This is a genomic window from Nitrospira sp. Nam74 (assembly GCF_965152615.1).
Genome location: NZ_OZ224220.1, coordinates 1 through 57671 on the forward strand (window position 1 = coordinate 1; position 57671 = coordinate 57671).

Sequence of the window (57671 nt, forward strand, 5' to 3'; positions counted from 1 at the left end):
ATGAAGGTCGAGGCTGTGTGGGAGGAAGCGCTGGCGCACATCGAAGCGAGGGTCCCCAGACATGTCTTCGATACGTGGTTTATTCCATTGAATTTCAATGGAATACAGGATTCTTCGGTGCGGCTCGAAGTTCCCAATAAATTCTTTGGGGAATGGCTGACCGAGCACTATGGTGATCTGATGTCCGAAGCGCTTGCGATGGCCACTGGGCGTGATACAAACGAAATCGCGGTCACTTTCGTCGCCGGAGAAAAGACGACGGAGAAAGCGGCCGCCTCGGTCGTACAGTCAGGAATGCGAAGCTCAGTGACCGGACGACCGCGGAAAGTGCTCCATCTTAACCCCAAATATTCATTCAATAGTTTCGTCGTCGGAGCCAGCAATCAATTCGCGCACGCCGCATGCCGGGCCGTCGCCGATGCGCCGGCGAAGGCCTATAACCCCTTGTTCATCTATGGCGGAGTGGGCCTAGGCAAAACGCACCTGTTGAACGCGATTGGCAATCATCTGGCCGAGCGCTCCGATATGCGCATTGCCTATGTGACCACTGAACAATTTACCAATGAAGTCATTAATTCAATACGTTACGACAAGATGATCGATTTACGGAAGCGCTATCGGAACATCGATATGCTGCTGGTCGATGACGTGCAGTTTTTAGCCGGAAAGGAGCGCACGCAGGAAGAGTTTTTCCATACGTTCAACTCGCTGTATGAAGCGCAAAAGCAAATTGTGCTATCCAGCGATCGGTTCCCAAAAGAAATGCCGGATATGGAAGAACGCTTACGCTCGCGTTTCGAGTGGGGCTTGATTGCCGATCTTCAATCGCCCGATGTAGAGACGCGCATCGCGATCCTTCGTAAAAAGTCGGATGACGAGGGCATTGCGCTCCCTGAGGAAGTCATCCAGTTTCTGGCCGCGACTATGAAGAGCAACATTCGTGAGCTGGAAGGCTCCTTGGTTCGGTTAGGCGCTTACTCCTCACTGACCGGTCAGCCGATTACGATGGAGATGGCCAAAAACGTTCTACGGGACATCATCGGCGAAAAGAAAAAGATCGTCACGATGGACGACATCGAGGAAGCCGTGGCCGAGCGCTTCCATGTGAAGATTTCGGAAATGAAGTCTCGCAGGCGAAGCAAGACGCTGGTTCATCCTCGACAGATCGCGATGTACCTGTGTCGCGAATTGACGAATTCATCGTTCCCAGAGATTGGCCGGCATTTCGGCGGAAAAGATCATACGACGATCATTCATGCATGTAAGCAGATTGCGAAGGCGAAAGACGCCGATCTCGCGCTGCGATCGACACTGGAAAGCCTCAAGGACCACATCACGAAAGGGTAGGCTCTTTAGTGTAGGCTGAGTCCGCGCGCAGAATCGGCGGCGCGTCTGCTGTGGTGAGTAGCAATAAGGGGAGAGAACCTCATGAAGTTACGAATCTCGCGGGATGAGCTCTTGACCGGCTTGCAACGAGTGCAGGGGGTGGTCGAGAAACGGAATACCATGCCGATCCTGTCCAACATCCTCCTTGAGGCGAAGGCGGACGGCGTTGATATTCTTGCTACAGATCTGGAGATCGGGATGCGGGGTCTCTACAAGGCGACCGTGGAGGAACCCGGCGCGGTGACGCTTTCCGCCAGGAAGCTCTATGAGATTCTCAAGGAACTGCGGGATGGTGAGATCGAGCTGACGGTGAGTGAAAACAAGTGGACGACGATCCAGGCCGGCAAGAGTCAGTTCAAGATCGTGGGGCTGCCCAGCAGCGACTATCCGCAGATGCCTGCGATCGACCGTGAAAGCCTGACGCCATTAGCCGGTGTGGGATTAAACGATCTCATCCGCAAAACGCTCTTCGCCGTGGGCGACAACGATGCACGCTACATTCTCAACGGTCTTCTGGTATCGCTGTCTGCGTCCGACAGGAAGTCGACCCTACGGTTGGTCGGTACGGACGGCCACCGGCTGGCAGTGGCCGAACAAGACATCAGCGTCACGCTCTCCAAGGATGCGCCAAAAGAGATGAAAGCCATTATTCCGAAAAAGGCCGCACAAGAAATGCGTCGCCTGCTCGAAGAAGGCGGGGACGGCGAACCGCTGATCGGCTTCACGAAGAATCTGATGATTTTCCGCAAGAGCGGCTTGCTATTGACCTCGCGTCTGATGGAGGGAAATTATCCCAACTACCAGCAGGTCGTTCCTAAAGACACTAACAAACAGGTCACCCTCGACAAGGCCGAATTTGAAGGCGGGCTTCGGCGAGTCGCGGTGCTCTCTCGTGATAAAACGAATGCGGTGAAAATCACCTTTGCCTCCGATCACGTCACGCTCTTTTCGAGCAATCCCGATTTTGGTGAGGCGACGGAGGAACTACCGGCGAAGAACACGGGCAGCGAGGTCACAACTGGGTTCAACGCGCGCTATCTGCTCGATGTGCTCAGCGTCGTGGATGGCGAATCGGTCTCGTTGCAGATGGAAACGCCGTTGAGTCCGTGTATGATTAAGGAGCCGACCAATGGCGGCTTCACGTGTGTAGTCATGCCCATCAAAGTATGAGGATGCTGAAACAGGCACCCAGCTTCGATCTCGGGTCGGAAAGTCCACAACGTACCGAGGGGAAAGAGCCGGTGTTGGCCGGCCCATGGCTAGCGGGTGAAATGGAGGTACGCCTCCGATTTCTTCTCCCCTGCCTCCGTGCTGGATGAGGCTTTTGAGCATTCTCACAAGCGAACCATGTAGAACGGGAGACGAATGGCGACGAAAGATATGAAAGACGTGCCGGGAGCTGAGGTGCCGAAGCGCAGCCAATCGGACAGCTATAACGCGGATCAGATTAAGGTCCTTGAGGGCCTGGATGCGGTTCGCAAGCGTCCGGCCATGTATATCGGCAGCACCGGTGTGGAAGGCCTTCACCATCTGGTCTATGAGGTCGTCGATAACAGCGTCGACGAGCACATGGCCGGATTCGGCGAGACGATCGAAGTTACCCTACAGATCGACGGCAGCGTGATCGTGATCGACAACGGACGCGGCATTCCCACGGGCATGCATTCCACTCAGAAAAAGTCCGCCGCGGAGGTGGCCTTGACCGTGCTGCACGCCGGCGGGAAGTTCGAACAAGGCGCGTACACGGTATCAGGCGGTCTTCATGGCGTGGGCATCTCGGTGGTGAACGCGCTGTCCGAATGGTTGGAGTTGGAAATCTGGCAGGACGGCCAAGTCTTTGAGCAGAAGTATGAACGTGGCAAACCATTGGCCCCCCTTGCCGTGACCGGCAAGACCAAGAAGCGCGGGACAAAGGTCACCTTTAAACCGGACGGTCAGATTTTTGAAACGCTGGAGTTCAGCTTCGACACGCTCGCGCAGCGACTTCGGGAGTTGGCGTTCCTCAATAAGGGATTGGCGATCACCCTTAAAGACGAGGGGAAAGAGAAAGAGCAGGTCTTCCGCTACAAGGGCGGTATTGTCTCCTTTGTTGAGCATCTCAATGAAGCGAAGACACCGCTGCACAAGCCGATCTTTGTGGAGATTGAAAAGAGCGACATGATTTTGGAGGTGGCGCTCCAGTACAACGACGGCTATGCCGAAAACCTGTTCTCGTTTGCGAATAATATTAATACGCGCGAAGGCGGGACGCATCTCGTCGGGTTCAAAGCGGCGCTCACTCGGACCATCAACAATTACGCCAACGCGAATGACCTGCTCAAGAAGGACACGGAGTCGCTGACCGGTGACGATGTGCGTGAAGGACTCACGGGCGTCGTGAGCGTCAAGCTCCGCAATCCACAGTTTGAAGGGCAGACCAAGGCCAAGCTGGGCAACAGCGAAGTCAAAGGCATCGTCGAGGCCGCCGTCAATGAAGCGCTCGGCAATTACTTCGAAGAAAATCCGACGATTGCGCGCAAGATCATCGGCAAGGCTTTGGATGCGGCCCGTGCACGGGAAGCGGCCCGCAAGGCCAAAGAGCTGATTCGGCGCAAGAGCGCATTGGACGGGAGCTCATTGCCCGGCAAGCTGGCTGACTGTTCCGAGAAAGATCCGGCACATAGTGAAATATTCATTGTGGAGGGTGATTCTGCCGGAGGCTCGGCCAAACAGGGACGCAACCGAAAATTTCAGGCTATTCTGCCGATCAAAGGCAAGATCCTGAATGTCGAACGTGCTCGCTTCGATAAAATGCTCACGAGCGAGGAGATCCGGGTCTTGATCGTGGCCATGGGCACCGGCATCGGCCGCAAGCGCGAGGATGCCGCTCCGGGGAAGGACGATAAGGAATCGTTCGACATTGCGAAGGCGCGCTATCACAAGATCATCCTCATGACGGACGCCGACGTAGATGGCAGTCACATCCGCACGCTCTTGCTCACCTTCTTTTATCGTCAGATGCACGAATTGATTGATAAGGGGTACGTGTACATCGCGCAGCCGCCGTTGTTCAAAGTGAAAAAGGGCAAGACCGAGCGATATCTGAAGGACGAAGCCGCGCTGAATGACTATCTCTCGGACCTGGCCGTCGAAGACGTCGAGGTGCATCTCGAAAGCGCCCAAGATTTCGTCACCGGCCGACGTTTGTTGCCGATCCTCAAGAAACTAATCGGCTTCGAAAATCTCTTGGCAAAATTTCGAAAGAAGCAGCATGAAACCGGCATTCTTCGTGCCTTCCTGGATGAGCCGACGTTGGATCGCGACCTTCTGAAGAACGCGGCCGGTCTGAAAAAAGTCATCGCCAGTGCGAAAAAGTCGCTCGCGTCGGCCTATCCGAAATCCGAGATCACGATAGAGACCGCGATTGAGGAAGAACATCAATCCCAGAAGATCATTTGTCGTGTGCCGATCAGTGGCATGGTGCACAGCGTGGAAATTACCCACGACATGGTGGGTTCGGCGGATTTTCGCGAGCTACAACGGCTCGCGCCATCCGCCATCGGACTGGGGCGCCCGCCGTATAAAATGAAGACGGCCGACGAGGTGACCGAGTATTCCGGGACGGCCGAACTGGTCCGGGCCATTCTAGAGACGGGCAAAAAGGGACTCGCGCTACAACGCTACAAAGGCCTCGGCGAAATGAATCCGGAGCAACTCTGGGAAACGACCATGAATCCCGAAACCCGGACGCTGCTGCAAGTCAAGCTCGAAGACATCGCTGGCGTCGAAGACATCTTCTCGACGCTCATGGGCGACGAGGTCGAGCCGCGACGGAATTTTATTCAGGCGCATGCGCTGGAAGTCCGAAACTTGGATGTCTAGTGGGATGCTGACAAAGGCCCGCAACTTGGTTCTCGGCTTGCCAACATCCTCAACGTACCGCACATGGGACCAGATCCGGTCGCGGCCGGCTCGGGGCGTGGCGGGTGAGATCGAATACGCCTCCGGTGTTGCTGTCGCCTGCGGCCTCGCGGGATGACCTTTTTGAGCATCCCCCGCGTTGCGGTTCAAATGACGGCGATTCCGACTGGCTTAGAGATGAACCTGGTAGTTAGGAGACCCAATGCCGATTGATGAACGCCTGATCCAAATCAACATCGAAGACGAGATGAAGTCCTCGTATCTCGATTACGCGATGAGCGTGATCGTGGGGCGAGCACTCCCGGATGTCCGTGATGGGTTCAAGCCGGTACACCGCCGGATCTTGCATGGTATGAACGAGATGGGCTTGGCGCACAACCGGCCCTATCGCAAGTCCGCCAAGATCGTGGGCGAAATCATGGGAAACTACCATCCCCACGGCGACTCCGCGATCTACGACACGCTCGTCCGCATGGCGCAGGACTTCAACATGCGCTATGCCCTTGTCGACGGGCAAGGAAATTTTGGCTCCATCGATGGCGATCCGCCCGCGGCTATGCGGTATACCGAAGCGCGCTTGACCAAGCTCGCCGAAGAGATGCTCGCCGATATCGACATGGACACCGTCGATTTCACCCCCAACTACGATGAGTCTCGGATGGAGCCGCGCGTGCTTCCGGCGAGGGTGCCGAATCTCTTGATCAATGGCGGGAACGGCATTGCCGTCGGCTATGCGACGAGCATTCCTACACACAACCTTGCCGAAGTGGTGGACGGCCTCATGCTGGTGCTTGAGAATCCCGAAGTCACGATCGAGCAATTAATGAAGAAGATTCCCGGCCCCGACTTTCCGACGGCCGGGTTTATTTACGGCAAACAGGGGATTAAGGACGCGTACAAGACAGGCCGGGGACTTCTAAGTTTGCGGGCGAAAGCCGTCATCGAGACCGATGAGCGGACCGAGCGCGACCGTATTATCGTCACCGAAATTCCGTACCAGGTCAACAAAGCCCGACTGATCGAAAAGATTGCCGAGCTGATTCAAGACAAGAAACTCGAAGGCATCTCCGACCTGCGCGATGAATCCGATCGGGACGGCCTGCGGATCGTCATCGAACTCAAGCGCGGAGAAATTCCGCTGATCATCTTGAACAATCTCTACAAGCACACACAGCTCCAGACGACCTTTGGCGTGATCATGCTCGCGCTCGTGAACAACCGGCCGGCGGTCCTGACGCTCAAGCAGATTCTGGAAGCCTTTGTCGAGCACAGGCGTGAAGTGGTGGTGCGGCGGACGGCCTTCCAGCTTCGCAAGGCCGAGGAACGCGCGCACATTTTGGAAGGGCTCAAGATCGCGCTCGATCATCTCGATGCGGTCATTCAGCTCATTCGGCGCTCGCAGTCACCGGACATTGCCCGCACTGGCTTGATGCGCGAGTTTCAGTTGACCGAGATCCAGGCCAGCGCGATCCTCGACATGAAGCTGCAGCGATTGACCCAACTCGAACGCAACAAATTGATCGAAGAATACCAGGAGCTTCTCAAGCGCATGGAGTATCTGCGCTCCGTCCTAGGCAGTGAGACGTTGGTGCGCAAGATCATCAAAGAAGAATTGCAGGCGATCAAGGAAGAATATAAAGACGAGCGCCGGACCCAGATCGTCTCGGAAGAGGCCGAGATCAACGTCGAAGACCTGATTGCCGAGGAAGAGGTGGTCGTCACCATCACGCACGCCGGCTATATCAAACGCAATCCCGTGTCGCTCTACCGTGCCCAGCGACGGGGAGGCAAAGGCAAGATCGGTATGGGGATCAAAGACGAAGATTTCGTCGAGACCCTCTTTACGGCCTCTACCCACGACTATCTCTTATTCTTTACCGATGCCGGGAAGGTCTTTTGGTTGAAGGTTCACGAGATTCCGGAAGCCGGGCGGGCCGCGAAAGGCAAAGCTATGGTGAACCTCTTGGCGCTCTCCGGGGATGAAAAGGTGACCGCCACCTTGCCCGTGAAAGAATTTCGCGATGATCGGTACGTCTTTATGGCCACCCGGCACGGCGTCATCAAGAAAACGGAATTGTCTGCGTACGGCAACCCGCGACAGGGTGGGATCATCGCGCTATCGCTCGATGAGGGCGACAAGCTGATCGGCGTGCAGATGACCGATGGTCAGCGGGAGATCCTGCTCGGCACGCGGCAAGGGATTGTCATTCGGTTTAAGGAAGACGAAGTACGGCCAATGGGCCGGACCGCGCACGGCGTGCGCGGGATCACGTTGGAAGAAGGCAACCAGGTCATTGGGATGGAGACGATTACGCCAGACTCCACCACGGCAATCCTGACCATTACGGAAGGCGGATACGGCAAGCGAACGCCGGTCGCCGACTACCGGATTCAGGGTCGCGGCGGCAAAGGGATCATCAGTGTCAAAACGACGGAACGAAACGGTTTGGCGGTCGGCTTCGTACAGGTGCGCGAGAACGACGAGATCATGATGATGTCGTCGAAAGGCAAGATCCTTCGCTGCAAGGTGGATAAAATCCGAGAAGTCGGCCGAAATACCCAAGGTGTGCGGGTGCTGGAAATGGAAGAGACCGAGGACCGCGTGGTCGGGGTGGCCCGATTGGCGGACACGGGAGACCGCGACGAGACAGCGGCCAACGGCGGGCCTGAGGAAGAGAACGGAGAATAGGTATAGGCCTAGCCCTCAGCAATCATCTTTCAGAAAACCTTTTCGGCATGTAGCCTTCAGCTTCATCTGACTACCCCGCTCGTACTCACGGCACAGCGTCAGTAGCGTCTGCTCACTCTGTTCGCGGAGCTGATCGCTGAAGGCTCATGGCTGACCATTCCGCTCTCTGTTATGGCTCGAGAAAAAAAGAAGCTCGACACGGTCGTTAAGATGGGCCTCGGCGTCTTCATCGGCGCCTTCACCTTAATCTGGGGCGGCATGTTTCTGACACGTCCCGACCGCTCGATCCCGCCCTATAGTATCGGATCACAGGAAGGAACGGCCGTGGCAGTTCACGTGCCGGTTTATACGAGCGACACCGAGCTCGAAACACTGATCTATCGATTTCAGAAGGTGGCTCGAGAAAAGGGCTTTGGACGGATGAAAATCCATCCGACCACTCCGGATGATCCGCGAGGACACTACCAGCGGATCACGATTTATGTGTTTACGCATGAGGCATGGGCAGAGCCCGATATGTTGCGCCGGTATGTAGCGGCAAGCCATTCCGACTTGCCTGAAGACACATCATTGCGAGAAGCATTTGAGAAAGCAGTGAGAGGATACTATCGGCTGGACGAATTCGGAGAAGAGGGTCGGATCGGACCCATTGACGGAACCAGAGGCGTGAAGGACACGCCGGCAACGGCCGCGTTCTCTCGTGTGCTGTTCTCGGGACCGATCAGCCCGACTGCTGTGGATCAGACGGGTGTGCTAGAGCACGGACCATGACTTCCGTTAAGCGCGCACGAATATCTGGATCCTCAACAGCTTGAGCATGACGGCTCACTTCAGCTAGTGACTCAGGGGAAAGCGCGTGTGCCGGTTGGATCTGGGTCAAACAGTTCGATGATTGACTGCTATCTCTAGGCGCCTGGTGTTCGACTTCTCCGACACGCAGGACGATATCGGTCACGATTGAGGTTCCAGCCGCCGCGTTAATGCTCTCCAGCAGGGACGGCTTGAGGAATGCCAACTGTTGAACCCATACCGACGAATCCGCGATGACATAGAGCTTTTTGAAGCGAATCGACTCCGGCCGCGTGTGCGCCGCCACGTGCTCGCCGACGATGACCGGCCACTGCCGCTGCAGCCGATGCTCCAGAAGTTTCACGCTCAGCCCGAAACGTTGAGCAATATCGTCCAGAGCAGATGCAATGGGTGTCAGACGAGACCATGCCGGCATGTGGCTATCTTATGGAGTGCCAACGAACGGGTCAAGCCGTGACGTAGGATGAAAGCGTGTCTCGTGCTATCATGCGTGCACTATGCGTAAGGAACAAACAGAGACGGTCGTCGCAACGAATCGAAAAGCGTTCCACGATTATGCGATCGAAGAGAAGTTGGAGGCCGGCATCGTATTGCGGGGCACGGAGGTCAAATCGTTGCGCGAGGGCAAGGTCAACCTACGTGACAGTTATGCCAGTGTGGATCATGAGGAAGTGATTCTGTACAATTGCCACATCACGCCGTATAGCCACGGCAATATCATGAACCACGATCCTCTGCGGCCACGGAAGCTGCTTCTCCATCGCAAAGAGATCAGTAAGCTAATGGGCAAAACGCAGCAAAAGGGACTGACGATCGTGCCGCTCCGCATTTACTTTAGTCCTCATGGGAAGGCCAAGGTGGAGATTGCACTCGCCAAAGGCAAAAAACAGTATGATCGCCGAGAGACCATCAAGACCCGCGAAGCGGGGCGCGAGGTGGCGCGTGCGCTGAAAAGAGACCGTTAGTCTTCTATCTCTTCTGATTCAAAACCTCTAAAACGGTCTTCTCCAGATCCCGCATACTTATTGGTTTGACCAGGTAAGCTCTGGCCCCAATGGCAAGGGCTTGCACCTTCTCGAGCTGTTCATCAATACCAGTTAGTACGATCACGGGAATGGATGCCGTGACAGAATTCTGTTTCAACGCCATTAACACGTCCCTGCCGTTCATGTCCGGGAGTGTCCAATCGAGGATCAAAAGATCCGGTGTTTCGCCTGTGGCAAGCTCGAGCGCGGTACGGCCGGTCGTCGCTTGGATGACACGGAGCTTGAGCTGCTGCAGTCTCATGCTGATCACAATTCTGATGTCTTCTTCATCATCAGCAATCAGAATCGTGTTCATCGAGGGTGCTCCCCCGTCGCGGTTTCAGCAGGCTTCAGATACAGGAAGATATCATTTGCCAGCCGCGACACAATAGGCGCCAGAAGTACGAGACCGTTTATTCGCTTGAGCGCGGTCTGAGCTCTCGGACGTGGTCCGCCCTGACTACACGTGCGAGGCACATGATTGTTGTCAGTCAACTCGTGGCCAGGGTCAACAGCTTGGATGATCGCTCTTCAGCATATGGGTCGTGAGCAACGCCTAGAGTGAGATGATGTCGGCAACAGCCCTATTGTCAGGGCGCGTGCTTTTTGTTTTGGCTTCCTACAGAAAATAGAGAACGGTCCTGATAGCTCACCCTCCGGTGGAGGTCTATGTCGTCAGCCAGAAGGTGATGTGCAGACACAAGGATAGATGAGGTCCACACGAGGAGTGGCGACCTGATCGGTAGTGAGATGGATCAACTCATATGGAAACCAACAGGGAGGAAAATTCCGACGCTATCACGAAGCACCTGGTCCAGCGAGAGCGGGAACTCCTCGCCGCACGGCGCATCAGCGAGGCCCTATTTCAGCACCTGACTCTCGATGATCTGGTCGATCGAGCCTTGCGGACAGCCGTGGACGTGGTGAATGCCGAGACGGGCTCCGTGATCCTGGCCGACCAGGACTCACACGAACTCGTTTTCCGCTATACGCTGGGCGCGATGCCCGCCCCATGTGGAACAACCATTCCCGACAACAGCCTGGCCGGGGCGGTCTTTACCTCCGGTGAACCGTTAGTCGTGACCGACGTGAAGCGGGATGCACGGCATTATCCCGGTGTCGATGATATTACCGGATACCGAACGCGTGATCTCATCGCACTGCCGCTGAAGCGCTGGGAAGGAAAGCCCATCGGAGTAATGGAGCTGCTGAACAAACGTGAGGGCCGGCTCGATCATGAAGACTTGTCGATCCTCACCATCATCTCCGGCTTTACCGCGATCGCGATTGAGCAAAGCCGTCTATTTGAGGAAGCAAAATTAGCCGAAGTTGTTCGCCGGTTGGGGGATGTCAGTCACGACGTCAAGAACATGCTGATGCCGATTCTTATCTGTGCCGGGCTCCTGCAGGATGAACTGGATGATCTGGCGCGCTGCGTCGATGAGAGGCAGGTCGAGAGGGCTCGCTCCATTCGGGACGGATGCAAGGACATCATCGAGATGCAGGTCAAGGGCGCTCGACGCATTCAAGAGCGTGTCAAGGAAATCGTAGACTGCGTCAAAGGGCTGAGCACACCACCGCAGTTCGCATCATGTTCACTCGCCGGTTTCATCGAGAGTGTCTTCGAGGTGCTGCGGCGGGTAGCGGAAGAAAGAGGCGTGGTGCTAACCACATGTGGCATGGATGCGTTGCCGGCTATCGTCGCCGACGAGCGGAGACTTTTTAACGCCTTCTATAACCTGATCGACAACGCCATTGCGGAGATGCCGACGGGTGGCTCATTGACGGTTCGTGGGGAGGCGGATGGCGAGCAGCGTCTGGTGCGTCTGCAGTTCATCGATACGGGTCGAGGTATCCCGCCCGACGTTCTCGACAGTCTTTTTACGACACGGACGATCAGCCGTAAACCCGGCGGCACTGGGCTTGGGACAAAGATCATCAAGGATGTGGTCGACATGCATCATGGACACATTAGCGTGCAGAGCAAGGAAGGTATGGGAACCACGTTTCTGATTGAGCTTCCGATGTCCCAATGAGAGACGGTATGGCATCCATTGAGGGAGATGCAACCGCATCTTGGCATGGTATCTCAGCCGCACAGACTACAGAGAGGGCTTCTTGTTCTCATGATCTCCGGAATAACGGGGGTCATTGCAGCGGCAGGAGGGACTGATCCAGCAGGGGGTACGGGCGGGGTGACGGTCGCCGGCCAAGTGCATTACGTCGGTGAGCTGCCGACCACCGAGCAGATCCCAGTCGATCGAGACCGCGCCTACTGCGGTGACACGATGCCGAATGAGGCGCTGAAGGTCGGGCAGGAATCGCGTGGGGTGGCTGAGGTGGTGATCAGTCTCGAAGGAGTACCAAAATCCCTGCCATCGACGGAAGAAGAGCCTCTGCTCATTGTAAACCGCAGCTGCCGTTTTCTCCCTCGAGTAAACGCCATGCACTCAGGGACGGTGCTGATCATCAGCAATGCCGATCCTGTCATGCACAACACTCACATTCGGAAAAAGAGCCGCTCCGGAGAGAACCTGATGAATGTTGTGCAGCCGCCGCAGGGAAAGGTTGAAAAGCCAATCAAGGAGCCGGGTTTCCTGGATGTCCGGTGCGATGCTCATCCCTTCATGCGGGCCGCAATCCATGTCTTCGATCACCCCTACTTTGCGGTCACGGACGGAATGGGCCGATTTCAACTGCACCACGTTCCTCCGGGTCGATACCGACTCAAAGTTTGGCACGAGACGCTGCGAAGCCTGGAGCGGAGCATCACGGTCTCTTCGGAAACGCCGGAGAGCATCATGATTGAAGTCGGCCCAGAGGTATAACAGCGCGGGGCTTCACCAGACGGGAGGGCCAGAGGTGTTGAAGAAGAGACCCTCTGCCGGCATACGGACTGCTATCGCTCTGGTCATGTCGATCGGGATTCTCAATATGGACGCATGCGTGAGGGGAGCGCATGATCCGAGGATTGACGGGAAGACGGATCATCGATATGTGATCCTCAAACCGCGCGCAGGCGCCCAACCGCCTGAAATGTCAGACGGGTCAGTCTATCGACCTGGCATTGCGGAATCGAACTGGGAACGGATTCTCAGCGATATTTACGTTCGCCCGCGCAAGGCATTGTTCTCCATGGCGGCGGGTGATTCGGAACCGGTTCCCGCCTTCACACAAGATGACCGCGACTATTTGGCGAAATCTCTTTCAGAAGCCTTTCTGAAAGCAGACCCACAGGAGATCGCGCTGTTCTACCTCAGTCACAGCCGCGAATCTGGTGTGACGGAAATAACCTCGGGCGGATGGTACCTCCATGATTCTACGATTCGTCTCATCATGCCGAATTACCGGCAGGCGGTCACGATGGCCTTCATTGAAGAGAAGATTCGGGTCGATCCGCTCAGACCAGCGGGCCACTCTTTTTATGACATCGTTCCTCGGCCGCACCAAGTGCTTGAAACCGGCCCTGCTTTGATCAATATGCTCTTCCCGCAGGTTCCCGAACTGGTCATTGATGCCCGCGCGTTCCCATCTGTTCCCGCAGAGAGTATGCCCGGAGGTGAGGGGCGGATCTCAGAAGGGACGCTTAAGCATGACAGGCCGCTGGAGAATCGGTTATTGACCATTGAGCAACTTCGAAAGCAAGGACTGATCACCGATGAGGAGTACCACCGGAAACGGCAACAGTTGCTGGATGAGCTCTAGGAGTCTGTCCGAGTAATGCCATTCCACTGCGGCAAACGATCTGCAGGCATCTGCGTCGTTCTCGGCCCGAAAAAATCCTCAACGTATTCCAGCGAATACGCCGCCGGTTTTTTCGACCCTGCGGCCTCGCATCTGCCAGCATCTCCTTTTCCTCGTAACGAAGGATTACTCTGGATAGGCTCCTAGTCGGACCCCGACCAGGGCACATCTCGTAGAAGGGACGGATGATGGGAAGGAAAACGGCACTGGCAGTGCTCATCGTCGGAGGCATCATCTCTGCGCTACACCCCGGCGGCAATGCTCAACCGGCATACGAAGTCGATCAAAGCATTGGCGGCGTGACGGTCAACGGTCGGACGGTGTTCGCAGGGGCCGTACCGACGCCGAAACCGCTGCCCGTTCATCGTGACAGCGCCTTCTGCGGCAAGAGCATGCCGCACGAAGGATTACAGGTCGACGGCAGCTCTCGCGAGGTCGGAGGTGTCGTGGTCAGCCTGGAAGGAATCGCGAGGGGCAAGCCACTTGAGGAGCAGACGTTAGTGTTCGAAAACCGTACGTGCCGGTTCCTGCCTCGCGTGAATGCGATTCCCACCGAGAGTTTCCTGGTCATCAGCAATGCCGATCCAATCATGCATAACACCCATGTCCGCAAAGATTCTCGATTTGGCGCGACGGTTGTGAATGTCGCGCAGCCGCCTGGCTCCAAGGAGATCCGGAAGCACTTGCATGAGTCCGGCCTGCTTGACATTCGCTGCGATGCGCACGCCTTCATGTATGCGTCGATCCATGTCTTCGAGCATCCGTACTTTGCAGTGACGAACGAGAGCGGGCGCTTTGAGCTGACCCACGTGCCGCCCGGGACCTATCGTTTAAAAGTCTGGCACGAAACACTGGGTATCAGAGAACGCACGGTGGTCGTGCCTGGCAAGGACTCCGTCACCGTAGACGTCGAGCTGCATCCGGAAGAATAGAGACGGACTCGTTGCCGGAGCGCCCTATCGTGAAGACGGCGAGAAACCTGAGGCTCGATGGGCGATGGATGATGCGCCTCTTACTTCCGATCCTTCGCTTGAGCAGAGTCGGAGGAGGCCTCGTCACTGTTGCCTTGTCGTTCCATTCGTTTTGATTCTCGTCCTGATGGGCAGTGTCCTGATTGCCACCGTCCGAAATTCTGACGCGCTTCCGGGATTTGCACGTAAGTACAACGCCGATTGCGCCATGTGCCATTTCCCCGTGTACCCGCGTCTGAACAACTTCGGGCAGAAGTATCGCTGGATGGGATATCGAACCGCGATCGAATTCAATAAGGATCAGGATCTGACGAAGGTGAACGACTTGCTCTCCGGCCGGCTTCGTGCGCAATTTGCCTATGAGAATGCGACCGGGACCGTCGAGCGCAGCGAATTTCGCTTCCCGGAAGCATCCCTGTACTATGTCGGCGCGGTCTCCCGCAACTTTTCCGCTTATCTTCATCTCATCGCGACCAACAGCACGAGCGTAGATGTCCACGGACATATCATGGGTGTCTGGGGTAGTCCGGAGCAGATGATCATGTTTCGGATTGGGCAAATGCACATGCTGGAACAGGAGGGCGTGGGAGGATTCGATCGGCCGACGAGCATTAATATCAACCCCGTTCATTCTCTGTCGCTCACACGGACCAGTTTCCTCGCCGGTGGTTCGGCCCTGAACTACAATTTTGACCAACGCCAAAAAGGCATTGAGGTAGCCTACTCGCTCGGCAAGGGCCGGCTGCGCTTCCAGGTTTCTAACGGACTCAATCAAAATGGCAGTGGCACGGCCAATGTCGGCGATATCGATCCACAAAAAGACTACCTGGGCGCTTACGAGTACCTGTTGGACGATCTCGCGTCCGGATTCACACTCTTTTATTACCACGGCACGACGCACGGGACGGTGTCGCCTACCGGCACAACGGGGCCGCCGACGTCGATCAGCAACCAATTCGATTACTCCCGGTATGGCATTAACGTGAGCAAATGGTTTGCGGTCTCGGATCTTGGATTCTTCGAGTTGCAAGGCGGGTATGTCAGAAGTCACGACAACAATCCCGCAACGGTGGGACCGAATATCGACGGCAATGCCTTTTATGTGGAGTCCCAACAGTATGTCACCGGACATGAAGTAGTGTTTTATGAGCGCTTCTCACTGATAGATTTTGAAGTAGGCCGTCCCAACAGTACGCGGAAGGACTATACGGTCGGCGTCGTGAAGCCTCTCCAGACGTGGGTCCGCCTGACGGGTGAGTACACCTATACCGATAACCGGCTCTCCGGCCAAACCGACCATGTTGCCCTTCTTGAGTTCCAGATCAGTTACTGAGGGTGGACCGATTGGTGCGGGTATGAGGCAGCGGGTCAAGGAAGCGGTTGCAGTGATGATAGCGGTATAGGAGCACGGATACGCACGTGCGCACAGACGGCCGATTTGGCGAGACGCGTGCTCAATGTGCTGCAACGAGGGACAATCAGATAAGGAGTATGATAAGGAGTCGGGCCGCTGTTCTCTAGAGGGGCGCGGTTGCTAATTGCGAGATCCAACATGCGTTGGTCACATTTCGCGATCCTGTCCTGGCTCGTGAGTCGATGGCAAGGCAGCCTCCGCTTTCGCCAAACGACGTTCCTGTCCCTGATCATTCTGCTCATCATGGGAATCGGTTCGGCTGTGACGTTATATGAACAGAGCCGAATCATGCGGAAGGCCACCGAAGATCGAGGCGTCGCCTTCAGTCGAGGCCTCGCCCTGATGGGTGCACTGGTCGTGTCCGACAAGCTGTTTCGGATTCAGGAAGAAATCGATCAGTACAGCCAGGACCCGGATATCGTGGAGATCGACGTAATCGACCATGACAATATGATCGTGGCGTCAAAACACCTGGAACGCATCGGGACGGTGTTGTCAGACCCTGAGTGGCTGGCCATGAAAGGTGAGACCGAATTTCTTGCCTACGGTCATGATGCTCGAAGCCATCCTAGTCTTACGATCGTGGAACCCTTGGTCGTCAACGAAGAAATCCCGGCGAGGATTCGAACCATCTTCTCGCTGGCCAGCGTGCGCCGAGAGGAGTGGCAAGGGGTTCAACGCATGACGCTCGTTACGTTGGCACTGATCACCGCTGGAATGGTCGGCATTCAAGTGGCGCAGCGACACATTGGTCGTGTGTTTCGCGGCATCATCGGGCAACTTCAAAGTGCGCTTGCCACACTCGAAAGCGCTGAACTCGGTCAACGCGCCCCCGTATCGGTTGAGCGCCAAGGCCCTCCCGCCATGTCGGTACGGCAAGTTGGTCAGGGAGAGTTGGAACATCTGACCGAGGTCGTCACCACCAGCACGGCGCTTCTCAAGCGGCAGTCGCAGGCGCTGCGGGAGAGTTGGGGCCTCTTGCAGGCCGTCTTGGACAATACGACCGCCGTCATTTATCTGAAAGATACGGACGGCAAATATCTTCTCATCAACCACCAGTATGAATTGCTGTTTCACGTGTCGAAGGAGCAGACGGTCGGCAAGACGGATGCGGATCTCTTTCCAGCCGAATTGGCCCATGCGTTTCGGTCCAACGATCTGAAAGTATTGGAGGCCCGAAGGCCGCTTGAGCTTGAGGAAGTAGCGCCGCATGATGACTCGCTGCACACGTACCTTTCGCTCAAGTTCCCCCTTTGCGATGCCTCCGGCCAACCGTATGCGGTCTGCGGAATCTCTACGGATATCACGGAGCGCAAGCGGGCCGAAGAAGCCTTGCAGGTGCTCATGGTCTCCTTGGAAGAGAAGGTGAAAGAGCGAACGGCGGAACTGGAGATGGCTCGGGATCAGGCGCTCATGGCCACCAGGCACAAGTCTGAATTTTTGGCGAATATGTCCCATGAGCTCCGCACACCCCTGAATGCGGTGATCGGGTTCTCCGACATGCTGCTGGAGAAGATGTTCGGCGACCTGAATCAGAAACAGCATGAATATGTACAGGATATCCTGTCTTCCGGTCGCCATTTGCTCGCGCTGATCAATGACATTCTCGACCTCTCGAAGGTGGAGTCGGGTCGAACCGAATTGGAATTGTCGACGTTCAACTTACCAATGTCCTTGGAGAATGCCCTGACGCTCATCCGGGAGCGAGCAACGCATCATGGAATCCAGGTGTCGAACGATTATGATCCCCGATTAGGGGACTACACCGCCGATGAACGGAAGCTGAAGCAGATTCTGCTGAACCTTCTGTCCAATGCCATCAAGTTCACTCCTGAAGGCGGACGCATTTCGGTGGGGGCTACGTTGCGGGAAAGTGGGGTCGAAATTGTAGTGACCGACACGGGCATCGGGATCGCTTCAGACGATCACCAGAGGATATTCGAGGAGTTCTATCAGATCCGTAGCGGCATGCGGAAGCCGGAGGGAACCGGCTTGGGTCTGGCGCTGGCGAAGAAGTTCGTAGAGCTTCATGGAGGGAAAATCTGGGTGGAGAGCCGAGTGGGCGAAGGAAGCACCTTCACCTTTACGTTGCCGATTCGAGCGGCGGTCGAAAAACCATCCACAGCGGTGCCGGAGCCGGGTGTCATTCAATCCGGACGGCCGGTGGCCCTGGTAGTGGAAGATGATGCCGCGGCGTCCAAGTTATTATCCATCTATTTGACGGAGGCCGGCTTCTCGGTGGAAGTAGCGGCTGACGGCGAGGTGGGGCTGCAACGGGCGCATGACCTTCGGCCGGCCATCATCACGCTCGACATTTTAATTCCCAAATTGGATGGCTGGGATCTCTTAGCCAGACTGAAGACGGATCAGACCATCGCAGCGATCCCGGTGGTAGTCGTCTCAATCCTCGAAGAGCGGGGCAAAGGATTCGCGCTCGGTGCCTCCGACTATCTCGTCAAGCCCGTGGACCGCGAGGAACTGATCGGCACCGTTCAGCGGGTTGCCACTGCCGCTGGTCCCAATCCTCGCGGCACAACGGTTCTTGCCATCGATGACGACCCCCTGGTCCTGGAACTCATGGATGCCATGTTGACCTCGGAAGGCTTCACCGTGCTGAAGGCCGGAGACGGTAGGGAAGGCCTTCGCCTCGCCCGGCTGCGCCGCCCAGATCTCATCGTGCTGGATCTTCTAATGCCCGAAGTGGACGGATTTCAGGTGGTCGATGAGCTCAAGCGCGATCCCGCCACGGCCGGCATTCAAATTATCATTCTGACGAGCAAAAGCTTGACGCCGCAAGACAAAGAGAAGCTGAATGGCCGGATCGCTGATCTGAAACAGAAGGGCGAGTTCAGCCGAGCGGACTTCGTGGCTCAACTTCTGACGGTCCTTCGCGCGAAAGGGGCATCATGGCCGGCGAGTTGATCTTGATCATCGAGGATAACGACAAGAATCTGAAATTGCTTCGGGACATGTTGCAGATAAAGGGGTATGAGACTATTGAAGCCACAACGGCGGAGGAAGGTCTCCCGCTTGCGCGCGCTCAACGGCCAGCCCTGGTCCTGATGGACATCCAATTGCCTGGAATGGACGGGATCACTGCATTCCGCCGGCTACGGTCGGAGCAGATTACCAAACAGATTCCGGTGATTGCCGTGACTGCGTCGGCCATGACGCTGGACAAAGCGAAAATCATGCAGGCCGGATTCGATGGCTATCAGTCCAAGCCCATTCACGTGAAGGATTTTGCCGAGGAGGTTCGCCGGGTGCTCGATGCCGCACGGAAGAGAGTCACTGAATAAGCACCCTATTGATACGGGGATATTATGGAAAGTGGACGAGCAAAGGTATTGGTTGTTGATGACACCCCGATGAACATCAAAGTCCTCCTGGACTTGCTCACGGTCAAAGGATATGAGGTCATCACGGCTGAATCGGGGTCGGTGGCCCTGGAAAAAATTGTGACGCGTAAGCCCGAGGTCGTACTACTGGATGTCGTGATGCCCGAGATGGACGGGTACGAGGTCTGCCGAAGAATTCGCGCCACTCCGGAAACGGCTGTGCTGCCGGTAGTCATGATCACGGCGCTGGACCCGGCTCAAGAGCGCATCAAAGGTCTCGAAGCCGGAGCAGATGACTTCCTCACGAAGCCGATCAATCAGGCCGAGCTGCTGGCCCGAGTCCGCACCCTCCTACGCATCAAACAACTTCACGATGAGGTGACCCTACAAGCGGCTCAGCTTGCCGAGTGGAACAAGACCCTGGAAGAGCGGGTCCGTGAACAGGTGGAACAGCTCGAACGACTGGCACGGCTGAAACGCTTCTTTTCGCCGCAAGTGGCGGAACTGATTCTAGCCGGGAGCGCCAAAGATCCTTTTATGAGCCATCGTCGCGAAGTGACCGTGGTGTTCCTTGATCTCAGGGGGTTCACGGCGTTTGCCGAGACTGCTGAGCCGGAGGAAGTTATGAGTGTGCTCCGTGAATACCACGCGGAGATGGGCCAGCTGGTTCAGGACCACGAAGGAACCTTGGAGCGCTTCGCGGGAGATGGCATGATGATTTTCTTTAACGATCCCCTTGAAGTGCCGAATTCAGAAGAGCGGGCCATCCACATGGCCGTCACCATGCGACGCCGGCTCGAAGAGTTGCATGCGAAATGGCTGAAGTTGGGATATGAGTTGGACAGCGGCATCGGAGTCGCCACCGGGTATGCGACGATCGGGGTGATTGGTTTTGAGGGTCGTTGGGATTACGGCGTGATCGGCACGGTCAGCAATCTAGCCTCCCGCCTCTGCGGCGAGGCGAAGCCGGGCCAGATTCTCGTTCCAAAACGACTGTTCAGTAGCGTGGAGCCGATTATCGAAGCCGACTTGATCGGCGATCTGAGCCTGAAGGGGTTCCATAGGCCCATCACGTGTTACAATATTGTCGGACTAAAAAGCCGACCTGGGTCGGTTGACCGCGCCGCAAGCGTGGCTATCTAACTAGAGAATGCGGCTGTATACTCAGACGTAATCATCTTATCCAAAAAGGGGGGTGACAGGCTTCGACGGGGATACAGAGGTCAGCGGTGCATGCCGAGCTCTCGGAGTCTCGTTAAACCTTCGGGAAAATAGCAACTGCCAACCAAGAACTGGCACTCGCAGCTTAATTAACTGCGACGTTCCGCCGCCTGATGCCTGCGGGGGTGGACGGAGCGCGATGCAGCAGGCTGGTCCAAGGCTGGTGCTCAGTGGCTGAGGACGAGAAATTTCTGGGCTAGCGGTTGTTCTAAGCCGGCCGATGGGCGTGGGCGATCGCGAAATCTAAACTATCGGATACGCATGTAGATCCGTTGCGCCGAAGGTCTTCGGACGCGAGTTCGATTCTCGCCACCTCCACCATGTAGCCCCTGGGTCATACGATCCAGGGGCTTTTTTTGTGCAAAAAGAGTATAAGCATTCATCCTGACAACGTGACAATGCTCTATAAATCTGCCAATAAACTTGTTGCCGCTGATGCCGCTTACCTTGCCGGCCTTATCGACGGGGAGGGGACGGTAACGCTGACTCGACTAAGTCGCAACAGACAAAGAGGATTAGCCCTAACGATTAGCAGTACTGAATTGGAGATCCTGAAACATGCTCTAACCGTAATAGGCGCAGGCAAGATCACCAACAAGAGCATTTCAAAAGCGCATCACATACCAAGCTACACGTACCAAATCACAAACCGCCAAGCACTTGATGTATTGCGACAGATTGGCCCTTACCTGAGAGGTTATAAGGCAGAGCGCGCTAAGCTTGCGTTACAGGAGTATGTCAGGTTGACGCCTCGTAACGGCCGTTATACAGAAGAGCAGCTCGAAGAACGAAATCTTTTCGTCCAGAGATTTTTCTCCATCAATAGCCAGGGTCGCTAATGTAAAGACGTTGCAGCATCGCGTCCGCTCAGGTACATTCCACGCTCAATGCCCCATCTCTATGAAGAAGTATTAGCACGAGTCGCTGCCTGGAAGGCAGATAACTATTCCTCTCCGCAGTTTCCCGCCATCGCAGAAATCCTTGAATGGGCACACAACGCTGAGGCAGGCGGGCTCCGTTTCTTACGTCGGCCACAACTTCAAGCGCTGGAGGCGTATTGGTATTTGCGTCTTGTTGAGCAGACGCCGCATGTCTTTGATCTCTACAGGAAGATCTATCCGCCAGATGAGAATATCTCACCTCTGCTCGATGCTCTTGGGATCCCTGACGCTGCCTTCAAGTCAGTGAACTATAAATCCGACGCTCTTTGGAACCGCATACGGTCTGATGACGGTTTCGTTCGAGACTTTAAGCTCGAAGCGCTTCGAGAAACATTGCCGCTGGGCTATGCCAGTTATATTCTGGCCCTGGCTATGGGGGCGGGAAAGACTATTCTGATCGGAGCGATCATTGCGACCGAGTTCGGGATGGCCCAAGAATATCGTGACGGGCCGTTCGTTCAGAATGCTTTGGTCTTTGCCCCGGGTAAAACCATCATCGAATCCCTCCGAGAATTGGTCGAAGTGCCGTATGAAAAGATTCTTCCGCCTCGCCTGTACAAAGGATTTGCTGCCTCGATCAAGCTTACATTCACTCGGGATGGCGAGAAGGATGTCCCAGTGGTTCGTGGCTCGTTATTTAATGTGGTCGTGACGAACACCGAAAAGATCCGCATCCAGAAGGAAACGATTCGGAAAGCCGACCTATCTGGGCTCTTTGCCCCAGACCGTGAAGACGAGGCTAGAGCGGAGGTGGCGAATCTACGACTGCAGGCGATCGCCAGCTTGCCACATCTTGCAGTCTTTTCCGATGAAGCCCATCACACGTACGGGCAGTCATTGGATGTAGAACTCAAGAAGGTACGCAAGACCGTTGATTATCTCGCAGCGAACACGAATGTGATCTGCGTGGTGAATACGACGGGGACACCGTACTTTCAGCGCCAGCCGCTTAGGGACGTAGTGATCTGGTATGGGCTTTCCCAAGGAATCAAAGACGGCATCCTGAAGGACCTCGCAGGAAATATTCAGGCGTATGACTTTTCAGATGACGCAACAACATACGTGGCACACGTCATCGAAGATTTCTTTAAGACATATGGCGACGTGCGGCTCCCGAATGGTGCGACCGCAAAGTTGGCGATGTACTTTCCACAGACAGATGATCTCAAGGAGTTGAAACCGGTCATTGATCAAGCGTTGGTCCGTATTGGACAAAGCCCGGCACTATGCCTTGTTAACACTTCCGATGGCAGCATGACGAAGCAGGCCGACATTGATGCCTTTAACCGTCTGAACGATCCTGTCTCGCCGCATCGCATCATCCTGCTCGTGAATAAAGGGACGGAGGGTTGGAACTGCCCTAGTCTCTTTGCCTGCGCACTGGCTCGCAAGCTGAGAACCTCCAACAATTTTGTGTTGCAGGCGGCAACGAGGTGCCTGCGTCAGGTACCGGGCAATACAGAACCCGCCCGCGTGTACCTCTCAACAGACAACTTCGCGGTGCTGGATCGGCAGCTTCAGGAGACATACGGGGAAAGAATTGAGGATTTGAATCGGACTGGCCAGGAAACACGCCGGGCGCGGATTGTCTTGCGCAAGATCCCTCTCCCACCCTTAGTGGTGACCCAAACGATTCGTACGGTGATAAACAAGAACGACAAGGTCGCAGAGATTCGCCTGGCACTTCCCACTATTGGCTCACAGGGCGTGCTGAAGAAAGCGATCTTTACTATGGCCGAGCAGGAGGCCACGTTCAGCGTCTTACAACAGATAGGCCCTACGCTTTCGATTGAGACGACGCCCGGTGCAGCCGATGTCTATACGGTCGCGGTGGACATCGCAAACCGCTACCGTCTTGACCTGTGGACCGTGTACGACGAACTCAGGGGCTGTACTCGACTGACGACATCCCACAGGCGCATGTGACCGACTTAGCTCGACAGATTGAAGAGCAAACGCGTCAATATGAGGTCACGGAGGAAAAGGTTGATGTGGCGTTGGCGCTGGTCAAACCGGAAGGGTTTCAGAAAGAGACAGAGGCTTCGGGAGCAGTATGCTACACCGCGGAAATCATTTATCCCAAGGACCGCGAACACCTGTTGGCCCACTTCGGCATATGGGGGGACAAAGCCGGACCGTTCGGGTTTCACTACGACCCCTACAATTTCGATTCGAAACCGGAGATGTCTTTTTTTGAGCAAATGTTGACCTAGTTAAACCTCCTAGCCAACGATGTGGAGGATATCTACTTTACCGGCGCACTCACCGATCCCAATAAATCTGACTTTTTCGTGGAATACAAAGACGACAAGAGCAAATGGCGGCGTTACACACCAGATTTCCTCATTCGGAAGAAGCCATCCCTTGGTGGAAAACCGGGAAGTGGCCAGGTGTTTATCGTCGAAATTAAACGCGAGCACGATCGCGCGCATCCAATCGATGGTGAGAACGGTCGCAAAGCCCTAGCGCTACGAAAATGGGAAGATCTGAATCCTGAGCGGGTGAAGTATCGAATGATTTTCACTCCTACCGACACTGTGAGCGCAGACCAAATGCAAGAAGCACGGAAGTTCCTCGAAAGAAGGGAAGCTTGACTGGAGAGAAGGCTTTGTGAAGAAGACAGCCAAAAAGAAGCTGACGAAGGCCCCGGTTCGCGCAAAAGCGATACCACCAACCGCGGTGCTACAAAAAACCGCCACGGTCGAGCCACTTAAGAAGACGGCGGTCAAGATCACTGCGGCTAAAGGTCGCCCGATGCTGACTTGGGTCGGTAAGCGACCACTTTCCTATGTCACCGCCTTTCCAGCACAGCACATTGAGACCTTTGATCCTGCCGGCCCTCTCAGCAAGCCGGCAAATCTGGAGGCGTGGAAAGATTGGCCCAACAGCTACCCCAAAGGCGGGCTGCTCTTCCACGGGGATAACAAAGAAGTACTGGCGCATCTCCTGGCGAACGGGTTTCGTGGCAAGGTCAGCCTGATTTACATCGATCCCCCGTTCGACTCAGGCGCAGACTATGTGCGCAAGGTCTCGCTCCGTGGCGCCAAAGGGACGGCCAAGCTCGATGGGGAGACTTATACGCTGGGGGAGCAGATTCAGTACACGGATATTTGGGCGAATGACAACTATCTGCAATTCATGTTCGAGCGGTTAATGTTGTAAAAGGAATTGCTTGCTGAGGATGGGTGCATCTATCTCCATTGTGATCCCTCCCGGAACAGTTACCTGAGAGTTATCATGAATGAGGTGTTTGGGGCTGCAAATTTCATTAACGAAGTTATCTGGCAGCGGCTCAGCGCACACAATGACTCTGGGCGGTTTGGGATAGTTCACGATACTCTCTACTATTACTCTAAAAGTGACAGCCGCAATTGGAATCCACAATCCGTTCCGCTTAGCGAACGCTATATCGAGCAGTTCTTCGATTCCGTTGAAGAAGGCTCGGGTCGTCGCTATTCAAGGTCCGATTTGACAGCGCGAGGATTGCGGGCTGGTGAGACAGGCAAACCATGGCGAGGTATTAATCCCGCTGAGAAAGGGAACCACTGGAAGGTTCCTGTTGCCCAACTTGATGAGTGGGACAGATTGGGCAGAATCCATTGGCCCAAGAACAATAGCGGTATGCCGAGGTTGAAGCGGTACCTGGACGAGGTCCAGGCTGAGGGCGGCTCAGTGCAAGACATCTGGTACGATATAAAACCCATCCATAATCAGTCTACGGAAATTCTTGATTATCCAACCCAGAAACCAGAGGCTCTCCTTGAGCGCATGCTAAGGACCTCAACTCATTGTGGCGACCTTATCCTGGATTGTTTCATTGGCTCCGGCACAACGGCTGCCGTCGCTCAGAAACTCGGTCGTCGCTGGATCGGCTGCGACATCAACAAAGGGGCGATCCAAACTACCGCAAAGCGATTACAGGGAATCATCGCCGAGCAAATCGCCGCCGCGAAACTTAAACCGGCTAAGATTGAAATGTTGCCTGGTATGGAACAGACTGAGGAAGAGGAAGAACTTCAACCGGCCCAACTCGGCTTCACCGTCTGGCGTGTGAACGACTACGATCTTGGCATCCAGCACAACGAAGCGGTTAACTTGGCCTGTGAGCACATCGGGATTCAGCGCACTCGCACGGATTCCTACTTTGACGGGACGCTCGGCAAGTCGCTAGCCAAGATCATTCCCTTCGGCCATCCGCTCACCCCGCTTGATCTTGAAGAACTTCGCCGTGAGCTCGATGTCCGAAAAGAGGAAGATCGAGCCGTCACGGTCGTCTGCCTAGGAATGGAAGTCACCGCCAAGGCATGGATTGAGGATTGGAACCGGCTTCGCACAGGCAAAGATGCCGTGAATCGCATCACGGTGATTGAACTGCGCACCGATCCAAAGTATGGCAAGTTCATGAAACATGAGCCGGCCACGGCGAAGGTGAAGGTCATTCGGAAGAACGGCATTGTGCTCGTGGAGGTTGAGGACTTCATCTCCCCGACTATCATCGAGCGTCTGCAGCAACAAGCGGGTCTGCTACAGCCCAAGATCGATGACTGGCGAGCGATGGTCGATTGCGTGATGATCGATTCAACCTATGATAGCAAGGTGTTCAACGTTGCGCTGGCCGACGTGCCGAGCAAGAAAACCGACTTCGTGACAGGTCGGTATGAGATCCCAGGGCCGGAAGGAAAGACGACGGTCGCCGTGAAAATTATCGACATGCTTGGGGAGGAAGTATTGACGCTTCACGAGTTGTCCTGACACGCATGTGCTATTCCAAAAACCGGTCTTGACTCCATCTTCCATCCAGCCTAGCCTTAAGTCTCCATGAACCGAGCCGAGCGCCGGCGACAGGAGAAACTTCAGGGCCGCGAGCATAGCGGTTCTGCGTTGGCATTGAAGCCGCTCTTCGATGAGGCGGTCGTCCATCATCGTGCCGGGCGGCTCGATGATGCCCGGCGCCTGTACCACAAGATTCTGGACATCGATCCTCATCATGCCGAAAGTCTGCATCTGCTGGGGCTTATCTCGTATCGGCTAGGACAGTTGCAGGAAGCCGTCAAACTGCTTTCGCAGGCGACGCAAGAGCGGGCCGACCGACCGCCGTACTGGTTCAATCTTGGTGTGGTCCTTCACAAACAGGGCAAGCCGACCGACGCGCTCTCCGCGTACGAAAAGGCGCTGGTGCTGCACCCACAATATCCCGAGGCTCATAGCAATGTCGGCAATGTGCTGATGGAGCTGGGCCAATCAGAGGGCGCGGCTGCGGCCTATCAACGGGCTCTGCGCATTAGGCCGGAATACGTCGAAGCGCACAATAATCTTGGCGTGGTGCTGAAAGAACAAGGCAAGCTGGATGATGCACGGATGTCCTATGAGCGGGCGCTACGATTGGCGCCGAATCACCTGGAGGCGCACTGCAATCTGGGCAGTGTGCTGATGGATCAAGGCAAGCTGGGCCATGCCGTCACGTCTTTCGAGCGAGCCCTGCAGATCAAGCCAGACTATGTAAAAGCCATGTATCATTTGGCCTTCGCGCTGATGTGGCAGAAGCGATTCGAGGAAGCGCTGGTCTATCTCCGGCGATCCGCCGATCTGAAGCAGAACCATGGACGATCGATTACCCTGTCCTCCATCTCCAAATCACGACTCAAGCATGATGCCGAGCAACTGCGCTATCTGTTCGATCGTGGTCGCATCGGTGCCGAGTACTCCTCCTATCTTGATGCGCTCGTGCGACTTAGTCGCCGCGCAGCTGAGGATTCCGAGACGACTCCCCGCATACAGGTGGACACCGATGAGCTTCAGGTGATTGCCCCTTCATTTAATCGCATTCTTCATTATGCGGAGAGTGCAGCACTTCTATCGGGCGCTGTGAATCCCGCGCTCGACGTGCCAGCCATCGAATCTCGCTATCATGCGACCCATCCGGAAGTCATGTATCTCGATGGACTGCTAACGCAAGAAGCGTTGACGTCGATGCGCCGTTTTTGCCTGGAGTCGACGGTTTGGAAACGGGATTACGAGAACGGCTATCTCGGCGCGTTCTTAGGGGATGGGTTTTCCTGTCCCTTGCTATTACAGATATCCGAGGAGCTGCGGCTCAAGTTCCCCGGCATCTTTCAAGATCACCTGCTCACACAAGCCTGGGCGTTCAAATATGACAGCGAACGAACGGGGCTGAACATCCATGCAGATGCGGCGGCAGTGAATGTCAATTTCTGGGTAACGCCGGACGACGCCAACCTTGATCCGGAACACGGTGGACTAGTGGTGTGGGATAAAGAAGCACCGAGAGACTGGAATTTTAAGGACTACAACAATACAGCGAATGAGCCAAAGGTCCGTGAGTTTCTGGCTCACAGTGGCGCCAAAGCCGTGACAATTCCCTATCGTGCTAACCGCGCTGTCATATTCAACTCAGATCTCTTCCACGAGACGGATCGGTTCCACTTCAAAGATGACTATGAGAGCCGACGCCTCAATATCACCTTACTGTATGGCCGACGGCTCAATGAGTGAGGAGAACATGAAGAGGCGCACGGGGTGACGTCTACGTGCAGCCTGGCGACGACGGCGAGAGCTCGGGGGAGTAGCCACGACGGGGCTGTCCCTCCCCCTCGCTCGTCAATATGGATTGCCGTCAGTGGTGAACCGATTCCCCGACGTACCGATCCCCGTATTGTTTCATCCCGTCCGTAATGGCCCGCCATTCCTCCGGCGTCAACTGTTCTTTGATTTTGAAGCGCAGTCCCAAAATTTTGCTCGCCGAGCGCATATGCGCGTTGTTGGTCTCATCAAGAATCTTCGTGAAGTCTTCCGGGGGCGCATTGTAGTTGCTGTTGAGCTCATATAACTTGCGGTGTGCTTCCCGACGCTGATCGTGCGACTGCTTGGCTTCATCGACGATCTCTTTCGCCAGCGCTTTGACGCGCGATGCTTTATCGGGATCCTTCACCGACTGGTCTATCAATTCGTTCATTTGTTTGGTCCCGCGCTGCATCGCTGCGGTGCTATCTCGCTGATATCCGTGGTGTCCTCCGCAACCGGCCAGCGTCACGATGAATAGCGTAGACAGTATTCCGATTCTTCTCACTCCGTTCATGCAGTTCCTCCTAATGAATAATAGATGGAGGCATTCTAAGCCAATCCTTGGATAACGGCCAGTATCCGCGATCCTTTTGACATCCAGTCTCTTTGCCTCGTAGGGCCTTTCCTTTTGTGTTCGCCTCACTTACCATATCAAGGATGGCCGAGAAGAAACCCAAAAAGCCCCGGGCAGCGGGGCCCGTGAGGCGAAGACGCAAACCGACTGGCACAGCGATTGGCTTAAGTGCTACTGAGCTGCAAGGGGCGGCTCCGCCAGGCGACGTGGCAGAGCTGCATCGGCATATCGAGTCCGATGGCGGAAAGGTTATGGCCATCTATCGTGAGCCGTTTGGTGGACGATGGATGATCCTGGCGGCCCTGCCGATTGAGCGCGTCGCGGCCACGCCATTTCAGCGGAATTTATCAGATACGCATGTGCGCAAGCTGGAAGCGGTCATCAGCAAGATCGGACGCTTTCTCGACCCCATCATTGTCGTGCGTGCGCAAAAACCGTTGGAAGAGACGATCACGTACTGGACGCCGAACGGGCATCACCGGTTGTCGGCCATGAAGACGCTGGGCGCGAAAAGCATTACAGCCATTGTCGTGCCCGAGCCGTCCGTGGCCTATCAGATCCTGGCTCTCAATACTGAGAAGGCGCACAATCTTCGGGAAAAGTCCCTCGAAGTGATTCGAATGTACCGCGAGTTCGCGCACATCGGGGTGCTCGGCGAAGACGCGTGTGTGCTGGAGTTCGAAGAGCCGGCCTTCATCACGCTTGGGCTCTGCTATGAGGCACGGCCGCGCTTTAGTGGCGGTGCGTATCACCCTGTGCTGAAACGTGTGGATCAGTTTTTGGCGTGCTCGTGTCGAGTGGCGTTGGAGACGCGACAAGTACGGGCGAAGCGGCTCCTAGAATTGGATGATCTCATCGTCGAGAAGGTCGAAGCCCTGAAAGCCCGTGGCTTGACCAGTCCCTATCTGAAGAGCTTTGTCGTGGCCCGCGTCAATCCCATTCGTTTCCGTCCGAAGGATGCCCCTCCCCTATCCTTCGATGAGGCGATTGACCGCATGAAGACCGCCGCTGAAAAGTTTAAGCCTGACAAAATTAGAACCGAGGATCTCGCGAGATCCGGTGGAGCACCGGACGAAGTAGAATAACGCGCGTAGGCCCTTTGCCGCGCAGTATAGCGCCAGCTGGCATGGGTGACGATATGGTCCTTCGCTCCTTGTCCTTGCGATCCAATGTGGCTGTCCGCATTTAGACCCTCGATTCGTCAGAGCCAGGGACCTTGCAGCGGTTGTCGTTCAGGATTAGACTTTGATCCTTTCCTATGAAAGGAGATCGGTATGGGACTCGCAGATAATGCCTGCATACCTTGTCGAGGCGGAGTACCGCCCGTAGAGCCGGCCCGGGCTCAAGAATTACTCAACCAACTTGCACGGGGTTGGCAGATTAATAAAGATGGTCACTTGGAACGGCTATATACATTCTCGGATTTTGCGCACGCCTTAGACTTTGTGAATAAAGTTGGGGCTATAGCGGAAGCGGAAGGACATCATCCCGACCTGTATTTGACATGGGGCAAGTGCAAGGTGGAGATCTGGACTCATAAGATCAACGGGCTGACCGAAAGTGATTTCTATTTAGCCGCCAAAGCGGATCGCGCGTTTGATTCGCTGCGATCGGCTGCCTAATCGTCTTTCCAGGCACAGCACCATTCCATCACTATTCACAAAGGAGGATACGAGATGGGACAAATAGGACGAACGTTGCTGATGCTTCTGTTGTCCGCCAGTCTCAGTGGTACAGCAATGGCTGCTGAGAAAGGGGCTAAGAAAGGCCACGGGAAGGACGTCAAAGCCATGTCTCAGGAACAACAGGTCAAGCTGGCCGAAAGCGCGGCTCCGGCGCGAATTTCCAAAGAGGCCACCATCATGGTCTACGGGCAGGACGGTAAGCTGACGGAAGCAAGAAAGGGGAGCAATGGCTTCACCTGCATTCCAACCGTCAATTTCCGACGGGACGCCGATCCCATGTGCTTTGATGCTGCGGTCGGACAATGGGTCGATGCGCTGGTCAACAAGAAGGACAAACCCGATAATACCGTCCCCGGCGTGTCCTACATGGCACGGGGCGGCTATCATTGGGAAAAGGGCGGAAAAATCCTCATGGAGGAAGAGGCGGGTGCAAAACTTGTAAAGGAGCCACCGCACTGGATGATCATGTGGCCTTTTAGCACCGAGAACTCTAAGCTTCCGTCACATCCGAACCCGTCAGGCGCCTATGTCATGTTCGATGGAAATCCCTATGCGCATGTCATGATCTATCAGGACCCCAAGAAAATGAAGTGAGCGCCGTCTTTGGGGGAGTACCGCGCCGGCGGTGCTCCCTCTTTCATATCCACTACGGGAGCGATCCATGAAAGTGCTCGTACTTGGGGCGACCGGCTTTCTCGGATCAAACCTGGTGCGAGCCTTACTGGACCAGGGTGACGAAGTGCGGGCGCTGATTCGCCCGGGCAATCCTGGGAGGACCTTAGCGGATCTTGCAGTTGAGCGCGTTCACGGGGATCTGAACGATGTTCAGTCATTGCCTCCTGCCTTCGATGGCGTCCGTACTGTCTACCATACTGCCGGTTATTACCCCTCTGCTACGATTCCTGTCGAGGCGGCGGTCCGTCAGGGCTTGACGCAGACCCGCAATGTCTTGGACGCTGTCAGGAGGTCCGACGTGGGTCGGTTCGTTTTTACCAGTACGCTGACCACCATCGGCTTTCCAAAAGTACCGGGGACGCTCGCAACGGAAGCCAGTGCCTTTGCCTCTCGATTTCCCACGAACCCCTACTTGATGTCCAAGGCGGCCATGGAGGATGCCATGCTCGACGCGGCGAAGGAAGGCGTTCCGGTCGTTGTTGTCAATCCAACGGCCTGTTACGGTCCCTATGATAGTAAGCCAACCAGTGGCGCGCAGCTGCTCATGATCGCCAAGAGACTCATGCCGGGGTATGTGCAGGGACCGGTGAATGCTATCGATGTACGAGACGTGGCGGACGGCATGATACGAGCCGCGACACGAGGCCGCATTGGCGAGCGATATATCCTCGGTAATTGGAATACCACGCAAAAGGAACTGGGTGAATTAATGGCACGGGAGGCTGGTGTCGGGGCGCCCAAAGTTCCTGTCCCGTTTTCTGTGGCGCGCTATGGATCGAAAGTCGGCGATTGGGCGTTTCGCACGGTGCTTCGGCGTCCGGCGCCCGTTCCGGGCTTCTTCGTGGAGGTACTGCAGCACATGCAGCAGTATGATTGCTCAAAAGCCATTCGTGAGCTTGACTATCCCCGTCATCCGGTTGAAGGGGCCATCCGCGATGAGCTCGCCTGGTTCCGCGGTAACGGCTATCTATGACAACAGTGGCGAGTTGAGTCGGACCTCTGTGTAAAGCTTGTCATGATGGCGACGTTACTCCTCAATCCGCTCATACATCCTCACGGTTGCATCTGAATGGATGGCCGCTATCATCTGTGGCTCAAGCCGTCCCGCAAGGCGTCGTATCAATTCGCTGCCGCCATTCAACAGCTGGCAGTGGAGCTCGATGCCCCCACCTTTGAACCGCATATCACTCTGTTGGGCAATTTGAAAGGATCAGAAGCCGGGCATGTGGCCAGATCAAAAGAACTGGCTCGAAGCCTGCTACCGTTTTCGATCAATTTGCTGGGACCTGCCTATGGCGACGACTATTTTCACTGTCTGTTCCTAGTCGCGGAACTGACGGCGCCGTTGCTTCATGCGCATACGTTGGCCCGTCACCTATTTCATGAGGAGGGGGACGCGTGCTATCTGCCGCATATCAGTTTGGTGTACGGCCGATACTCGGAGAACCTGAAGAAGGACATCATCGCCAGGTTGCCTGCCTCGCTTTATTCTCCATTCGAGGCGAGCCATCTGTCGTTAATCAGGGCCAGTAGCAATGACCCAAAAGAATGGCAGGAAATGTGGGTAGGTACGATAGGCTGACATATCGGGGAAGCGAATGGATTAGGATGTAACGGCACCACCGCACGAACTGCCCGCGCCTGCGGTGCATCCATAACAGTGGTTGCCTGTCTCGATGATGCGTTGCTGCAGCTCAGCCAGGCGGGCCGGCGTCACATCGCGGATATGGCGAATCGCCTTGTCGGACAGGGACAGATCCAGCATCTGATTAAAGTCGCAATCATAGAGGGTGCCGTCCCAGCCCACCGACAACGTGTACCGGCACATCACGCCGGAGGCCGCCGTAGCATTGAACGCCTTCGCGAGGCGTTGCATGTAGCCGTCATAATTCCCGCTTTCAATGAGGAATTCGAGGAAGCGGCTGATCGGCATGTTGGTAATGGTATAGAGATGATTGAAGCGGATGCCATGTCGATGCAGCAGTTGTCGCCTAAATTGCTCTTCGATGGCTTCCTGTTTGGCAGGTAGAAATGCGCCCACGGGATTGTGCACCAAATTGAGTGTCAGCCCAGTCCCGTTCTGACCATAGCCTACGCGGTTGAGAAGCTGTAGCGCTTCAATGGACTTCGCATGCACACCCTCCCCTCGCTGGGCGTCCGTCTGGGATGGACGAAAGTAGGGCAGCGACGCCACGACTTCGACTTGGTGAGCCGCAAGGAACTGAGCCAAGTCGGCTTGCGAGGGAAGCAAGAGGACGCTGAGATTGCATCGATCCATGACATGCCGCTTAAGACCCGCGGCCTGTTCGACGAGCCAGCGGAAATTGGGATTCAGCTCGGGAGCGCCACCGGTAATATCCAGCGTCGGGATATCGGTCTGCTCCAATGCACGGATACAGAGTTCGGCGGTCTCGCGAGTCATGCGCTCCACGCGATCAGGTCCGGCATCGACATGACAATGCCGGCAGGTCTGGTTGCAGAGCTTCCCGACGTTGATCTGAAACACCGTGATACCGGTCGCACGAAGAGGAGCTAGTCCTACAGTGGCCAGGCGTTGTTCAAACGGGGGACAGGCTTGGGTCTCGGCTAAAATTTCACGCTGGCGTTCGGCGGAGGACAGCGGACTGTGGCGACTAAGTAAGGTCAGTCCCATGTATGATCAGTGCGGATCGCATGGCAGGATGCTCAAAAAGGCGATCCAACAAGGCCGCAGGAGAAGCAAGCACCGGCGGCCGCATGTATTCCACGCCCCCGCCCCAAGCGCGCCAAGACGCGCTCCTTCCCGTGACGGATACGTTGAGAATGCTTCTGAGCGGAGAACGAAGTTGGACGTCTTTCTCAGCATCCTGATCACATAGAGAGTTTGTCGGCGACATTGCGCATTTGCACGCCATGGACCAAAGAAGCGCCGCCGCGGATGGCACAAGCCACATGGACGGCTTCAGTCATTTCCTCGGTATTGGAACCTTTTTCCAGGCAGGCCTGCGTATAGGCGTCGATACAGTATGGACACTGCACGGCATGGGCCACGCCAAGCGCAATGAGAGCCTTCTCGCGCTCAGTCAGCGCGCCTTCGGCAAAGACCGCGCTGTAGTAACTCATGAACTTGTCCCACAGTTCCTGATTGCCCTTGCCCATGTCGGCGAACTTGTGGAGATCAGGCGGATGATAGTACGTATCCATACTCACCTTGGAATAAAGTGTGATTAATTAGCTCGTAGCGGCGTGCGGTCTTACGATTCGACTAGGCCGTACCCGGCTGGTCCGGCTCTGCTTCGGACAAAAGCTGCGCAAAACGTTTTCCTACCAGATTGGTCACATCACCCATCAACTTGGAGACCTCCTCCCATTCGGCGGGCAAGAGATCCTGCTTCAGCTGAGGATGAAGAGCCCATTGGGCAGCCACCTTCTTCTGGTCGCGCGACACGACGACACGCAACAGTTCAACTTCCCGAACGTCCGTATTGTCGCCATTCGCTGGTTTGTCGGGTTGAGAAGCTCTACTTGCCATGCTATTGGGACCTCACATAAAAGCGTATCATACCGTACCGGCATTGGCCCTGTATACGTGAGGCGAGGTCGTGACAAGACACCTGGAAGACGAGGAACTTGACTTGGTTTCAGCTAGAGCTATCTGCTGTACTCTGGGCACTCATTGAGAGTAAGCACCCGACGCGGGAGTCGTTTTGAGGTCAGTCTAGTGCGGTGCACACAGGCTAATGCGATGCGAGTAGAAGTGCATGACGTCTGGGCGACAAGGAAGGACGGGTTCGAGCCTATGGGCTCCAAAGGAGGCATCGCCGTGGCATACCATCACGCGTCAGGCTTGAAACAGCCAACCATCGATATCCGCCGTGCCGACGACCGCTTTCATACCCGCGCCGGCTGGTTGAACTCGCACCATAGCTTCAGTTTCGGCGGGCACTACGACCCATTGAACACACACCACGGGCTTTTGCTGGTCAGCAATGATGACATCGTGAAGCCCGGCATGGGATTTATGACACACCCGCATCGAGACACGGAAATCGTGACATGGGTGTTGGACGGCGAGTTGGAACACAAGGATTCGGAGGGCCATAACGGCATTCTTTATCCTGGGCTTGCCCAACGTATGAGTGCTGGGACGGGAATCTGGCACTCCGAGATGAACCCGCATCAGAATGCGGAGGTCCATTTTATCCAAATGTGGGTGCCGCCCGACACGGAACGTGTCACTCCGAGTTACGAACAGCTCGATATTAACGGGCAGCTCAAGCGAGGCGGCTTGGTGCCCATTGCATCCGGCATGAAACAAGAGGGAGCGGTCGCCATCCGGCAGAAAAATGCCGTCCTATGGGGTGGCCGGCTCACGCCCGGTGAATCGGTGCGGATACCGGATGCTCCCTTTGTCCATCTCTACATCGCCAAGGGAGGCGCGGGGCTGGAAGGTGCCGGTGTCTTGAACACCGGTGATGCGGTGCGGTTGACGGCCGCTGGAGAGCGTCGGCTAACGGCCGACTCACACACAGGAGCGGAAGTGTTAGTCTGGGAGACGGCAAAAGATATGAATCAGTCGTCCTGAATTACTCTCAATCGGCTCACAGTGCGGAGTTAGTGCTGTTTGACAAAGAAGGGGACCGTGTTGTCATTGACACTCAACGTGACGCCACTGTCCTTCTTCTCGCGAACTATGGGCCCTTTGTGGTGAGCACTCAGGCGGAGATTCTGCAGGCGATGAATGATTATCGGGCCGGGAAGATGGGTCATCTGAGCTGACTCTAAGCTAAATGATGGACTTGAGCGGGATTGACGGATCCTGAAGTTGAGCTTCTTTTCCGCTCAAGTTCGTATGCTGTTTGATCGCGCGCTGAAGAGGGGGGAAATCTTTGCCTGCCGCGTTGATCGCGAAATACGCGTGCAGGGCATGTTCTTTCAGATAGAGAATGATGTAAGTCCGGTCCCCTATACGACCACGTACAATCAGCTGATCGTGCTCGCTCTCATCTCCGGCAAACTCCAGGTGTAGGTCGAACAGATCGGACCACACATACGTGAGTAGATCGTACGGATTGGATGCCCCCGCCATATTCTGCCCGGCTAACTGTCCGCAATACTCGGCATGCCCCCAATGTTCGACCCGTCGACGCTTCCTAAAGATGGGGTCCATATAATTCGCCACATCACCGGCGGCGTATATGTCCCGGTGGGAGGATTGGAGATATTCGTTGACGACGATGCCATTGTCTACGATCAAGCCCGCCTCTTTCGCCAGTTCCACATTGGGGACGATTCCTACGCCGATCACGACGAAGTCGCATGGCAACATGTTGCCCGATTTCAAGATGACTGAAGAGACCCGATCCTGACCGCGGATTTCAGTGACCTGATCCTTCGTTCGGATGGTGACGCCCTTCTGGGCGAAATAATCTTGAATCGCTCCGGCCAATGTCGCATCGGCGAAACGGGGCCAGATATGCGCTTGGGCTTCGATGACCGTGGCGTGCACACCTCGTTGCGTGAGCGAGGCCGCGACTTCCATGCCGATAAAACCCGCGCCAATCAGGACCGCCCGCGTTCCCGGTGCTGCCGCCGCCCCAATGGCCGTGGCATCATCGAGCGTGCGCAAGTAGTGTACGCCGGCAAGGTTGGCGCCTGGGATTGATGGCCGGATCGGGCGTCCACCGGTGGCGAGCAATGCTTTTCCAAATTGAATGGACCGCCCATCGGCGAGTGTGACTCGCTTCCCGTCGGTGTGCAGTTGCTGCACAGGGGTCCCAAGTATCAGATCTATGCGATGTTCGCGAAAATATGATTCCGGCTCGAAGAATAGTTCATCTCGAGATTTCTCACCGCGTAAAAAATCCTTGGACAGCGGGGGGCGGTCGTACGGCACATACTGTTCTTCCCCAACCAAGGTAATCGATGCCGTCGCATCGTGCTGACGAAGCTGTTTAGCGGCTTGCCCGGAGGCGAGTCCGCCTCCGATCAAAAGATAGTCTGTTGTATTCATAGTGAAACGCCTCTTTTGATCAGGATACGCTACGACTATAGAAAAAAGCACGCAGGATCTGTCCCAGGTCCGATCGACGCTCGTTGGCCATATGGTTTTGCTGACACCCTTGCCGTATTCTGAGAGGAAGGAAGTCGGGGGCCGGCCGCCATTTGAATAGGGAACAAGGAGAACAAGCATGAAAGCGATCCGTGTTCATGAATTCGGCGACCCTCACGTGATGCGGCTTGAGGAAGTGCCTGATCCGAAGCCCGGCCCAGGCCAGGTCGTAGTACGGGTCTATGCAGCAGGGGTCAATCCTGTCGAGACGTATATCCGGGCAGGTGTGTATTCACGAGAGGCGCCATTGCCCTATACGCCCGGGACAGATGCGGCCGGCGTGGTGGAAGCCATTGGCGACGGTGTGAGGCGAGTTACAGTAGCGGACCGCGTCTATACTGGCGGAACGATCACCGGCACCTATGCCGAGCGCGTGCTCTGTGCAGAGGGCCAGGTGCATCGGATGCCGGATCGGATTTCCTATGAGCAGGGGGCCGCCATCTATATTCCGTACACCACGGCGTATCGGGCGCTCTTCCAGCGTGCCGAGGCACGGCCGGGAGAGACGGTACTGGTTCATGGCGCGAGCGGCGGCGTTGGAATCGCCGCGGTCCAAATGGCTCGTGCCGCGGGTCTGACGGTCATTGGCACGGCAGGCACCCAGAAAGGATGCCAGCTTGTCGCCGAGCAAGGGGCGCACCATGTTTTGAATCACCGGACCCCTGATTACCTGGCTGAGATTCACCGGCTGTCGGCTGGACAAGGCGTTGATGTGATTTTAGAAATGCTGGCCAATGTGAATCTCGGGAAGGACTTAGGCGTCTTGGCGAAACAAGGGCGGGTGGTCGTAATTGGGAGCCGGGGGCCCATAGAAATCGATCCTCGTGACACGATGGCCCGGGATGCGAGCATTCTTGGCATGCTGCTGTTCAACGTCAGCGATCAGGACGCGCAAAGCATTCACCCCGCGCTCTATGCAGGTTTTGAGAACGGCACATTGCGGCCGGTTATTGGGCGAGAGCTACCTCTGGTCCAGGCACCACAAGCGCATCACGCACTAATGGAGCGCAGCGCCCATGGCAAAATTGTGTTGAAGCCGTAGAGTCTGCGGCACGCTCCGGTCAATGACGTGGATGTACCTTAAAAAAAGAGGATTCATATTTCTTTGTGTTTGTTTCTGCCCATTGGTCTAGAACGCTGCAGTATCTAGGTGGCTAAGTCTTTCTGCTGGTGCGTGCTAGAGCTCCGGTGAGACAGAACGGTGTCTCATAGAGACACGGTCTGCCGCCGAGAGACCCTTCTAAGTATTGAGAATCATGGAACAGCGATAGATTTCGTCATGGCATGCTGCTTGAATGCCCTGCTTACTAGGGTGCACGGAATGACAGCATTCGCATCGGGCTCGAGAGGAAGGTGGGGGGAAAGATGTACAAACCGACTGCAGATCTCACTTCAATAGAGGACCGAGTAATCCGAACGACCTCGATTGAAGCAATTGACCATGGCGTTCATACCCTCAAGGACCTCATCGACCGATTGGAGACGATCAAGGAAGAAACGGAGTCTTTCACAACCAGTAATGCGGAAGATGTCCGTTTGCCACAAGAAGTGGTTCGGTTCCATGCACGCAAAGAGATCGTGCAAATCGAACGACAGATCCGGGAAGCGATCGGTGAGGTATTTGGGGATCAGTCCCCGGAGTTTCAGAAGCATCAGCATCTGCGGATCGGTCTCGGGTTGAAAACCGGGATTGCTGACGCCCTTCGCGTCTTACACGATCTGACGTTTCGCTTGGAGGAGAAGCGGCTTCGCCTCATGGGGGGACAGGCGCGGGGAGGCGGCCACACACCGGATATCGATCCGGTCACTGATTTCTATTCCACCCGATTGCTCAATCGCTACTTCGCGCATGAATTGGATCGTTCCAAGCGGCATGGCTATACCCTGGCCCTGGCCTATTTCGCATTACCGGATTGGCACGAGGTTGCGGCACTCTATGGATCCACAGTCTGGGAAGAGGTCGCCATCAGTTTTGCATGCGCCTGTAAGGCGGCGCTCCGCGGATATGATTATGCCACTCGGATGAGTGAACATGAGTTCGCACTGCTCCTGCCTCAAACGGAGACTCAAGGTGCGCACGTCGTCATTCGGCGAATTGCAGAGCAATTTGACGCGGCGGTCAAGCGATTAGTCCCGGATCTGAAGGTCACACTGGAATTCGGGACGGCGACGTTCCCTTTTGATGGAGAGGCGTTGTCGAGTCTATTCGAAATTGCGACCGTCCATCGGATGTGTTTTACCGAAGACCTTAAGAATGTCCGGATGCTCTCGCGAACCTCAAGGTGAGGGCCCTTCGTGAGTCCGGCCAGGAAGTGACGTGTTGCGGAGTACGTGCAGCATCTCGCTATGGATCAATCCGTTGCTGGCGACCATTTCATCTCCATCAATGGAAAAGGCCCCGCCCTTGAAATCCGACATGCGGCCGCCCGCTTCCGTGACCATGAGTGACCCTGCGGCCACATCCCACGGGTGCAATTTCATTTCCCAAAACCCGTCGAAACGCCCGGCCGCCACGTAACAGAGATCAAGCGCCGCAGACCCAGTTCTCCGGACACCCCGCGCGGAAAGACAGAAGCGCGAGAAGTAGTCCAGATTATTGTGCGTCGATTCGCGAATGTCATATGCAAATCCGGTCACGAGCAGGGCCGAATTGAGCCCTGAGGTATGCGAGACGCGGAGGCGTTCTCCATTGAGCGTCGCACCCTGGCCGGATACGGCAACGAACAGTTCCTGGCGAGTTGGATCGAGGATCACTCCCACCACCATCTGACCGTCATACTCCAGCCCGATCGATATGCAATACACGGGAAAGCCATGGGCAAAATTTGTGGTGCCATCTAAAGGATCAATCACCCACTTATAGGGAGACCGGCCTGCCGACTCCATTCCCCGTTCTTCTGCCAGAAGGTCGTGGTTCGGATACTGTTGGCGGATCGTCTCGATGATGGCTTGCTCAGATTGTCGGTCCGCGTCGGTCACTAAGTTGACCGCGTTCTTGTATTCGATTCGAAAGCCGCTATGCGCATATTCCTGGAGGATCTTTCCTGCAATGGTGGCCGCTTGGACTGCCGTGGTGGTGAAGCCGTTTAATTGACTGGGAGTCGGAAACGATGTAGAGCGCATGCGGGATCTTACCACGGGAGCGGGGCGCACGACATCGCGTTTCATGAACCAACAACGTTTCATATCCGTGATCACGGACTTGTCACGAAGATCCGGCGCGGCAACGTGGTTTGCGCACACATTGCGTATCTTGGAGGACGAGAGTTTGGGGATGACGCACTGTCCGACGCCAGGTGAGGATTGTTGGGCAGGAGCGCTTTAGAAGATGGCCCTGACTTCTACAAAAAACGCCGTATTTGGTTCAAGGCGACCGAAAAAGGAATTCCGTTGCCCATTATAAATGTCCCAGCCAATATATCCCCTCCACATATCCGTAAAGGCATAGGCCAGCGAGGGACGCAGAAAAAAATCTCGGCGCGGTAGATTCAGCATGCCAAGTAGTTCTCCCTCAAGAGTCTTGTTCAGCCAGGTGGCCTTGATCCTGCTGGTGAATCCCCCCTGGTATTGGTTCAGTTGTTGGTTAAACGTGTCGCTAAGCACGGCGACGTTCCGCTGAAGGGGGTCTTGAATGGCAAATGGATCATGGAAGTTTATGATAAAACGTTGATAGGCCTGCACATTAATGTTCAGATCTTCAGTGATATCCCGGTCGACGCCAAGCACATACATAAACGAAGGATTAATGATAAACGGATCCGAGCCGCTGGGGTCTTGTGTCTGGGTATAGGCCATTTCTCCACGGACACCGTACCGACCGAAGTTCTTGGCAGCATCCGCGCCGATGACATGGAGACGCGTGTGGACGAGCTGTGCTTGTACAGGCGAAAGTGGACGGCCGATGGGGATCACATTCAACCCATAGTAATAGCTCACCGACCAATCAATCGCTCCGCCTGTGTGATCCAGCTTGGCCGCGAAGCCCTGATCGCTCCACTTGCCCTGCGACCGTTTGTCTTCCGTAACTTGAATGCCCGGGGTCGGAGCTAATGGGATGGTGCTTGGATTAAAGATCGGGAGCCAGATCAGTGAGAGCGTGTAGTCGCCACGATAGTAGTTCGTCCGTACGCCCATCGTTCCGATCCGCCGCTCCTCTTCGTCGCGAGCCGATAGCAGTGTAAAATCTTTTGGGGTCAGGTTGTCTGTCGGATTCAGTGCATCGGCCCGTCCCCAAGGAATGTTCTGTTTGCCCACCCGTACATCGACCGACCCTAAATACAGGTTAGTATAGGCTTCCAGCAGGCGAGCTTGTTTCGGCTCCCGACTATCTCCCAGGTCTTGATCTGTCAAGCGCGCTTCGATCTTCGCGTCTCCCCAGGTTCCAAATTTGGGTTGAAGTCGGGGTTGAAATGTGAGACCGGGCAAGCTGTGATTGTTGTCGAGCCGTTTTGACGCGGTGTAATAATCGAATCGTGCATGGCCGCCGACGCCCAACTCTTGCATCCAGTCAGGCTTAACTGAACTCTCTGATTCCGGTGGTGTTCCCATCGAGAGGAATGAGGATGGAGACGAGGCCTTCTCGCTGGTCGGTGCCGGTTCATCCTTGAGAGTCGAGGCCTGGGGCGCGTGAGATTCAGGTGCACTAAGGTTGACAGTAGGGTCAGTAGGAGCCGGCTTAGGGCCTGTCACCGGACCCGATGGCCTGGTCTGTGGCGAAGGTATGTTCCGGGTCGCCGTCTCTGCGATCGCAAGAGACCCGGAAAGTGAAAAGAGTAAAATAATTACGAAGATGCTCAAAAACGCCGCCAATTACACCGACCCGCCCCAACTGGGCCGGGACCCACTCGCTCCCGGGTAAGGCCGCAGGTCAAGAGAGCACCGGAGGGGCACTGCCATTTGACCCGTCCCGCTCCGAGCCGGCTGTGACCGGCTCTACCTCCTCGGTACGTTGCGGATAGTCTCTCGCCGAGAACGAAATTCCGGAAGGGGCGCGCGTTGGCGCGCCTGCGGTAGGCGGGTGCGAAATCACCCTTTTTCAGCATCCTCTTTCCAACGTTACTTCTCGCGTTCCAGATAACGGGTGGTGAAAAAATCATCGGCTATCGTCTGCGAGGCGTCCAAGACATCGAACACCAATTCTGTCCTGTGCCCCGTCTGATGATTGACGATTTCTCGTCGAATGGCCCACCATTTATGGGTTGTCGGGTCGACCTCTTTGACGCTAGGAATCAGCTGGGTCTTCAACAGGCGACCGGAGGCATCGTAGTATTCCGCCTTTTTTTCCATAAAATTCGTTTTACGTATCCACGCGATCCATTTCGAGTAGCCATAATCCTTCTTAATCTGTTCAGTCGCCGGCGTCATCTCGACGACATACGTATCCTCGCCGTCCACGATCTCACTCCTCAACAACTGATCGTGATACGTATCAACGACCGGCAATAGAATATCGCCATACGAGAAGTCCGATCCGACAAAGCTGTCTTTCTTGTTGTTGGCCACCAACCGGCGGACCTTCTTGAGCGCGGGCAGGTAGATCCACATATCATCCTCGGTTTCATAGTGCTGGATCTGTAGATAGCCGGTGCCCTGCACATCACCCGGAAATAGAAAACGGATGAGCAATTTCGTATCGATGCCGTTCGGCTGAAGGACCGAGGCGCTCCGCATCTTCCGGACGCGCTGTTGTCCCTTTTCGTTCGTCAAGGTCATGGTGCTTTCGTTGAGTAAATGCGGCACCTTCCCCGCATAGAAATTCTTTTCCATGATATCCCGGCCTGTCAGCTCAGCGGCAGACGCAAGAAACGGTGATAGCGCCACCACCGACAGGGTCAGGACTACGCAGAAGCAGAACAATTTGATCTTGGTCATAAGATTTGCCCGACTCCTTTCATTGTCATCGGCCATCGGCAGACGTGATAGGTGGTAGGAGGTCCTTCAACCGATTTTCCTTCCCTGTACGTTGGGCGAAGACGAACTGTGGCTGAGAGACATAGAGCATAGCAGGAAGAATCACAATGGCTGCCAGACAGCTGACCCCCATCGCGATGGCCACGAGAAAGCCAAGACGTGCATGCATGCCGAATCCGGTGAGCATCAGCACTGAATAGCCGGCCCCCACCGCCAGGGCGACATAGACCACCGCCTTGCCGGCAGTGGCAAGCGTCACGAGCAACGCCTTATCAGGATCGCCATGTCGTGCCATCTCTTCACGCAAGCGATAGATCAAATAAATGGCATAATCTGCGCCGACGCCAACAGCCATCGCGGAGACCGCGGCTGTCCCGATATCAAGCCGAATGCCTGTCCAGCCCATGATGCCAAAGTTCGCGGTCACGGCGAGCACGAGCGGAATCAGGACAAAGATACCTGCCAGGGGCGAACGAAGGACGAGCGACGAGATGAGATAAATACTCGCGGCGATGACGCCGATATTGAGCAGTTTGCCTCGCACCATCACATCGTTCAACGCGGCTCCTTGTGCCATGCCCCCGCCGATGCTGACCCTGTACCCCGCGGGAAACTGCTGTGGAACGACCGTGCGCAGGTCCCGAATGATTCGTTCGATCGAGGCCGTACTGTCGGTTTTGAGATAGGCCCAGATGACCGCGGAGCGATATTCATAGTCGACATAGGTATCGAAATCGCCGGGATCGCCGGACATTGAGTATAGCAGGAGGTATTGCGCCGTGAGTTCCCGGCTCTCCGGCAATTGATCGAACATCGGGTCATCGGCATGCATAGCACGATTCATCTTTTTGAGGAAGTCGGCGAGTGACTGGGTCTTTCCCACCACGTCGTAGTGGGTCTGCAAATAGGTCTGCACCGCTTCCATGGCGCGAAGAACGGAGGGATTCTTGATGGAGTCGGCATCGGATCCCTCGACCAGAAGATAGAGGGTATTGGTGCCCCCCATCGCGGCATTCAACGGGACATCGTCAAGGCGCACCGGACTGTCGGGAGAAAAATTTCCTTTCAGGCTGTTGTCGACTGTCAGTTGAGTCATACCCGCAGCCAAGCCGATTGAGAGCACACTCAGTGTGCCAAAAATCGCCTTCCAGCGTCGCGTGAGAATTAGCCCGGCAATGCTCTCAACAAGGCGATCGAGCCAATCTACAAAGCGCTCCCGCTCGAGTTCATAACGTTTGGGAGCCGGCAACATCGATCGGAAGGCGGGAATAAAGGTCATCTCGAGCAACATGGCAGAAAGAATGCCGATGGCCGTGAAGATGCCGAATACCCGGATCGTCAAGGTGGGAAACGCCGTGAGGGCGAGAAAACTCATCACGGCAATACTGCCTGCCGTCAGCATGACGGGGCCGATCTTGCTGAACGATTCAATGACCGCCTGCTCACTGTTGTGCAGACGTGCATAGTCTTCGTAGTACCGTTTGAGAATTTGGACTGAATGGCCTGCTGCCAACGCCATGATCAGGATCGGTGTCGTCGCGTTGAATGTGTCCATGGGTATGGAAAGGAGACCCATCATGCCAAGTCCCCAAATGACGCTCATCAGTGCAGTGAGAATGGGGACCACCATGCCCTGCATCGATCGAAATGACAGGTAGAGGATGGCCATGATGATGGCCAAGGCGGCGAAGAATAGATACGCCATTCGTTCGGAATAGATCTCGAGCCATGCCAGGTTCATCGACAGGCCGCTCAAATAGATCCGGACGGTCGCGTCTCGCTCAGCATTGACTACAGACTCGACACGCTCTTTGATCGCGCGATACCCCTGTAGCTCTTTCCCGAATCTAAAATCGGCGATGACGACAGCCATATCGCCCCGTCCCGATACGATCGAGTCGACATAAATCGGATTGGCGTAGAGGGCGCGTTTGAGTCGCGCCAAGCCGGCGGCATCTCGCGGAACCTCCTCCATGAGCTGATGCACGGTCATCCCATCTTCGGTTCCCATAATGTCTTTGGCTTTGCGTGCGGCTAGGCTCATGACGTTACTGCGGACGACACCGGGAATCTCCAGGATGCCATCGGTAATGTGGACCAGTTTGGCGAGGATGTGCGGTTGAAAAATATCGCCGGTCATGCTTTCGACGCCGATAACCACCAAATTGCGTCCCCCGAAAATACGTTCAATCTCATTGGTGGCAATCACATACGGATGTTCTTGCGGCAGATTATCGTTCGGATCGACGATGACGCGTAGGTTTCCAATGCGCGTGGCGAAGAACGCCGAGAGGGCGAGAGCTACGACGATGACGACAAGGCGGTAGCGAACAATGGCGGTGATATATCGATGAAACATGAGTTTTGTCGGGAGAAGGGCAGGATATCGCAGGAGGGCGAATCGGTCAAGAATTGGGGGAAACGGACCTCTGACCCCACCTCGCCGGTGAGCACTAGGATATATCTATGAGGAGCGCTTGCCTTGCACGCCAACGCTGAGTATCCTGCAGACCTATGAGCGAAATGACGGGCGCAACGGATCCGGTCAAAACGTTAGTGGAAGAATTCCGGCGACACTTAGGAATTTTCTATGCGCGTCTGAAGCTGGCGCCGCCGTATGACAGTGTCGAAAAAGCGGTCAAGTCGTTGAGGGCGACGGTCGCATCGATGTCTGCAGAAGACCGGGCACGTGTGGTGAGCGATCCCACGCTCACATGGGTGGAGTATAAACGGGCTTTTGCAGACTCAGGACTCTCTTTGAAGCATCGTGGCATTATTCTCGGTCTGATCCGTTCTCACCAAACGGGCGAATTGCCTCCCGAGTACACGGCGTTTCTCGACGTGTATACGACGATCAATCGCTGACCATTGCCCGCGTCTCGAAACGCGACTGCTAGATCGCGGTTTCGCCTCATCGAGAAGGAGCGGACGTCGGAGCAAGTACTTGCCGCAGTTCTTCATAAGTCTGTGTGAGGCGCTGGTTTTCGAGACGATATGCCAGTGCGATAATCACAAGCCCGAACGCAAGAACGATGACTCCCAATGCCGTCACGCCAACCCCCAGCAGCACTCCCCCGAAGGAGCTAAATCCTTCATTTATAAGATAGGCAATCAGGAACCCTACCGTGCCGACCGCTACAGTAGTGAGCCATATCAACGTGAGGAGTGCCGATGACCAAGGTATCCGTTTCACGCCCTCGACATGCGTTCCGTTGTCACTCTGTTGAAGCTGAATCGTCGCTTTCATCGGCCACGCGGTGCGAACCCGTGTCCCGAATAAATGATATTGGGGTCGGAGCACGATATGGCGCTCTTCAGGAAAGAGATGGGCGATTCCGTGCCCAAGCTGTAACATGCCGCCGTGGTCAAACGAGCGGAGGTTTAACGCGGAAGGACATGAGGGAAAGCGGTCTACGAGCCGCGCGACCCCGCATCCATATCGATTCGCAGGCGGCGTCAGGCGATTGAAATACACCCAATCGCTTATCACAAGCGCCACGAACACCAGAGTCCCACATAGACCCGCAATCAGCATGGCGCATCTTATCTCAACACGTGCCTCCGTCACACCCTGCTGACGTCATCCCTCATGATCACCAGAAATGCCGGCTGTCTGACAGGGCATCTCCGTGAGGAACCGGTTGACTCGACCACGTATTTTCGCTACATTACGCCGAGTTTTCTGCTTGAGGTGGGCCTTCCCGGCAACGCCAAGTAAGGGTTTCCCGCCTGCATTCGGTTTTCCACTGCCCTTTATAGACATGCGCCTGCGCAGGCGAGGTGTGTGAGAGAGGTCGTATGAGAGCGGAGGGGATAATGGATTTAGAAAAATTAGAGCGCGTGTACACGGGGTACGCCGGGGTCTACGATCAGATTTTTGGACGGATCTTCCATGAATCCCGCGAGTCCGCCGTGCGCAAGCTCGACGTCAAGCCAGGCGAACGTATTCTCGAAGTCGGCGTCGGCACCGGTCTGGCGTTGCCATTGTATCCGGCCCATTGCCGGGTGATCGGTATCGATTTCTCTGAAGGGATGTTGGAGAAAGCCAAGAAGCGCATGGCCTCCTATTGCTTAAACCATGTGGAATTGTTGCGGATGGATGCCGGACAGATGGAATTCGAAGACGATAGCTTCGATACCGTCATGGCGGCGTATGTGGTGACCGCCGTGCCTGATTACCGGAAGGTGGTGACGGAAATGATTCGTGTCTGTCGGCCTGGCGGACGCATCATCATGCTCAACCACTTCAGCAATGGCAACAAGCTCATCGCCGCTGTCGAAAAAGTTATCTCACCCCTGTGCAAGCATATTGGGTTTCGGACCGATCTCTCGCTCAATACAGTCCTGGAAGGCACCACGCTGCATGTAGCCAAGAAAGAGAAGGTCAATCCGTTGAAGTTCTGGCACTTGGTCGAGTGTGTCAACCGCAAGAACGGTTCTGCGATGGCCACCCACTGATAAGCTTCCGTCTACGCTCCCTGTCCAACATTTTGCCCTCCGAGCCATTCATCCCGCTCCATGATGTGGTGGCCGGCCAAGCACAGGCCGGAAAATCCACGGGCAATGATGTCCGCCAGCACCATGAGCAGGCGGCCGATATCTTCCTCGTGAGGATCGGACGCTCGTAGCGTGATGCCGAAGCGGTACCCATCTAACGCACCGTAGGTTTGGATGTAGACACCACCACCAGTCCGAGGCAATCCTTGCGCCGACGCGGGAAGGAGCAGACCGCCCCAGCGAAAGGCCGGATGAGCAGGACTCCTCGGTTTGGCCATCCGCCACGCACATGGGACTCCCACTCGATCCAGATGTTCCAGAAACCAATCAATCGGGGGTAATTCACCGGCTTCTGCTTGAAAGGTCCATTCCGTCATGCCCGTTCGAATGGGTCTGACTGATCCCGGCCGCGACACCTCTTCGAGCTCAGCTTCATCGCAAATGACATACAGCTCCCCGTGGGGGTCAAACCAAAAGCGAAGCCGGCCCCCAGATGTCTCGGCGTGAAGTAAGCTGATCTCTGAAAAATCGGTACCCTCTTGCTCGAAAATCGAAAAATCCGTGACCCCTTTCATGACAAGCTTGGCGACGCGGCTGACCGAATAGAGCCCTTCCACCCCTCGAATGGCGACCTCATATCGGATGATCGTGGAGATGGTGGTGCCTGCGGTAATTTCACGACCGGAAGTTTCATCGAAGATCCGTTGTTTCTGGACGGCGAGATTCGTGATCTGGCCGCCCGGAAATGCTTGTGTATGGCTCAGTAACGAGGCCAGGTCTTCTGCGGTGCGGATCGTGCGAATCATAGGGATTATTTTAGCCGAGAGCATAGGAAAGCGCTACTCAGCGGCCCTTGGTCGCTCGAGCGAGGTGTGGTGTACGATTGCGAACCGCCGACCTCGACGTTGATTCATTCCTATCCTCTGAAGTACCCTAGCGTCCAAGTTTGAACTGTCCCTGCCGGGTCAGGCGAGTGGGCGGACGTTCAAAAACGTGACAACTGTTGACAATACGAAAGAAAAAGGAGTGCAAGCGAATGGCAGCCTTCCCGATTGAGTACGCCGGCAGAATTAAGACACTTCCTCCGTACCTCTTTGCCGCGATTGATGAGATGAAGCAAAAGGCAATTGCGCGCGGGGTCGATATCATTAATTTAGGAATCGGCGATCCGGATCTTCCTACGCCAACCCCTATCATTGAACGGCTAAAGGAAGTTGCTGGCAATCCGAAGCATCATCAATATCCTTCGTATGAAGGCATGCTGTCTTTTCGCTCGGCTGTTGCCGATTGGTACAGACGTCGCTTTGCTGTCTCTCTGGATCCCGCATCGGAGGTCCTGACGCTTATCGGCTCTAAAGAAGGCATCGGCCATATTCCGTTGGCGTTTGTGGACCCCGGCGATATCGTGTTGGTGCCGAGTCCGGGCTACCCAGTCTATCCCGTCGCGACCGCATTCGCGGGCGGCGAATCATACATCATGCCGCTCCTGAAGCAGAATGGATTTCTGCCCGACCTTCAGGCGATTCCGAAGGATGTCGCCAGGCGGGCCAAGTTGATGTTTATCAATTCTCCCAATAATCCGACGTCGGTGGTCGCCGGCAAGGAATTCTTTCAGCGCGTGGTGGCCTTTGCGCAGGAGCATCAGATCATCGTGTGCCACGATGCCGCCTATTCCGAAATCTATTTTGATGGGCAACGCCCGGCCAGCTTTCTCGAGGTCGACGGAGCGAAGGATGTAGGCATCGAGTTCCATTCCTTGTCCAAAACGTACAATATGACCGGATGGCGCATCGGCTTTGCAGTGGGTAATAAGGCCATTCTCACGGGATTAGGCAAGGTCAAGAGCAATCTAGATTCCGGGGTCTTTCAGGCCATACAAGAAGCGGGGATCGCGGCCTTGCACCTGGATGATCATGTCACCGAGGGGCTGCGAAAAATATACCAAGAACGACGGGATGTGCTGGTGCCGGGATTGAGAAAGTTGGGACTTGAGGTGGAAATGCCGCGTGCAGCATTTTACGTCTGGGTCACCGCGCCAAAGGGCTATACCTCTGCGTCGTGTACAGCCCATCTACTGGAACAGACTGGTGTCGTCACGACCCCCGGCAATGGCTTCGGTCAACCGGGTGAAGGCTACATTCGAATGACCGTGACAACATCGAAGGAGCGGTTGGCGCAGGCCGTTGAACGGATCGGGAAAGTTGGATTTTAGATCGGAGAGGGAGGATTGGACTGGTAGCGGTGCTCGCAGAGCGCGCACAATCGGAATGTGCTCGCTCGATGCGCGCAAAGGCAACCAGTCCAATTCTCCCTCCTGACAGGTAACTGCCTCTGAGGAAGAGGATAAGGAAGAGTAGTGGCGCGTGAAAGGGTCTACATTGGATTTGGGTCGAATCAGGGGGATCGGCAGGATTATTGTGATCGGGCGGTAACGCTGTTGGGTCTCCTGCCGCATTCCCAAGTCATGGCGGTCTCCTCGCTCTATGAGACAGAGCCGGTCGTCGATGAGCGGACGAATCCAGGGACGGACTTATTCCTGAACGGAGTGGTGTGCTTGGAGACGGAGATCGTGCCCCGTAGCCTTCTGGAGGTCTGCCGTGAGATTGAGCAGGCGTTAGGACGCGATCATGATCAGCGCCATGGACCTCGAACGCTGGATCTCGACATTCTCTTTTACGGATCCCGCATCTTCCACGAGAATGATCTCAGTATTCCGCATCCCCGACTTCACCTGAGGCGATTTGTTCTGGTTCCAATGGTCGAGTTGGCTCCGGAATGGAGGCATCCAGCGCTGGGGGTGTCCGTCTCGGAACTCTTGGACCGCCTTCCATCTTCTCACATTCGCCGCCTCGTGCCCCGGCCGAACTCCCGGTATGGATCTCGCCCCGCATGCAGTGACCGTCCACCATCCGCATAATGCGAATCATTCGTTCAGTATCAGCCATGAGTGCCTCTAGTCGCGCTCTTCAGCGTGAAGGTGTGCGAATCGGTTTCGTTCCAACGATGGGGGCGTTGCATGAGGGCCACAGGGCATTGATTCGAAGGGCGCGGTTACGATGCGATGCCGTCATTGTCAGCATCTTTGTCAACCCGACACAATTCGGTCCTCAAGAAGACTTTTTGCGATACCCGCAACAACTAAAGCAGGACGCCGCCATGTGCCGCGAAGAAGATGTGGATGTGCTCTTTGTGCCATCTCAGGAGGCCATGTATCGTCCCGGCTTTGAAACCGGTGTTACGGTGCGCGGTGTGTCACAGCGCTGGGAAGGCGCACACAGGCCCACTCATTTTGGCGGCGTGGCGACCGTCGTCACTAAGCTGCTGAATATCATCCGTCCCGACACCGCCTTCTTCGGGCAAAAAGACTATCAACAAGTCGTGGTGGTTCGGCAGTTGGCGCGGGACCTCAATGTCGGCACGGCGATCGTGCAATGTCCGACCGTTCGCGAGCCGGACGGGCTCGCGATGAGCTCCCGCAATGGGTATTTGACGAATGCTCAACGCCGCTCCGCGCCGGTTCTGTATCGAGCCTTGCAGACCGGAGAGATGGCCATTCGCGAGGGCGTTACACACGCGATTCGCATCCGGCGACGGATGCTGATGACACTCGCCTCGGAACCGATGGTGCAGGTCGAATATCTGTCGGTGTGTGATCCACATTCATTGGAACCGCTCACGCGTATCACCGGGACAGTCGTGCTGCTCGGCGCCATCCGTCTCGGGTCGGTTCGCCTGATCGATAATCTGGTGGCGAGGAAGAGGAAAGTGCAGAGCCTTAGCAGACGTTAACCCATCGCAGGTGCTGTCTGACGGGTCAGCAATAAGCCGCGCACAAATCGAGCAAGCCGCTCTTTTTGAGCGCCCTCAAATTCTAGAAATTCCAACCCCACACGCTCGGATCGGACTGAGCGCACCATGGCGGTTTCCACGACAATCGCGGGCTCACGTTCCGACGGTTGCAGGTTGAGATGCAGAAAAGCGCCTTTGGTGAGAGCAGTCGTGGTTTGTAACGTACACCCCCCCATCGACAAATCCGTGATCACGTCTTCCGACCTTCCCTGCGGCCCCACGATGGTGGCGCGAACGCTCGTGGGAAGCCGCTCGAATTGTCGTTTGTCCGATGGAAGGGCGATATCCTCAGTCCCGATCGCAAACGTTCGGTACCGATGGGCACAGAGTTGACATCGAAAAGAATAGAGTGAGAAAAAATTGAGGAGACGTTCGACCGGCCCCGATCGGCTAATCCGGCGAGCGATATCAGCGTGGCACTGGGGGCACTCTGGCTTCATCAGACCTCCACCTGATGGCAGTGCTGCCCGGAAAAGCGGTGCTTTCTTTACGGCGAACCTACTACGGAGCGCCCTGGGCCGTCAAGATCGGTTCAATCGATGCGGGAGAGTAATGCGCCGGCTTCACCCATTTCCCATCAGCCCGCTTATGGCCTCCCACTTTAGTCATGTTGGACCGATGGACCTCCCGAAAGACAGGCTCCATATCGATGCCATAGGAAACGGCAGTGCCATAGACGACATACAATAGATCTGCCAGTTCCTTTGCCATTGCGGTAAGGTTTCCTTGGTCCAGTGCTTCTTTCAGCTCGTCGAACTCTTCCTGAATCAATCGAACACGTAGCGTTTTGGTCTGCTCATCCTGTACGGTTGGTGCATTGGCTGTCAGAATCCCAAACGTTTGATGGAATTCAGCCACCATGTGTTGAGCATCGGTCATCGCAATCCCTTTCTCCTGTCTCCTTCACTCATCGACCGAAGGCGCGCGGGGCGCCACTTCTATGGCGTCGAGTAACGGGAGGTCTTTATCCGAGGCGATCCCCAGTTCCTTAAACTTTCGGGCCGCCGGTAAAATGCGCGTCTCGAGCGATCCGACCGCCTTATTGTAAGCCTGCACACTCTTGGTTAATGCCTGACCTACGCTTTCCAAGTGCTCCGCGAGGACGGACATGCGTTCGTACAGGTCCTTTCCGAGCTGGCCGGCCTGTTGCGCGCTTTGGCTCAGCTGTTCTTGTCGCCAGCCATAGGCGGCGGCATGGAGTAGCGCGATCAATGTATTCGGCGTCGCTACAATAACCCGCCGAGCAAATCCGTCCTCGGTGAGCATCGGATCGTGCTCCTGCGCGGCCGCCAGGAAATGCTCCCCCGGGAGAAAGAGAACGACGATTTCAGGTGTCTGCTGGAATTGGTTCCAGTACGCCTTTGCGCTGAGTTGGTCCATGCGAGTTCGTACTTGTGTGGCGTGCCTGCGAAAATGTTCGAGACGCTGCATGTCATCCGGCGCTTCATGGGCTTCTAAATAGGCCGACAGCACAGCTTTGGCGTCCACCACGATCTGTCGCCCGCCCGGTAGCCGGATGACCATATCGGGGCGCAAACGCCCGTCGTCCGTCGCCACGGTTTCCTGTTCAAAGAAATCACAATGCGCGATCATACCGGCAAGTTCCACGACTCGCTTCAGCGTGATCTCGCCCCAGCGGCCCCGGACGTTGGGCGCGCGCAGCGCTTTGACAAGGTTGCTCGTTTCCTGCTGTAACCGTTGATGGGAGTCGGCGAGTTGCTTGAGATGTTGGTCGAGTCCGCCGTAAGCCGACTGGCGTGACGACTCCATCTGGTGAAGCTGATCTTCGTAGCGTTGCAACGCGCCATGGAGTGGTTTCACGAGGTCATCGATTGCTTGCTGGCGTTGAATCAGCTCGCCCTTCGCCTCGGCCCGCAATGTTTCAAATGACGACTTGGCCAAATCCAGAAACGCTTCGTTATTCGTCTTGAGCGCTTCACCCGAAAGGGCCTTGAACGTCTCCGTCAACTCGTGGCGGGCTTGGGCAAGCAATGTTTTTTGCTCATCCAAATGCTTGGTCGTTTCCTCGACTCTTGTTTCCGCAACGGCTTGTGCATGCAAGGCGGCCGCGAGTGCGTCGCGTACATGAGCCAATTCTTCACGTTCGAAATCGCTTTGCTTACGCAATTCCGCCGCTTCAACCTCCGCGCGCTGCGCGCGTTCTGCTGAATCGATGAGCCGGGATTGAATCTTGGCACGCAGGCGAACCGATACCAATAGTCCAGTCAGGAGACCGCCGAGGAGTAGACCCGCCGCCAGGCCTATGGATAGGGATATCGCATCCATGTCTTGATCAGAGGTGTGTCGATGAGGGTCACTGGGGGCGAAGGGTACGGGAATTGACGGCCGTCGTCAAGGACGCTTCGGCCTTGCCTTCTCACCGGTGAAGAATAACTCGGTAGTTGGAAGGGAACCAATAAAGAGATGAAGGGTGGACGCGCGATAAGGGGGGCTTCCTCGGTACTCTGAAGCACCAAGGAAGCGCAGAGACAGTTGCTTCTTACCTGAAGGTGTATTTCACACCAAAGAGAATGTTGATGGACGAGGCGTCAAAGGAGCCGGCATCCACATTGTTCACTTCAAGCCCCCCGCGATTGCGTTTCCAAGCGACCTCAGTGTTTAGCGCGAATCGATCATTGAGTGGATAATCAATGCCACCCGCCATTCGAAATGCAAATGTATTGGGCGTGCTGATCGTTCCCCTACTGCGTTTTGAGGCATCGTCTTGACTGAGTGAATTGACATTGACTCCCATGCCGACGGATCCGTAGGGCACCATGCGGCCGAGGCGGCCGGGACGAAATTCGACCGTCGGCAATAAAGACACGGTGTTTACCGTGCCGATATCTATTGGTCCCTCGGTGCTCACGCCGTAGCGGTTATATTCCAGCATGAGACCCACATTCATCCATTTATTGATGCCATACATGCCCATGAAGTTCAGGACAGGCCCGACGCTCGTATCCGTACTAAAGAACATTTCCTGGGTTATGGGGCTGAACCCGGCTCTGAATCCAGCGGTCCACCGCCCTTCTGGCGCCTGCCCTTCGGCGACCCACTGGGCATGCGTGGAAAGGGGACTCATCCCCCCCCATGTACAGAACATCGCCGCTACTATCAAAAAATAAAGACTTCGCTTCTGCATTATTCCTCCTCAATGGTTATTGACTTGCGTGAACCTCGGTTGCTTCAGCAAGTCCTGTGCCTCATTCCTTGCTCAAGCCAATGTCAGAGCGCTCAAAGCAATACTAGGTGTATACACTGATTGGCCGACACCAATAGTGTCGACACTATCACCTAAAAGCGACACAGTGGCCATTTCAGCACAATATTGCTCGGCACTGTAGCCCCTCCCGCATGACGGTCTCTAGTGTATATACAGGAGAAACGGTATCGGTATTTCTGGAATGAGACGGTAGTAGAAATATTACGTTGACGGGGAACACTGTGCGGAATGGTCGTTTGAGATTATTACGTGCCCTGAATCGGCATTGACAGTGATGTATTGGCCGTCTTGTACGAATCGTGTGATTCCAGCAATATTCGCCACGGTGGGAATACCATACTCTCTTGCGATGATGGCCCCATGGGAAAGAATGCCTCCCATCTCTGCCACGAGTCCTCCGGCAAAGCCAAAGAGTGGGGCCATGCCCGGATCGATGACGGACGTGACGACAATGTCTCCTCGCTGGACGTTTCGAAAATCTTGTCGGGAGCGAACAAGGCGAACCGTCCCGGATACGACGCCGGAGCTAATCGAGAGTCCATGAAGCATGGGTCCGGACCCTAACGGGGGTTCGTCCGTCGATAGTATCGCCGGTCTCTGCGCCATGACGAAATCAGGAGCCCGCTGCGTGGTATTCCACAAGCGCTCCGCGTGGCGAGATGCCACTACGGCCTTCCAGTTCCGGCTGTCTCCAGAGACTATCTTTTGAATATCCTCGTGGACGAGAAAAAAGATATCGTCCGGGTGGTTCAGCACGCCATCCGCGGCGAAGCGCCGGCCCAGCGCCAGAAGGAGCCGCCGCACGGCAGATGTAAAATACATCAAATGGTGACGGTTGGCTTCCCGCAGCGCAAGAAATCGGCTCAGACGCGCGTGCCACCACCGGACACAAATCCATTCATGGTAGCGCCACCCAAAGGACGACCGCATGCGCGCAAGCGCGCGTTCTTGTTGCTCGGATTGTCGGCCGCAAATGTCCGTCGGCGGCGATGCGCCTTTCACGTGTGTTCGAACCACATCGAGGATTTCGCCCGGGACTTCAACAAACCTTGGGGACATGACATCTGATTCTGCAACGGCGCGATGACCATATTCATCCAGGTACTCTTCAAATGCGTGAAGAAACCGCGTGCCGGCGAGCCTAGTTCGAAACATGGCCGACTCCCACGGTTCAGCGTGAAAAAACTGCGATGCGACTGGCTCTTCTCTGGCGAGGTCTGCACATTCTGCCAGCCGTACGATCTGCCGTGCGCTAATGACCGTGCCCAGTCCCTGAAGCGCCTCGTTCAGCAGCGGCCGCCAATTGCCGCCGGTTCTCCGTTCCAGCAGGCGTTGCAAGGCAGAAAAGCCTTGCGACACTCCTGCAACAATCGCAAATGTGAGGTCGCACGAGGCAAGCCGTTCGCCGAGATGATCTAACCGACTGAGCAGTTCAAGGGGCGAACATGCATCTGTGGGAGCGCCGCCGAGGCCATCGGCCATATATTTCATTTCCTCAAACCAACGTGGCGCGCGTTTACTCGCCTGTCTGATTTTCCATTCGATCATGAGCCCAGCCTTGAGGAGCCGCCACCATGGCAGTTGTTTCACAGCGGGGGACGAGGGCGTATCGCCACCCATGTGTTCTGCGACGAGGGCAGGGTCACCGCCAAGTTGCGCCATGAAAGATTGGAACAGCGTCACATTGATATACGGCCGCCCATGGATAATCCGGACCGAAGAGGTATCGGGAGGGAGCGAACAGCCAAGCTCGATGTAATGACGTAAGATGTTCGTCTTCATAAACTCGCGGAGAAAAGACAATCCCAATGGACTCGGCAGGTCGGGAAGAGTTTCCTTAAAATTGGCACGCGACCATGCGGACGTCGCGTCACTCATCGCAACCTTACTGTGGGCCGTTGTGATGGGCCTAGTCTGCAGCAACCAGATGCCTCGTTCATCAATGGCCCATTCCACGTCGACTGGCTGGTTCATCGCTCGTTCTACTTGCTTTATGAGGTGTGCCACTGCAAAGGCCTCTTCATCGGCCAGCGAAGGTTGGTCTTGTTCGGCAACGGGGACCGCCGTGTCGTACACGGCAGCCCCCAATGGTCTCCGCGCGGTGAACTTTAGCGCGATGTGTCGTTCGAGCATGTGCGCTGCTTCCGTGCCATGTTTTACCTGTACGATGTAACTATCGGGCGAGACGGCTCCGCTCACCAACGGTTCTGCTAGCCCAAGGACGGCATTGATGATCACATCATTGGGCGATGCTGTGACCGGATGATGAGAGTACGCGACGCCGGCTGCGCGGGGAGAGAGCAATGGTTGGATAATGACCGCCATGGCCGGGATGCTCACGTAGGGTTCTCCCCTCCCATAATATGCCCAGGCTGATGACGTCCAGAGAGAAGCCCAGCATTCTTTCACGGCGCGCGGAATGGCGGCACGAGGCACACCCAGAATCGTCTGATACAGGCCCGCGAAGGAGCGCTGCGCATCGTCTTCCTGAGTGGCGGACGAGCGTACGGCCCAAAGCATGTCATGATCGTGCCCGAAGGCCTGTCCGATATCGCCGAGCACGGACTCCAAGGGTTGAAGAATGTCTTCAGGTATCGATAGTGATAGGATGCGCGCACGATATTCCTCTAGCCCCGTGTTGCGTTCGGATTCTGAAGAATGCTGTATCCGTGCCCATTGTTCGGGAGGGCTCAGCGCGGCGGCCTGCAGCGTGTGTTCATATGCGCGCGTCGTGATGCATACGCCCGGTGGAACGCGAAACCCATGATGGAGTAACGAGGCCAGGGCGGTCGCCTTGCCACCACAGAGGGCCCGATCTCGGCTGGATTCCAAGGGGACGAGGTAGGGTTCATACATCGGAAGCGTTACAAGGCAATCAGCAGATAGAGGTCGTTGACGTTGGTGCCGGTGGGACCTGTACGAATGAGCCCTCCGACCGTCTTGAAGAAGTGATACGCATCGTTGCGATCGAGGAAATCCGTTGGATCCATACGAAACCCGGCGGACCGTGTGAGTGTCTGCCCGTCTACAACAGCCCCGGCCGCATCGGTTGGTCCGTCCGTTCCATCCGTCCCAAAGCCGGCGATCCATACATTCGACAGTCCTGCGATTTCGCGGGCTGCCGCGAGCGCGAACTCCTGGGC

The 57671-nt window shown here is 55.7% G+C and carries 54 protein-coding genes and 1 other RNA gene (1 of these 55 running past the window's edge); 36 read left to right on the plus strand and 19 right to left on the minus strand.

Translation table 11 applies throughout. The features are described from left to right. The 5 genes from dnaA (at window position 1) to ACWHYZ_RS00025 (ending at window position 8746) form a co-directional block, all read left to right on the plus strand. Complete coding sequence (gene dnaA, locus ACWHYZ_RS00005; protein WP_447985254.1) at window positions 1-1347, plus strand: chromosomal replication initiator protein DnaA; 1347 nt, start codon at window positions 1-3, stop codon at window positions 1345-1347. Window positions 1348-1428: 81 nt separating this feature from the next. Beyond that, complete coding sequence (gene dnaN / locus ACWHYZ_RS00010; RefSeq protein ID WP_447985255.1) at window positions 1429-2556, plus strand: DNA polymerase III subunit beta; 1128 nt, start codon at window positions 1429-1431, stop codon at window positions 2554-2556. 195 nt (window positions 2557-2751) lie between these two features. Beyond that, window positions 2752-5247 carry a DNA topoisomerase (ATP-hydrolyzing) subunit B gene (gene gyrB / locus ACWHYZ_RS00015; protein ID WP_447985256.1) on the plus strand — a complete coding sequence of 832 codons (2496 nt, stop codon included), beginning with the start codon at window positions 2752-2754 and terminating at the stop codon, window positions 5245-5247. 241 nt (window positions 5248-5488) lie between these two features. Next, a complete protein-coding gene (gene gyrA / locus ACWHYZ_RS00020; protein WP_447985257.1) occupies window positions 5489-7975 on the plus strand; it encodes a DNA gyrase subunit A in 2487 nt (828 codons plus the stop codon). A 171-nt stretch (window positions 7976-8146) separates the two neighbouring features. Further along, on the plus strand, window positions 8147-8746 hold the full coding sequence (locus ACWHYZ_RS00025; RefSeq protein WP_447985258.1) for a hypothetical protein: 600 nt from the start codon (window positions 8147-8149) through the stop codon (window positions 8744-8746). Here ACWHYZ_RS00025 and ACWHYZ_RS00030 read toward each other — a convergent pair. Then, window positions 8697-9200, minus strand: a complete 504-nt coding sequence (locus tag ACWHYZ_RS00030) for a DciA family protein (protein WP_447985259.1) — start codon at window positions 9198-9200, stop codon at window positions 8697-8699. The genes ACWHYZ_RS00025 and ACWHYZ_RS00030 overlap by 50 nt on opposite strands. Before the next feature lie 82 nt (window positions 9201-9282). Here ACWHYZ_RS00030 and smpB point away from each other — a divergent pair, with 82 nt between their 5' ends. Then, on the plus strand, window positions 9283-9750 hold the full coding sequence (gene smpB / locus ACWHYZ_RS00035; protein WP_447985260.1) for an SsrA-binding protein SmpB: 468 nt from the start codon (window positions 9283-9285) through the stop codon (window positions 9748-9750). Between the two features lie 4 nt (window positions 9751-9754). Here the strand turns inward: smpB and ACWHYZ_RS00040 are convergent, their stop codons facing one another. Then, the gene (locus ACWHYZ_RS00040) at window positions 9755-10126 is read right to left on the minus strand and encodes a response regulator (RefSeq protein ID WP_447985261.1); all 372 of its coding nucleotides are present in this window, start codon (window positions 10124-10126) and stop codon (window positions 9755-9757) included. 448 nt (window positions 10127-10574) lie between these two features. On the opposite strand from ACWHYZ_RS00040, the gene ACWHYZ_RS00045 reads away from it, so the two are divergent. From ACWHYZ_RS00045 to ACWHYZ_RS00120, 16 genes are all read left to right on the plus strand, one after another. Continuing rightward, window positions 10575-11846, plus strand: a complete 1272-nt coding sequence (locus ACWHYZ_RS00045; protein ID WP_447985262.1) for a GAF domain-containing sensor histidine kinase — start codon at window positions 10575-10577, stop codon at window positions 11844-11846. 90 nt (window positions 11847-11936) lie between these two features. Then, on the plus strand, window positions 11937-12638 hold the full coding sequence (locus ACWHYZ_RS00050) for a hypothetical protein (protein ID WP_447985263.1): 702 nt from the start codon (window positions 11937-11939) through the stop codon (window positions 12636-12638). Between the two features lie 34 nt (window positions 12639-12672). Further along, window positions 12673-13515 carry an SHOCT domain-containing protein gene (locus tag ACWHYZ_RS00055; protein ID WP_447985264.1) on the plus strand — a complete coding sequence of 281 codons (843 nt, stop codon included), beginning with the start codon at window positions 12673-12675 and terminating at the stop codon, window positions 13513-13515. Between the two features lie 224 nt (window positions 13516-13739). Beyond that, window positions 13740-14486, plus strand: coding sequence for a carboxypeptidase regulatory-like domain-containing protein (locus ACWHYZ_RS00060; RefSeq protein ID WP_447985265.1), 747 nt, complete (start codon window positions 13740-13742; stop codon window positions 14484-14486). A gap of 166 nt (window positions 14487-14652) precedes the next feature. Further along, a complete protein-coding gene (locus ACWHYZ_RS00065) occupies window positions 14653-15858 on the plus strand; it encodes a hypothetical protein (protein WP_447985266.1) in 1206 nt (401 codons plus the stop codon). Between the two features lie 219 nt (window positions 15859-16077). Beyond that, a complete protein-coding gene (locus tag ACWHYZ_RS00070; RefSeq protein WP_447985267.1) occupies window positions 16078-18861 on the plus strand; it encodes a response regulator in 2784 nt (927 codons plus the stop codon). Continuing rightward, on the plus strand, window positions 18846-19238 hold the full coding sequence (locus tag ACWHYZ_RS00075) for a response regulator (RefSeq protein ID WP_447985268.1): 393 nt from the start codon (window positions 18846-18848) through the stop codon (window positions 19236-19238). Before ACWHYZ_RS00070 ends, ACWHYZ_RS00075 begins: the two co-directional genes overlap by 16 nt. Before the next feature lie 24 nt (window positions 19239-19262). After that, window positions 19263-20420, plus strand: coding sequence for a response regulator (locus ACWHYZ_RS00080; RefSeq protein ID WP_447985269.1), 1158 nt, complete (start codon window positions 19263-19265; stop codon window positions 20418-20420). A 48-nt stretch (window positions 20421-20468) separates the two neighbouring features. Continuing rightward, window positions 20469-20819: a transfer-messenger RNA gene (ssrA, locus tag ACWHYZ_RS00085) on the plus strand. 77 nt (window positions 20820-20896) lie between these two features. Then, window positions 20897-21337: an LAGLIDADG family homing endonuclease gene (locus ACWHYZ_RS00090; protein WP_447987498.1), complete on the plus strand. Its 441-nt coding sequence runs from the start codon at window positions 20897-20899 to the stop codon at window positions 21335-21337. A 48-nt stretch (window positions 21338-21385) separates the two neighbouring features. Further along, entirely contained in the window at window positions 21386-23365 is a 1980-nt protein-coding gene (locus ACWHYZ_RS00095) for a DEAD/DEAH box helicase family protein (RefSeq protein ID WP_447985270.1), read from the plus strand. Continuing rightward, entirely contained in the window at window positions 23362-23652 is a 291-nt protein-coding gene (locus ACWHYZ_RS00100; RefSeq protein WP_447985271.1) for a hypothetical protein, read from the plus strand. The genes ACWHYZ_RS00095 and ACWHYZ_RS00100 overlap by 4 nt, the downstream gene beginning before the upstream one ends. Window positions 23653-23673: 21 nt before the next feature. Continuing rightward, on the plus strand, window positions 23674-24033 hold the full coding sequence (locus tag ACWHYZ_RS00105; RefSeq protein ID WP_447985272.1) for a hypothetical protein: 360 nt from the start codon (window positions 23674-23676) through the stop codon (window positions 24031-24033). A gap of 16 nt (window positions 24034-24049) precedes the next feature. Next, window positions 24050-24601 carry a hypothetical protein gene (locus ACWHYZ_RS00110; RefSeq protein WP_447985273.1) on the plus strand — a complete coding sequence of 184 codons (552 nt, stop codon included), beginning with the start codon at window positions 24050-24052 and terminating at the stop codon, window positions 24599-24601. A gap of 6 nt (window positions 24602-24607) precedes the next feature. Further along, on the plus strand, window positions 24608-26191 hold the full coding sequence (locus ACWHYZ_RS00115; protein WP_447985274.1) for a site-specific DNA-methyltransferase: 1584 nt from the start codon (window positions 24608-24610) through the stop codon (window positions 26189-26191). 66 nt (window positions 26192-26257) lie between these two features. Further along, window positions 26258-27952, plus strand: coding sequence for a tetratricopeptide repeat protein (locus ACWHYZ_RS00120; protein WP_447985275.1), 1695 nt, complete (start codon window positions 26258-26260; stop codon window positions 27950-27952). A gap of 121 nt (window positions 27953-28073) precedes the next feature. On the opposite strand, the gene ACWHYZ_RS00125 is transcribed toward ACWHYZ_RS00120, so the two are convergent. Then, window positions 28074-28535, minus strand: a complete 462-nt coding sequence (locus ACWHYZ_RS00125) for a hypothetical protein (RefSeq protein WP_447985276.1) — start codon at window positions 28533-28535, stop codon at window positions 28074-28076. Window positions 28536-28720: 185 nt separating this feature from the next. Here ACWHYZ_RS00125 and ACWHYZ_RS00130 point away from each other — a divergent pair, with 185 nt between their 5' ends. The 5 genes from ACWHYZ_RS00130 (at window position 28721) to ACWHYZ_RS00150 (ending at window position 32537) form a co-directional block, all read left to right on the plus strand. Continuing rightward, on the plus strand, window positions 28721-29680 hold the full coding sequence (locus tag ACWHYZ_RS00130; RefSeq protein ID WP_447985277.1) for a chromosome partitioning protein ParB: 960 nt from the start codon (window positions 28721-28723) through the stop codon (window positions 29678-29680). Between the two features lie 189 nt (window positions 29681-29869). Then, a complete protein-coding gene (locus tag ACWHYZ_RS00135; protein ID WP_447985278.1) occupies window positions 29870-30217 on the plus strand; it encodes a 4a-hydroxytetrahydrobiopterin dehydratase in 348 nt (115 codons plus the stop codon). 54 nt (window positions 30218-30271) lie between these two features. Continuing rightward, window positions 30272-30874 (plus strand): hypothetical protein, encoded by a 603-nt coding sequence (locus ACWHYZ_RS00140; protein ID WP_447985279.1) that lies wholly within the window; start codon window positions 30272-30274, stop codon window positions 30872-30874. A 67-nt stretch (window positions 30875-30941) separates the two neighbouring features. After that, the gene (locus ACWHYZ_RS00145; RefSeq protein WP_447985280.1) at window positions 30942-31928 is read left to right on the plus strand and encodes an NAD-dependent epimerase/dehydratase family protein; all 987 of its coding nucleotides are present in this window, start codon (window positions 30942-30944) and stop codon (window positions 31926-31928) included. A gap of 96 nt (window positions 31929-32024) precedes the next feature. After that, complete coding sequence (locus ACWHYZ_RS00150; protein ID WP_447985281.1) at window positions 32025-32537, plus strand: 2'-5' RNA ligase family protein; 513 nt, start codon at window positions 32025-32027, stop codon at window positions 32535-32537. A gap of 21 nt (window positions 32538-32558) precedes the next feature. On the opposite strand, the gene arsS is transcribed toward ACWHYZ_RS00150, so the two are convergent. The 3 genes from arsS to ACWHYZ_RS00165 form a co-directional block, all read right to left on the minus strand. Further along, window positions 32559-33608, minus strand: coding sequence for an arsenosugar biosynthesis radical SAM (seleno)protein ArsS (gene arsS / locus ACWHYZ_RS00155; protein WP_447985282.1), 1050 nt, complete (start codon window positions 33606-33608; stop codon window positions 32559-32561). Between the two features lie 197 nt (window positions 33609-33805). Continuing rightward, window positions 33806-34138: an arsenosugar biosynthesis-associated peroxidase-like protein gene (locus ACWHYZ_RS00160; RefSeq protein ID WP_447985283.1), complete on the minus strand. Its 333-nt coding sequence runs from the start codon at window positions 34136-34138 to the stop codon at window positions 33806-33808. 61 nt (window positions 34139-34199) lie between these two features. Further along, the gene (locus tag ACWHYZ_RS00165) at window positions 34200-34466 is read right to left on the minus strand and encodes a hypothetical protein (RefSeq protein WP_447985284.1); all 267 of its coding nucleotides are present in this window, start codon (window positions 34464-34466) and stop codon (window positions 34200-34202) included. A 291-nt stretch (window positions 34467-34757) separates the two neighbouring features. Between ACWHYZ_RS00165 and ACWHYZ_RS00170 the strand changes: the two genes are divergently transcribed. Continuing rightward, window positions 34758-35519 carry a pirin family protein gene (locus ACWHYZ_RS00170; RefSeq protein ID WP_447985285.1) on the plus strand — a complete coding sequence of 254 codons (762 nt, stop codon included), beginning with the start codon at window positions 34758-34760 and terminating at the stop codon, window positions 35517-35519. Further along, the gene (locus ACWHYZ_RS00175) at window positions 35516-35713 is read left to right on the plus strand and encodes a pirin-like C-terminal cupin domain-containing protein (RefSeq protein WP_447987499.1); all 198 of its coding nucleotides are present in this window, start codon (window positions 35516-35518) and stop codon (window positions 35711-35713) included. The genes ACWHYZ_RS00170 and ACWHYZ_RS00175 overlap by 4 nt, the downstream gene beginning before the upstream one ends. Window positions 35714-35720: 7 nt before the next feature. On the opposite strand, the gene ACWHYZ_RS00180 is transcribed toward ACWHYZ_RS00175, so the two are convergent. Then, window positions 35721-36947: an NAD(P)/FAD-dependent oxidoreductase gene (locus tag ACWHYZ_RS00180; protein WP_447985286.1), complete on the minus strand. Its 1227-nt coding sequence runs from the start codon at window positions 36945-36947 to the stop codon at window positions 35721-35723. 178 nt (window positions 36948-37125) lie between these two features. Here ACWHYZ_RS00180 and ACWHYZ_RS00185 point away from each other — a divergent pair, with 178 nt between their 5' ends. Continuing rightward, window positions 37126-38088: an NADPH:quinone reductase gene (locus tag ACWHYZ_RS00185; RefSeq protein ID WP_447985287.1), complete on the plus strand. Its 963-nt coding sequence runs from the start codon at window positions 37126-37128 to the stop codon at window positions 38086-38088. Window positions 38089-38411: 323 nt separating this feature from the next. Further along, window positions 38412-39332, plus strand: a complete 921-nt coding sequence (locus ACWHYZ_RS00190) for a diguanylate cyclase domain-containing protein (RefSeq protein WP_447985288.1) — start codon at window positions 38412-38414, stop codon at window positions 39330-39332. On the opposite strand, the gene ACWHYZ_RS00195 is transcribed toward ACWHYZ_RS00190, so the two are convergent. The 4 genes from ACWHYZ_RS00195 to ACWHYZ_RS00210 form a co-directional block, all read right to left on the minus strand. After that, a complete protein-coding gene (locus ACWHYZ_RS00195) occupies window positions 39324-40169 on the minus strand; it encodes an inositol monophosphatase family protein (protein ID WP_447985289.1) in 846 nt (281 codons plus the stop codon). The genes ACWHYZ_RS00190 and ACWHYZ_RS00195 overlap by 9 nt on opposite strands. A 198-nt stretch (window positions 40170-40367) precedes the next feature. Then, window positions 40368-41549, minus strand: coding sequence for a hypothetical protein (locus ACWHYZ_RS00200; protein WP_447985290.1), 1182 nt, complete (start codon window positions 41547-41549; stop codon window positions 40368-40370). A 552-nt stretch (window positions 41550-42101) separates the two neighbouring features. After that, on the minus strand, window positions 42102-42917 hold the full coding sequence (locus ACWHYZ_RS00205) for an outer membrane lipoprotein-sorting protein (RefSeq protein ID WP_447985291.1): 816 nt from the start codon (window positions 42915-42917) through the stop codon (window positions 42102-42104). A 25-nt stretch (window positions 42918-42942) separates the two neighbouring features. Further along, entirely contained in the window at window positions 42943-45315 is a 2373-nt protein-coding gene (locus ACWHYZ_RS00210; RefSeq protein ID WP_447985292.1) for an efflux RND transporter permease subunit, read from the minus strand. Window positions 45316-45470: 155 nt separating this feature from the next. On the opposite strand from ACWHYZ_RS00210, the gene ACWHYZ_RS00215 reads away from it, so the two are divergent. Then, window positions 45471-45821, plus strand: coding sequence for a hypothetical protein (locus tag ACWHYZ_RS00215; RefSeq protein WP_447985293.1), 351 nt, complete (start codon window positions 45471-45473; stop codon window positions 45819-45821). Between the two features lie 46 nt (window positions 45822-45867). Here the strand turns inward: ACWHYZ_RS00215 and ACWHYZ_RS00220 are convergent, their stop codons facing one another. After that, window positions 45868-46491 carry a hypothetical protein gene (locus tag ACWHYZ_RS00220; protein WP_447985294.1) on the minus strand — a complete coding sequence of 208 codons (624 nt, stop codon included), beginning with the start codon at window positions 46489-46491 and terminating at the stop codon, window positions 45868-45870. A 281-nt stretch (window positions 46492-46772) separates the two neighbouring features. On the opposite strand from ACWHYZ_RS00220, the gene ACWHYZ_RS00225 reads away from it, so the two are divergent. Further along, a complete protein-coding gene (locus tag ACWHYZ_RS00225) occupies window positions 46773-47414 on the plus strand; it encodes a class I SAM-dependent methyltransferase (RefSeq protein WP_447985295.1) in 642 nt (213 codons plus the stop codon). Between the two features lie 11 nt (window positions 47415-47425). Here the strand turns inward: ACWHYZ_RS00225 and ACWHYZ_RS00230 are convergent, their stop codons facing one another. Next, complete coding sequence (locus ACWHYZ_RS00230; RefSeq protein ID WP_447985296.1) at window positions 47426-48259, minus strand: hypothetical protein; 834 nt, start codon at window positions 48257-48259, stop codon at window positions 47426-47428. A 230-nt stretch (window positions 48260-48489) separates the two neighbouring features. On the opposite strand from ACWHYZ_RS00230, the gene ACWHYZ_RS00235 reads away from it, so the two are divergent. From ACWHYZ_RS00235 to panC, 3 genes are all read left to right on the plus strand, one after another. Then, window positions 48490-49665 carry an LL-diaminopimelate aminotransferase gene (locus ACWHYZ_RS00235; RefSeq protein ID WP_447985297.1) on the plus strand — a complete coding sequence of 392 codons (1176 nt, stop codon included), beginning with the start codon at window positions 48490-48492 and terminating at the stop codon, window positions 49663-49665. Between the two features lie 144 nt (window positions 49666-49809). Continuing rightward, window positions 49810-50370: a 2-amino-4-hydroxy-6-hydroxymethyldihydropteridine diphosphokinase gene (gene folK / locus ACWHYZ_RS00240; RefSeq protein WP_447985298.1), complete on the plus strand. Its 561-nt coding sequence runs from the start codon at window positions 49810-49812 to the stop codon at window positions 50368-50370. Further along, on the plus strand, window positions 50370-51242 hold the full coding sequence (gene panC / locus ACWHYZ_RS00245; protein ID WP_447985299.1) for a pantoate--beta-alanine ligase: 873 nt from the start codon (window positions 50370-50372) through the stop codon (window positions 51240-51242). Before folK ends, panC begins: the two co-directional genes overlap by 1 nt. Here panC and ACWHYZ_RS00250 read toward each other — a convergent pair. The 6 genes from ACWHYZ_RS00250 to ACWHYZ_RS00275 all read right to left on the minus strand — a co-directional run. Continuing rightward, entirely contained in the window at window positions 51239-51742 is a 504-nt protein-coding gene (locus ACWHYZ_RS00250; protein ID WP_447985300.1) for a PilZ domain-containing protein, read from the minus strand. The genes panC and ACWHYZ_RS00250 overlap by 4 nt on opposite strands. A 61-nt stretch (window positions 51743-51803) precedes the next feature. After that, window positions 51804-52181, minus strand: coding sequence for a pyrophosphohydrolase domain-containing protein (locus ACWHYZ_RS00255; protein WP_447985301.1), 378 nt, complete (start codon window positions 52179-52181; stop codon window positions 51804-51806). Window positions 52182-52205: 24 nt separating this feature from the next. Next, window positions 52206-53588: a DNA recombination protein RmuC gene (rmuC, locus tag ACWHYZ_RS00260; RefSeq protein WP_447985302.1), complete on the minus strand. Its 1383-nt coding sequence runs from the start codon at window positions 53586-53588 to the stop codon at window positions 52206-52208. Window positions 53589-53802: 214 nt separating this feature from the next. After that, window positions 53803-54447, minus strand: coding sequence for an outer membrane beta-barrel protein (locus ACWHYZ_RS00265; protein WP_447985303.1), 645 nt, complete (start codon window positions 54445-54447; stop codon window positions 53803-53805). 282 nt (window positions 54448-54729) lie between these two features. Next, complete coding sequence (locus ACWHYZ_RS00270) at window positions 54730-57384, minus strand: PEP/pyruvate-binding domain-containing protein (RefSeq protein ID WP_447985304.1); 2655 nt, start codon at window positions 57382-57384, stop codon at window positions 54730-54732. Window positions 57385-57392: 8 nt separating this feature from the next. After that, window positions 57393-57671, minus strand: partial view of a glycerate kinase type-2 family protein gene (locus tag ACWHYZ_RS00275; protein ID WP_447985305.1) — the 3' portion only. The gene runs 1059 nt beyond the window's last position; the window shows 279 of its 1338 coding nt (coding positions 1060-1338); the start codon falls outside the window, past its right edge — the gene reads right to left on this strand; its stop codon occupies window positions 57393-57395.

Coding starts and splice junctions, on each gene's coding strand:
- dnaA (WP_447985254.1), top strand. CDS start 1: ATGAAGGTCGAGGCTGTGTGGGAGGAAGCGCTGGCGCACATCGAAGCG.
- dnaN (WP_447985255.1), top strand. CDS start 1,429: ATGAAGTTACGAATCTCGCGGGATGAGCTCTTGACCGGCTTGCAACGA.
- gyrB (WP_447985256.1), top strand. CDS start 2,752: ATGGCGACGAAAGATATGAAAGACGTGCCGGGAGCTGAGGTGCCGAAG.
- gyrA (WP_447985257.1), top strand. CDS start 5,489: ATGCCGATTGATGAACGCCTGATCCAAATCAACATCGAAGACGAGATG.
- ACWHYZ_RS00025 (WP_447985258.1), top strand. CDS start 8,147: ATGGCTCGAGAAAAAAAGAAGCTCGACACGGTCGTTAAGATGGGCCTC.
- ACWHYZ_RS00030 (WP_447985259.1), bottom strand. CDS start 9,200: ATGCCGGCATGGTCTCGTCTGACACCCATTGCATCTGCTCTGGACGAT.
- smpB (WP_447985260.1), top strand. CDS start 9,283: ATGCGTAAGGAACAAACAGAGACGGTCGTCGCAACGAATCGAAAAGCG.
- ACWHYZ_RS00040 (WP_447985261.1), bottom strand. CDS start 10,126: ATGAACACGATTCTGATTGCTGATGATGAAGAAGACATCAGAATTGTG.
- ACWHYZ_RS00045 (WP_447985262.1), top strand. CDS start 10,575: ATGGAAACCAACAGGGAGGAAAATTCCGACGCTATCACGAAGCACCTG.
- ACWHYZ_RS00050 (WP_447985263.1), top strand. CDS start 11,937: ATGATCTCCGGAATAACGGGGGTCATTGCAGCGGCAGGAGGGACTGAT.
- ACWHYZ_RS00060 (WP_447985265.1), top strand. CDS start 13,740: ATGATGGGAAGGAAAACGGCACTGGCAGTGCTCATCGTCGGAGGCATC.
- ACWHYZ_RS00065 (WP_447985266.1), top strand. CDS start 14,653: ATGGGCAGTGTCCTGATTGCCACCGTCCGAAATTCTGACGCGCTTCCG.
- ACWHYZ_RS00070 (WP_447985267.1), top strand. CDS start 16,078: ATGCGTTGGTCACATTTCGCGATCCTGTCCTGGCTCGTGAGTCGATGG.
- ACWHYZ_RS00075 (WP_447985268.1), top strand. CDS start 18,846: ATGGCCGGCGAGTTGATCTTGATCATCGAGGATAACGACAAGAATCTG.
- ACWHYZ_RS00080 (WP_447985269.1), top strand. CDS start 19,263: ATGGAAAGTGGACGAGCAAAGGTATTGGTTGTTGATGACACCCCGATG.
- ACWHYZ_RS00090 (WP_447987498.1), top strand. CDS start 20,897: ATGCTCTATAAATCTGCCAATAAACTTGTTGCCGCTGATGCCGCTTAC.
- ACWHYZ_RS00095 (WP_447985270.1), top strand. CDS start 21,386: ATGCCCCATCTCTATGAAGAAGTATTAGCACGAGTCGCTGCCTGGAAG.
- ACWHYZ_RS00120 (WP_447985275.1), top strand. CDS start 26,258: ATGAACCGAGCCGAGCGCCGGCGACAGGAGAAACTTCAGGGCCGCGAG.
- ACWHYZ_RS00125 (WP_447985276.1), bottom strand. CDS start 28,535: ATGAACGGAGTGAGAAGAATCGGAATACTGTCTACGCTATTCATCGTG.
- ACWHYZ_RS00135 (WP_447985278.1), top strand. CDS start 29,870: ATGGGACTCGCAGATAATGCCTGCATACCTTGTCGAGGCGGAGTACCG.
- ACWHYZ_RS00140 (WP_447985279.1), top strand. CDS start 30,272: ATGGGACAAATAGGACGAACGTTGCTGATGCTTCTGTTGTCCGCCAGT.
- ACWHYZ_RS00145 (WP_447985280.1), top strand. CDS start 30,942: ATGAAAGTGCTCGTACTTGGGGCGACCGGCTTTCTCGGATCAAACCTG.
- ACWHYZ_RS00150 (WP_447985281.1), top strand. CDS start 32,025: ATGGATGGCCGCTATCATCTGTGGCTCAAGCCGTCCCGCAAGGCGTCG.
- arsS (WP_447985282.1), bottom strand. CDS start 33,608: ATGGGACTGACCTTACTTAGTCGCCACAGTCCGCTGTCCTCCGCCGAA.
- ACWHYZ_RS00160 (WP_447985283.1), bottom strand. CDS start 34,138: ATGGATACGTACTATCATCCGCCTGATCTCCACAAGTTCGCCGACATG.
- ACWHYZ_RS00165 (WP_447985284.1), bottom strand. CDS start 34,466: ATGGCAAGTAGAGCTTCTCAACCCGACAAACCAGCGAATGGCGACAAT.
- ACWHYZ_RS00180 (WP_447985286.1), bottom strand. CDS start 36,947: ATGAATACAACAGACTATCTTTTGATCGGAGGCGGACTCGCCTCCGGG.
- ACWHYZ_RS00185 (WP_447985287.1), top strand. CDS start 37,126: ATGAAAGCGATCCGTGTTCATGAATTCGGCGACCCTCACGTGATGCGG.
- ACWHYZ_RS00190 (WP_447985288.1), top strand. CDS start 38,412: ATGTACAAACCGACTGCAGATCTCACTTCAATAGAGGACCGAGTAATC.
- ACWHYZ_RS00195 (WP_447985289.1), bottom strand. CDS start 40,169: ATGCGCTCTACATCGTTTCCGACTCCCAGTCAATTAAACGGCTTCACC.
- ACWHYZ_RS00200 (WP_447985290.1), bottom strand. CDS start 41,549: ATGCAAGAGTTGGGCGTCGGCGGCCATGCACGATTCGATTATTACACC.
- ACWHYZ_RS00205 (WP_447985291.1), bottom strand. CDS start 42,917: ATGACCAAGATCAAATTGTTCTGCTTCTGCGTAGTCCTGACCCTGTCG.
- ACWHYZ_RS00210 (WP_447985292.1), bottom strand. CDS start 45,315: ATGTTTCATCGATATATCACCGCCATTGTTCGCTACCGCCTTGTCGTC.
- ACWHYZ_RS00215 (WP_447985293.1), top strand. CDS start 45,471: ATGAGCGAAATGACGGGCGCAACGGATCCGGTCAAAACGTTAGTGGAA.
- ACWHYZ_RS00220 (WP_447985294.1), bottom strand. CDS start 46,491: ATGCTGATTGCGGGTCTATGTGGGACTCTGGTGTTCGTGGCGCTTGTG.
- ACWHYZ_RS00225 (WP_447985295.1), top strand. CDS start 46,773: ATGGATTTAGAAAAATTAGAGCGCGTGTACACGGGGTACGCCGGGGTC.
- ACWHYZ_RS00230 (WP_447985296.1), bottom strand. CDS start 48,259: ATGATTCGCACGATCCGCACCGCAGAAGACCTGGCCTCGTTACTGAGC.
- ACWHYZ_RS00235 (WP_447985297.1), top strand. CDS start 48,490: ATGGCAGCCTTCCCGATTGAGTACGCCGGCAGAATTAAGACACTTCCT.
- panC (WP_447985299.1), top strand. CDS start 50,370: ATGCGAATCATTCGTTCAGTATCAGCCATGAGTGCCTCTAGTCGCGCT.
- ACWHYZ_RS00250 (WP_447985300.1), bottom strand. CDS start 51,742: ATGAAGCCAGAGTGCCCCCAGTGCCACGCTGATATCGCTCGCCGGATT.
- ACWHYZ_RS00255 (WP_447985301.1), bottom strand. CDS start 52,181: ATGACCGATGCTCAACACATGGTGGCTGAATTCCATCAAACGTTTGGG.
- rmuC (WP_447985302.1), bottom strand. CDS start 53,588: ATGGATGCGATATCCCTATCCATAGGCCTGGCGGCGGGTCTACTCCTC.
- ACWHYZ_RS00265 (WP_447985303.1), bottom strand. CDS start 54,447: ATGCAGAAGCGAAGTCTTTATTTTTTGATAGTAGCGGCGATGTTCTGT.
- ACWHYZ_RS00270 (WP_447985304.1), bottom strand. CDS start 57,384: ATGTATGAACCCTACCTCGTCCCCTTGGAATCCAGCCGAGATCGGGCC.